42 protein-coding genes and 1 pseudogene are annotated in these 47,569 nt (G+C 35.8%); 16 read left to right on the forward strand and 27 right to left on the reverse strand.

The features are described from left to right. From ABE34_RS21600 to ABE34_RS25285, 3 genes are all read right to left on the reverse strand, one after another. On the reverse strand, positions 1 to 1,010 hold a 1,010-nt coding region (locus ABE34_RS21600; RefSeq protein ID WP_197144510.1), incomplete at its 3' end, for an MFS transporter. Between the two features lie 336 nt (positions 1,011 to 1,346). Beyond that, positions 1,347 to 2,534: an MFS transporter gene (locus tag ABE34_RS21605; RefSeq protein WP_197144511.1), complete on the reverse strand. Its 1,188-nt coding sequence runs from the start codon at positions 2,532 to 2,534 to the stop codon at positions 1,347 to 1,349. Positions 2,535 to 3,212: 678 nt separating this feature from the next. Then, positions 3,213 to 3,368, reverse strand: coding sequence for a hypothetical protein (locus tag ABE34_RS25285; protein WP_241747152.1), 156 nt, complete (start codon positions 3,366 to 3,368; stop codon positions 3,213 to 3,215). A 639-nt stretch (positions 3,369 to 4,007) separates the two neighbouring features. Between ABE34_RS25285 and ABE34_RS21620 the strand changes: the two genes are divergently transcribed. Beyond that, positions 4,008 to 5,033, forward strand: a complete 1,026-nt coding sequence (locus ABE34_RS21620) for an S-layer homology domain-containing protein (protein ID WP_197144513.1) — start codon at positions 4,008 to 4,010, stop codon at positions 5,031 to 5,033. A gap of 196 nt (positions 5,034 to 5,229) precedes the next feature. Here the strand turns inward: ABE34_RS21620 and ABE34_RS21625 are convergent, their stop codons facing one another. Next, positions 5,230 to 6,120 (reverse strand): LysR family transcriptional regulator, encoded by an 891-nt coding sequence (locus ABE34_RS21625; RefSeq protein WP_197144514.1) that lies wholly within the window; start codon positions 6,118 to 6,120, stop codon positions 5,230 to 5,232. 114 nt (positions 6,121 to 6,234) lie between these two features. On the opposite strand from ABE34_RS21625, the gene ABE34_RS21630 reads away from it, so the two are divergent. After that, entirely contained in the window at positions 6,235 to 6,792 is a 558-nt protein-coding gene (locus tag ABE34_RS21630; RefSeq protein ID WP_197144515.1) for a flavodoxin family protein, read from the forward strand. 237 nt (positions 6,793 to 7,029) lie between these two features. Here ABE34_RS21630 and ABE34_RS21635 read toward each other — a convergent pair whose 3' ends face one another. Next, complete coding sequence (locus ABE34_RS21635; RefSeq protein ID WP_197144516.1) at positions 7,030 to 7,452, reverse strand: pyridoxamine 5'-phosphate oxidase family protein; 423 nt, start codon at positions 7,450 to 7,452, stop codon at positions 7,030 to 7,032. 158 nt (positions 7,453 to 7,610) lie between these two features. Here ABE34_RS21635 and ABE34_RS21640 point away from each other — a divergent pair, with 158 nt between their 5' ends. The 3 genes from ABE34_RS21640 to ABE34_RS21650 all read left to right on the forward strand — a co-directional run bounded on the left by ABE34_RS21640 (position 7,611) and on the right by ABE34_RS21650 (position 9,257). Beyond that, the gene (locus tag ABE34_RS21640) at positions 7,611 to 8,237 is read left to right on the forward strand and encodes a YczE/YyaS/YitT family protein (RefSeq protein ID WP_197144546.1); all 627 of its coding nucleotides are present in this window, start codon (positions 7,611 to 7,613) and stop codon (positions 8,235 to 8,237) included. A 143-nt stretch (positions 8,238 to 8,380) separates the two neighbouring features. Further along, entirely contained in the window at positions 8,381 to 8,668 is a 288-nt protein-coding gene (locus tag ABE34_RS21645; RefSeq protein WP_197144547.1) for a PadR family transcriptional regulator, read from the forward strand. Beyond that, positions 8,655 to 9,257 (forward strand): DUF2812 domain-containing protein, encoded by a 603-nt coding sequence (locus ABE34_RS21650; protein ID WP_197144517.1) that lies wholly within the window; start codon positions 8,655 to 8,657, stop codon positions 9,255 to 9,257. The genes ABE34_RS21645 and ABE34_RS21650 overlap by 14 nt, the downstream gene beginning before the upstream one ends. Before the next feature lie 44 nt (positions 9,258 to 9,301). Here the strand turns inward: ABE34_RS21650 and ABE34_RS21655 are convergent, their stop codons facing one another. After that, positions 9,302 to 9,937 (reverse strand): 50S ribosomal protein L25/general stress protein Ctc, encoded by a 636-nt coding sequence (locus tag ABE34_RS21655; protein ID WP_197144518.1) that lies wholly within the window; start codon positions 9,935 to 9,937, stop codon positions 9,302 to 9,304. 290 nt (positions 9,938 to 10,227) lie between these two features. Next, positions 10,228 to 10,929, reverse strand: a complete 702-nt coding sequence (locus ABE34_RS21660) for a YjjG family noncanonical pyrimidine nucleotidase (protein WP_197144519.1) — start codon at positions 10,927 to 10,929, stop codon at positions 10,228 to 10,230. 266 nt (positions 10,930 to 11,195) lie between these two features. Here ABE34_RS21660 and yfkAB point away from each other — a divergent pair, with 266 nt between their 5' ends. Further along, positions 11,196 to 12,308, forward strand: a complete 1,113-nt coding sequence (gene yfkAB, locus ABE34_RS21665; RefSeq protein WP_197144520.1) for a radical SAM/CxCxxxxC motif protein YfkAB — start codon at positions 11,196 to 11,198, stop codon at positions 12,306 to 12,308. A 248-nt stretch (positions 12,309 to 12,556) separates the two neighbouring features. On the opposite strand, the gene ABE34_RS25290 is transcribed toward yfkAB, so the two are convergent. From ABE34_RS25290 to ABE34_RS21675, 3 genes are all read right to left on the reverse strand, one after another. Further along, entirely contained in the window at positions 12,557 to 12,700 is a 144-nt protein-coding gene (locus ABE34_RS25290) for an Rpn family recombination-promoting nuclease/putative transposase (RefSeq protein WP_241747151.1), read from the reverse strand. A 284-nt stretch (positions 12,701 to 12,984) separates the two neighbouring features. Continuing rightward, a complete protein-coding gene (locus tag ABE34_RS21670) occupies positions 12,985 to 13,986 on the reverse strand; it encodes an LLM class flavin-dependent oxidoreductase (protein WP_197144521.1) in 1,002 nt (333 codons plus the stop codon). Between the two features lie 73 nt (positions 13,987 to 14,059). Continuing rightward, entirely contained in the window at positions 14,060 to 14,485 is a 426-nt protein-coding gene (locus ABE34_RS21675) for a hypothetical protein (RefSeq protein ID WP_241747150.1), read from the reverse strand. Positions 14,486 to 14,701: 216 nt separating this feature from the next. Here ABE34_RS21675 and ABE34_RS21680 point away from each other — a divergent pair, with 216 nt between their 5' ends. Then, on the forward strand, positions 14,702 to 15,469 hold the full coding sequence (locus ABE34_RS21680) for a TSUP family transporter (RefSeq protein WP_197144522.1): 768 nt from the start codon (positions 14,702 to 14,704) through the stop codon (positions 15,467 to 15,469). A 236-nt stretch (positions 15,470 to 15,705) separates the two neighbouring features. Here the strand turns inward: ABE34_RS21680 and ABE34_RS21685 are convergent, their stop codons facing one another. Next, the gene (locus tag ABE34_RS21685; RefSeq protein ID WP_241747149.1) at positions 15,706 to 15,900 is read right to left on the reverse strand and encodes a hypothetical protein; all 195 of its coding nucleotides are present in this window, start codon (positions 15,898 to 15,900) and stop codon (positions 15,706 to 15,708) included. A gap of 698 nt (positions 15,901 to 16,598) precedes the next feature. Here ABE34_RS21685 and ABE34_RS21690 point away from each other — a divergent pair. The 9 genes from ABE34_RS21690 to ABE34_RS21725 all read left to right on the forward strand — a co-directional run bounded on the left by ABE34_RS21690 (position 16,599) and on the right by ABE34_RS21725 (position 24,887). Beyond that, the gene (locus ABE34_RS21690; RefSeq protein ID WP_197144523.1) at positions 16,599 to 17,117 is read left to right on the forward strand and encodes a sigma-70 family RNA polymerase sigma factor; all 519 of its coding nucleotides are present in this window, start codon (positions 16,599 to 16,601) and stop codon (positions 17,115 to 17,117) included. Beyond that, positions 17,110 to 18,000, forward strand: a complete 891-nt coding sequence (locus tag ABE34_RS21695) for a DUF3298 and DUF4163 domain-containing protein (RefSeq protein ID WP_197144524.1) — start codon at positions 17,110 to 17,112, stop codon at positions 17,998 to 18,000. Before ABE34_RS21690 ends, ABE34_RS21695 begins: the two co-directional genes overlap by 8 nt. 299 nt (positions 18,001 to 18,299) lie before the next feature. Then, the gene (locus ABE34_RS21700; RefSeq protein ID WP_197144525.1) at positions 18,300 to 19,424 is read left to right on the forward strand and encodes an endospore germination permease; all 1,125 of its coding nucleotides are present in this window, start codon (positions 18,300 to 18,302) and stop codon (positions 19,422 to 19,424) included. After that, positions 19,424 to 20,893, forward strand: coding sequence for a spore germination protein (locus ABE34_RS21705; protein ID WP_197144526.1), 1,470 nt, complete (start codon positions 19,424 to 19,426; stop codon positions 20,891 to 20,893). The genes ABE34_RS21700 and ABE34_RS21705 overlap by 1 nt, the downstream gene beginning before the upstream one ends. After that, on the forward strand, positions 20,890 to 21,177 hold the full coding sequence (locus ABE34_RS25720; RefSeq protein ID WP_346655596.1) for a hypothetical protein: 288 nt from the start codon (positions 20,890 to 20,892) through the stop codon (positions 21,175 to 21,177). Before ABE34_RS21705 ends, ABE34_RS25720 begins: the two co-directional genes overlap by 4 nt. 6 nt (positions 21,178 to 21,183) lie before the next feature. Further along, entirely contained in the window at positions 21,184 to 22,041 is an 858-nt protein-coding gene (locus tag ABE34_RS21710; RefSeq protein WP_346655597.1) for a Ger(x)C family spore germination C-terminal domain-containing protein, read from the forward strand. Between the two features lie 636 nt (positions 22,042 to 22,677). Beyond that, the gene (locus ABE34_RS21715) at positions 22,678 to 23,439 is read left to right on the forward strand and encodes a TerC family protein (RefSeq protein ID WP_197144527.1); all 762 of its coding nucleotides are present in this window, start codon (positions 22,678 to 22,680) and stop codon (positions 23,437 to 23,439) included. Between the two features lie 197 nt (positions 23,440 to 23,636). Next, complete coding sequence (locus ABE34_RS21720; RefSeq protein WP_197144528.1) at positions 23,637 to 24,269, forward strand: Bax inhibitor-1/YccA family protein; 633 nt, start codon at positions 23,637 to 23,639, stop codon at positions 24,267 to 24,269. Between the two features lie 108 nt (positions 24,270 to 24,377). Next, complete coding sequence (locus ABE34_RS21725) at positions 24,378 to 24,887, forward strand: ferritin (protein ID WP_100543800.1); 510 nt, start codon at positions 24,378 to 24,380, stop codon at positions 24,885 to 24,887. A 141-nt stretch (positions 24,888 to 25,028) separates the two neighbouring features. Here the strand turns inward: ABE34_RS21725 and ABE34_RS21730 are convergent, their stop codons facing one another. The 16 genes and pseudogenes from ABE34_RS21730 to ABE34_RS25910 all read right to left on the reverse strand — a co-directional run. Then, positions 25,029 to 26,210: an iron-containing alcohol dehydrogenase gene (locus ABE34_RS21730; RefSeq protein ID WP_197144529.1), complete on the reverse strand. Its 1,182-nt coding sequence runs from the start codon at positions 26,208 to 26,210 to the stop codon at positions 25,029 to 25,031. A gap of 60 nt (positions 26,211 to 26,270) precedes the next feature. After that, positions 26,271 to 27,692: an aldehyde dehydrogenase family protein gene (locus tag ABE34_RS21735; protein ID WP_197144530.1), complete on the reverse strand. Its 1,422-nt coding sequence runs from the start codon at positions 27,690 to 27,692 to the stop codon at positions 26,271 to 26,273. A gap of 104 nt (positions 27,693 to 27,796) precedes the next feature. Continuing rightward, positions 27,797 to 28,786 (reverse strand): LacI family DNA-binding transcriptional regulator, encoded by a 990-nt coding sequence (locus ABE34_RS21740; RefSeq protein ID WP_241747148.1) that lies wholly within the window; start codon positions 28,784 to 28,786, stop codon positions 27,797 to 27,799. A 96-nt stretch (positions 28,787 to 28,882) separates the two neighbouring features. Continuing rightward, positions 28,883 to 30,109: an RtcB family protein gene (locus tag ABE34_RS21745; protein ID WP_197144532.1), complete on the reverse strand. Its 1,227-nt coding sequence runs from the start codon at positions 30,107 to 30,109 to the stop codon at positions 28,883 to 28,885. A 262-nt stretch (positions 30,110 to 30,371) separates the two neighbouring features. Further along, positions 30,372 to 32,222 (reverse strand): dynamin family protein, encoded by a 1,851-nt coding sequence (locus ABE34_RS21750; protein WP_197144533.1) that lies wholly within the window; start codon positions 32,220 to 32,222, stop codon positions 30,372 to 30,374. Between the two features lie 231 nt (positions 32,223 to 32,453). Then, positions 32,454 to 33,335 (reverse strand): ribokinase, encoded by an 882-nt coding sequence (gene rbsK, locus ABE34_RS21755; protein WP_197144534.1) that lies wholly within the window; start codon positions 33,333 to 33,335, stop codon positions 32,454 to 32,456. A 134-nt stretch (positions 33,336 to 33,469) separates the two neighbouring features. After that, entirely contained in the window at positions 33,470 to 33,640 is a 171-nt protein-coding gene (locus ABE34_RS21760; RefSeq protein ID WP_197144535.1) for a hypothetical protein, read from the reverse strand. Continuing rightward, a complete protein-coding gene (locus ABE34_RS21765; protein WP_197144536.1) occupies positions 33,637 to 34,848 on the reverse strand; it encodes an MFS transporter in 1,212 nt (403 codons plus the stop codon). Before ABE34_RS21765 ends, ABE34_RS21760 begins: the two co-directional genes overlap by 4 nt. 599 nt (positions 34,849 to 35,447) lie before the next feature. Continuing rightward, a complete protein-coding gene (locus ABE34_RS21775) occupies positions 35,448 to 36,125 on the reverse strand; it encodes a 4'-phosphopantetheinyl transferase family protein (RefSeq protein WP_197144538.1) in 678 nt (225 codons plus the stop codon). Next, positions 36,118 to 36,375, reverse strand: a complete 258-nt coding sequence (locus ABE34_RS21780; RefSeq protein ID WP_197144539.1) for a thioesterase II family protein — start codon at positions 36,373 to 36,375, stop codon at positions 36,118 to 36,120. The genes ABE34_RS21775 and ABE34_RS21780 overlap by 8 nt, the downstream gene beginning before the upstream one ends. 1,018 nt (positions 36,376 to 37,393) lie before the next feature. Further along, a complete protein-coding gene (locus ABE34_RS21790; RefSeq protein ID WP_197144541.1) occupies positions 37,394 to 37,714 on the reverse strand; it encodes a DUF1648 domain-containing protein in 321 nt (106 codons plus the stop codon). Positions 37,715 to 37,883: 169 nt separating this feature from the next. Beyond that, positions 37,884 to 39,452, reverse strand: a complete 1,569-nt coding sequence (locus ABE34_RS21795) for a putative ABC transporter permease subunit (RefSeq protein WP_197144542.1) — start codon at positions 39,450 to 39,452, stop codon at positions 37,884 to 37,886. Continuing rightward, the gene (locus ABE34_RS21800; protein ID WP_197144549.1) at positions 39,421 to 40,158 is read right to left on the reverse strand and encodes an ATP-binding cassette domain-containing protein; all 738 of its coding nucleotides are present in this window, start codon (positions 40,156 to 40,158) and stop codon (positions 39,421 to 39,423) included. Before ABE34_RS21800 ends, ABE34_RS21795 begins: the two co-directional genes overlap by 32 nt. Before the next feature lie 18 nt (positions 40,159 to 40,176). After that, positions 40,177 to 40,902, reverse strand: coding sequence for a thioesterase II family protein (locus ABE34_RS21805; RefSeq protein WP_197144543.1), 726 nt, complete (start codon positions 40,900 to 40,902; stop codon positions 40,177 to 40,179). A 480-nt stretch (positions 40,903 to 41,382) separates the two neighbouring features. Further along, a complete protein-coding gene (locus ABE34_RS25295; RefSeq protein WP_346655598.1) occupies positions 41,383 to 46,533 on the reverse strand; it encodes an amino acid adenylation domain-containing protein in 5,151 nt (1,716 codons plus the stop codon). 65 nt (positions 46,534 to 46,598) lie between these two features. Continuing rightward, positions 46,599 to 47,566, reverse strand: a pseudogene (locus ABE34_RS25910) (amino acid adenylation domain-containing protein); the annotation flags it as partial. Between the last annotated feature and the right edge of the window lie 3 nt (positions 47,567 to 47,569).

Genomic DNA, 47,569 nt, shown 5'->3' on the forward strand with positions numbered 1-47,569 from the left:
ATTAATAGAACCATAGAATCGCTCGGTGCGAATGCCGCCAATAAACCAGCAAATAACAAAGTCACTCCTGCGGCAATACTCATGGCTGTTCGTCCGATTTTATCGACAAGAATACCTGTTACGAGCGATGGAAGATACATAGAACCTACATGAAATCCTATAACAAGTCCAACCTCCGATAAACCTTGGCCATGATGTTTCATATGTACAGGTGTCATTGTCATGATAGCAACCATTACAATTTGCGTAAGTACCATCACCGTTGCACCGACTGTAAGGCCCCTTTTATTGAGAGCTTTTTTATGTAAAGATTCTGTCTTATTTCCATGCTCATTTTCTGGTTTTTGCGCTTCAATCATTTTCGCTATTTCTAATGGATCCGGACGTAACATAATAAAAAGGACCAGACCTGCTAAAATATATGCTGTTGCTGATAACATAAATGGACCCGTAAGAGCCGGCACACCAATAGAAACTGCAAATTCACCCATAATATTTACTAAATTTGGCCCTGCCACAGCTCCGAATGTTGTCATCACCATTGTTGTAGAGATAGCCGTTGCTCGTTGTTTATTATTGGCTAAATCTGTCCCTGCATAGCGGGCTTGTAAATTTGTTGCCGTTCCTGCGCCATAGATTAGTAGAGAAGCGAATAATAAAGTGACACTATTTATCATGGCAGCAACCACTACACCAATTGCACCGAGTCCTCCGACAATAAAACCTGCCGATAAGCCTGTACGACGCCCATAACGTTGAGATAGTTTTCCTACAATTAAAGCTGCCCCCGCCGACCCTAAAGTTAATAAAGCGGAAGGTACCCCTGCATAAGTATCCGTTCCTAGCATTTGTTGAGCTAAAAGAGCCCCTACCGTAATCCCTGCTGCAAGCCCTGCCCCACCAAAAACTTGTGAGAGACTAACAACGAATAACACTCGCCTATATAAGCTCTTTAGCTTTTCTGGTGATTCTATATAAGTCTCTATCGGGTCTTGTTTTTTTCCAAACATTTTTCAATACCTTCTTTCTACTTATCTTAATGATTAAAACATAACCATTTTGTCGGCCCATTCGACAACTTCAACAAAATCATTCATTGCAGAAATTGGAAAAGTAGATGTTTTATCAAGAGATCGCAATACTATTTACAATTCTAATATAAATACCATCTATTACTTTTCCATTCAACCAACCTGTCCTCGTTAGTCATAAAAGTTCTTAGCAAAAGAAAGCAGAAGTACCGTCCATAGACCGCATCCTACATATTACTATGTAAAATGTATATAAAACTTAATAAGAAGATAGAACTGTCAAAATAGAATACAGATTTGACAGTTCCTTTTTAATTAATGTGCTTGCATCACAACATTCTTTTTCTTTGAATATAGTAAAAAAGTGATGGTTAAACTTACGCTGATTATACCAAAAACTAGTCCTAGTCCACTTAAACCAACTAAATCTAGCATCATGCCTGTTGACAATAAGACGACCTGAAAGATGACAGAATCGATCATATTACGGAATGAGAAAAATCGGCCATGAAAATCTTTTGGCACTTGCTTTTGAAAAATCACCATGGTCGTTGGGAAAAAACAGCCTACTGAAAAACCAAAAACACCAAAAGCTACTAATGCAAAAAATTTAATATCAGATAGTAGTAGCATGAGCTCCATCGAACCGATGATAAACGCTAAAGTAAAGAGGAGTGTTCCAATTTTCACCCGTTCCGTAATCAATTTCAAACCAGCTGCACCAAGCATGAAACCAATGCCCTCAACTGTATACAATAATCCAGATATTGTCGTTGAATGATGAATCTCAGAAATTTTCATAATAACTAAATTAAAGGAACCTAAAAATAATGTTGGAATTAACATTAAAACAAGTGTCATTAAAACAATTGGGTGCTCCTTCACCATCGGTAACACTTCTTTAAAGCCACCCTTTTCCTTAGTTGCTAATGAGTGATTAGCCATCTCATCTAGTTGTAGGAAGTTCGTAATAACAAACATCAGAATATAGATTATAAATGAAATGATGTATAACCATTTCAGCTCAAAGAAACTTAGCATGAATCCCGCTGCAGCAGTACCTATAATCCTTGAAATCGTTCGAGCATTCATTTGCCAAGCATTTAGTGTAATTAAATCCTTATCCTTAACGATCATTGGAATAATAGATTGTAGGGCAGGCATATAAAAGGCGGCTGCTATTTGCAACGTTATTAAAAAAAGAATCATCCATACAACCGAATTTGTAAAAAGTGCCATGAACATAAATAAAACACTTATAATTCGCCCTACACTTGCCCACTGTATAACTGTTTTTTTCTGCGAATTGTCAATAATCCGTCCTGCCAATGGACCTACTATTAAGCCTGCCAATATACCGCAAGAAATAATTAATGATTTGTGAAAGTCAGAGGGAACGACCTCTTGCATAAAAGCAAGATTGCCTATAATCCCAGCCCATAAACCAAGACCAACGACAAATTCACCCAATAAAATAATCCATACATTCCGATTATGCCACATGCCGTATCTCCTTGTTGTTTCATTTATTAATTACTACATAGTAACAAAATTACAAATAATCGTACATAGACGTTTTTCAAATGTAAGAACTATGCAGAAGATTAGAGGCGAATGCAAAAAAACATCGTTTGATTCCAGTATCAAACGATGTTTAGCTTTTTTGAATAAAGCTGGAGGTAACTCATATTCAATTTATAGTGATTTTCTAATAAGACGCCGCCAGCCTATCCAGAAAATAATAATCAACATACCCGCTCCGACAGACTCGGTCAGTTTCCAAAAAAGTATAAGAATTAGCAAAATAATTAACGGAAGAATCGTTAGCTTCAAATCATCCAATTCTTTCATTCGCGCACTCTTCTTTCTTATGAGACATAATTAGCATTCATAATACTTTCGCAAGCACAACTGATATTTACTTTCAAATTATTATTATTGTAAAATTTTAAAATAGAATATCTCCCCCATCCTACATAACGATGGATACTACTTATCTTCATCATATTCTGAAGGTAGCATAATGGAAACCTTTATATTTCGCTATTTTCATTTGATGATATTACATCACATTTTTTGTTCTCTTCTTCTTTCGGGACAATTAATGTAACATCTTAATAACAATAGACAGCGTAAGTCTTAAAAAAATTATTCACTTCCACAAAAGAATCGCTAACATATTTAGCCTTTTGTAACTTTCAACTGATACTGCTCAACTATTCGGCTAAAGAACGAGGCTAGAGCTTGCTGAAAGAGCATGCCAAACACTACTGGCATGACCGTTTTTGGAGGAAAGTATGTAGTCGCTATCACTACACCTACAGCAATATTCCGCATCCCTCCTGTAAAAACAAACATTGTAATAATACTTATATCCTTCCAAAGAATATGACCGAGTACTAAACAGAACGTATACCCTGATACAGCTAAAACAAATACAACTAAAATAACACCGACAAGCTCTCAGTCTTCTTGTGGAAAACCGATAAAACTCGTTACTCCAGTTGGCACAGCGACTGCTAAGACAAAGCCAATTGTTAGTAAAATGATCGTGAAAGATAACGTTTGATACAAAATAAGCCCACATCGGCATCATCAAATGTAAAAACACAAGGGCTATTACTATAACCTTTGAATATTTCCGAAGATTTTTTATCCCTTCAAAACTCATATTTAAACTACATGCAAACGTCATAAAAGCAAAAAGCCATGGCTTTAAAAAAGAAGCTGATGCCCTACATTCCCTAACAATACACCTATCACTAAACTTAGTGGCGTTAAAATAGGCATCCATTTTTGGTGATATTTATCGAAACTATTCAACATCTCTGTTTATTCCTTCTTTCCTAAATGAATCTCTTATAGGATTGCACTATCTCATCCTTTCTACTTAAAAATAAACTAGAAAAATTTGCAGTTTTTATCCATATCCTTCAAACTATTAATAGTACTAGAAAGAAAGGATGACAGAGACAAATGAAAAAAATAGTGTTCGCTTTATTGCTTCCCATACTTTTTGTGGCAAGTGGATACACTGTGCAAGCTGCTGGTTTTAAAGATGTGCCAGAAGATCACTATGCGTATGAAGCCATCCTGTGGGCAGAGGAATATGATATCGTTAATGGCTATGCAGATGGTACATTTAAGCCCAATGCAACAATCACGGAGCAACAATTCGCTAAACTACTGGCTAATTTTTACGAGCTCGAATCACCTTATGATGAGCTAAAAAAACAAACCCCTCTAGCAAACTGGTCTGATGAATTTTACAATCGACTTGCGAGCTATGGTGTGCCATTAAACGGATATTTCGATAATACTATTAGAGGAGCTAATGTGAAGCGCGGTGTTGTGGCACAGGCTATTACACATTTAGCAAATGGTAAAAGTGGATTAGATCAATCCATACAATTTTTACTCGATTATTACATTTCCACTGGTCAAAACTTACAGTATGAAAACCGTAACTTGCAGAAGTTTTTTGGCGTGACAAACAATATGACGCGAGCTCAAGTCGTTACAATGCTCTACCGTATGGATGAAAGGAATTTTTATGAGGTTTCAGAGGACGCACAAAAAATTCACGAAAATGCGAGTAATGCTTCATTAAATACTCGAGCGAAAAATGGCCAAAATCAGCTTGATAAAACAATGCAGCTGACAGCACCTTCTAATAGTGCTTGGAATGGCACCTATTCGTATTACTATAAATGGGGTACAGGCTCAACTGATTTTAATCGCCGTGATGCCTACATTTCAAACGCAACAAGCAAAAGTTTTACTATTTTCATTACTGCCAATGATGGGACAGCTGCTGGGAGTGTCGATGGGACAGCGACGATTACGTCTAACACTAAGGCCGTGATGAATAAATCTTCAAACGGCAATCGTTGTGTAGTAGAATTTGAACGTCTTAATAATGCGCTTAAAATTACTGAGGTAGACTGTCGTAAAGAACATGATGAAGGAACGAATTTTTCTGGAACTTTGAAGAAACAATAGATTTACCATAGATCGAACTGTAAGGACCTTTTAAATCACAATAATACTCTTCAATTGTGAAAAGAACTAAAAAGTGCGAAATGGATTAAAAAATTCATTCGCACTTTTTTGATCCAGCTGTGTACTTTAAAAGATTCCTTAGTCAGTAAACAAAAAGAATACATTTTGAAAAAGGTTCAGGTAAAAATATATGCCCTTAAAACTTCTTATACATATTCATAGCAATCTCTATAAAATCAGCTAGATACGGAGATATATGCTTATCCTTATGCCAAGCGATATCCGTAAAAATGTCTGCTAATTTCGTTGATGTAATCAATTCTTGTAAACGTTGGTTTTTTAACTCCTTCTCGACCACCATTTTAGGTAAAAATGTAATACCTAAGCCCGCCATCACACATTGCTTAATAGCTTCAATACTTGCAAATTCAATCATTTGTATTGGTAGAGAACCTTCCTGTTGCAATTGTACTTCCAATTGATTACGGTAGGAGCAACCGCTCTCCGTCAGAAGTATCGTTTCATTTGAAAGTTGCTGTAATGAAAATACTGCTCTCTCCTCGTTGCTATCAGTGGGTGCACTGACAAAAACTAATTGCTCTTGAATAAGGCGCTCACGATGTAACATAGGTGTTTCCTTATATGCATCCGTAATAAATGCTATATCTAGATTGCCTGACTGTAATAAATCTTTGGCTATTTCGGTTGTATGCACAGGTTTAAAAATAATTTTGACTTGTGGATGGGATTTCTGAAATTGTTGTAAAACACTTGGCAGACGGTATACACATTGGCTTTCCTGTGCACCAATTTTTAATACCGCTTGTGTTTGTTCATTTAATACAGCCTTTTTCATCTCCACATTTAAATCTAACATTTTTTGTGCATACTGTTGTAATCGATGGCCCTCCTCCGTAAGGGTAATGCGTTTTCCAAGCCGCTCAAAAAGAACTGCGCCAAGCTCTTCTTCAAGCGATTTAATTTGTGCTGTAATACTCGATTGAGCATAATCTAGTAGCTGTGCTGTTTGCGTAAAACTTAACGTTTCTGAAGCTGTTAAAAAAGTTTGCAGCTGTTTAATATCCATCTTCCGCACCCCTAAATCGTTTTTTTCGATACATTCCATCGAAACATTCAGCTTTATCGATAATAAACTTAAGTTTACACTAGTTATAACCTGAGGGACAGAGGAGGATTTTTCATGAACATTACCGCATTTATTGGTAGCTCTAGAGCCGATAGTAATAGTGAACAACTAGCTAATTATGTATTAGAGGGCTTACATCATAAAAAAATAGATCTCAAAAATTTAACGATCGAGCCTATTCACGATTTGCGCCATGATGACAATGGCTTTCAGTTTGTAGATGATGATTATGATCAAATTATCGATGCGCTTTTAACAAGTGATGTCGTTATTTTTGCCACACCGATCTATTGGTACAGCATGTCAGGAATAATGAAGAACATGGTGGATCGACTGAGTCATGCTATTCGAGATGAGCGTTTTCCACAGCTAAAAGAAAAGCTACAAACTATCGAGGCCATTGTTCTTGCTGTCGGTGGTGATGCCCCATGTATAAAGGGTCTACCAATGATTCAGCAATTCCAGTATATCTTTGACTTCTTAAAGATGCCGTTCTCCTCGTACATTATTGGAGAGGCAAACAAGCCTGGTGAGATACGTCACGATGAACAAGCACTGACGCAGGCTTCTATTTTAAATAAACAGTTAAAAGCACGTATCTATCCCATCTAAAAAACCGACCTGAAAGCTGCAATGCTTTTAGGTCGGTTCATTATGTTGAAACAACATGATCGAGGAAATTTTTTGAGAATTATGGCATCCTTTTATATGTCCCCTTCGGCAAAACGAGTGGTTGATTTCCGCTCCGACTTGCCACCCACCCCTCCTCTAGTTTTTAGCTAATAAAAACAAAAATAATGATGTGGACAGAATCAAAATCAGGCGGAAATCAAAAAAAACGACCATATTTTAATGATCGTTTGTAAATTCCAGTTCTTTAGGTGGATCGCCTTTTTTATTCATCAAGCGCATACGAATCGGCTCGATTTTTAGTGTAATCATTTCATCTTGATTACCAACGAAAATGCTTGTAAAAATTTCGGCTAACTTATTTTTTATTCCTTCCTCTAGAATCTCTGTTAGCTTTCCTTCAATTTCAACATACGTGTCACCAAAGCCACCATTTTCGTATCCATATAATATATGTGTATATGGGTTTTTGCGAAGCTCTTCCATTTTTTCAGAATGTTTATTCGTAACTGTATATAAAACAAAATCTTCATGTTGGAATGTCATATAGCGTGAGTACGGTTTGCCATTCGCAACGGTTGCCATCGTTCCTATTTTTTCACGATTTAAAACTTCTAGTATTTCATCTCGCACAGAGGTCATATCATCTCATCCTTTCTTATCCATACTATTTTGTCCTTATTTAGCTTACCTAATCATTTTTTTGAAAAATATGAATTGACAATATTCGATTCATTTTAAAATCTATTGTTATAATAATTTGTTGAACAACATGAATTTTTAGAATGAGGGTTATAATGATGAAACAAGCATTTTTCACAAGGTGTCTGTTCTTCTTAACGGGTATTTTGCTTTTATCCTTAGGTATAACATTGACAATTAAAGGTCAGATTTTTGGTGTTGGTTCGTGGGATGTGTTACATATTGGACTAGCTAAAACATTGGGATTAACTATTGGTACTTGGTCCATTCTCATCGGACTAGCCATAATAGCGGTTGATATAGTAATTACAAAGAAATTTCCACTGCCGGGGACGTTTATAGATATGTTTTTAGCAGGAATTTTTATTGATATTTTTAACTATTTGATTCCAGATATAGATGGTTTTTGGATGCAACTTCTTTCATATGTATGTGGCCTACTATTACTTGGCTGGGGTTGCGGTATGTATATGGTGGCAAATTTAGGGATTGGTCCTCGTGACTCATTAATGCTTCTAATGGTCCATAAGCTTGGCTGGAGTGTCACACGCTCTCGAACAACTATGGAAGTAACTGTCGCTTTAATCGGCTTTTTACTAGGTGGTCCTATCGGCGTTGGTACTGTGCTAATGGCTTTCGGACTCGGACCGATCGTACAGTTTGCTTTAACGTATAATGAAAAATTATTTTTGAGATGGACTGGCGTGAAAAGCGCTGTAGTATAGGTTTACAAGACAATGCAAAAGTGCATTGTCTTTTTTATTCGGTTGCAATATACAGTTAAACTGTATACAATCTAACTATATAGTTGAACTGTATATGAGGTGAACTTGTGAAAAAACATAAATTACTACCTTTATCCGAAACCATGCATTATATTCTACTCGCCTTACGAGAACCGTTGCATGGCTATGCAATGATGCAAAAAATCGAGGAAATGAGCGCAGGTAGTGTTAAGATTGCGGCCGGCACTATGTATGGAGCAATTGAAAATTTGTTGAAATATCATTGGATTTCGCCTGTAGAGACCCAAGATACGAGGCGAAAAGTTTATCAAACAACTGCTGAAGGATTAGCCATATTAGCAGCCGAGCAAGTAAGATTGCAGCGAATTTTATCTTTATATGAGGGAGCTGATGGACATGATCAAGTTTAAACTCTTTTTTGATATCGAAAAGGAAGAGCAATGGTTAAATCATATGTTGTCCAAAGGATGGATTTGTACAAATGTGATTTCTGGCGGTTTTTATACATTTAAAAAGACAGATGACCTTGAACAAGTTATTCGTATTGATTATCAGCAAAATCTTAAGAAAGAAGAGCGATCTAACTATAAGCAGTTATATGAGGATTTTGGATGGCAAGCATTAAAAGAAAAATCGTACGACGGTACCTATTATTGGGTAAAAAGAAAAGATGGTAACGATGAATTATTTTCTGATACTGATTCGCAAATTGCTAAATATAAACGATTAATGGTGCATTCCAGCAATTGGGCAGTACTCTCTTTTATATGGTTTATGATTTTTAATAATAAATTTTCTAACCTTTTCAATATAAAAGATGCTTACTTCACGCCAGGTTTATGGGATAAAGAAGGTTCTGCTTTCCTTTTTTCTTTTTTATTTGAAACACCCTTCGCCATCATGCGCATTATCCCACCATGGATATTTTTAGCAACTTGCAGTGTGTACCTAGTCATGTATTTCCGTTATCGCAAATCTATACAGCAGTTTATAGAATAAGCAGAAAGGGACCACTTACTTGTAAGATGGCCCCTTCTTTGTTTCTATTTTTCTGAATCGGATGGATTTTTACCAGTAGCCTCGATTACTTCAGGAGTCCCATCTACTATGTCGTCGTCCTGTACATTTTCAGCGGCAGGAGGTGTAATCGTCACTAATGTATAGTCATCTTCCTGTAAAATTTCAAAAGAGAACTTTTCGCGAATATCCCCTACATAAAGTGATGTCCCGATTGCCACATCAGTCACATCCACCTCTATTGTTTCAGGAATTTCTGACGGATTTACCTTTATACGAACTTCACGGTTAGGCTGTAATAGGAAGCCACCATCAGCAACTCCAATAGCATGACCCGTAACCGTTACTGGAATATCAACCTCTAGTTCTTCGGACATATTGATGGACTTAAAATCTACATGCTTAACATTGCCTTTTAACGCACAGCGTTGTACTTCTGTTAATACTGCGTTGACCCGTTGACCGTCCACATCTAATTGAAAGACATTTTTATTGCCAAATTGAGCTAACATTTTTGCAAATTGTCTGGCATCCAGTGATACCGCTGTGGATTCCATTTGGTAGCCATAAACAACGCCCGGAATAGCACCGTTCTGTCTAAGTTGAGTTAATGATGAATTACGCCCTTTAATGCGTTTATTTACAGTTAAAACAGTATTCATCGTCTTTTCCCCTTTCATGGAAACTAGTCTCATAAAAGGTTTTGCCCGTTCTAATGATTTTTATACATTTTAGTGCACTACCCTCATTCATTTACCCCAACAAAAAAGCCGTGATGTTATTTTGCTCAGCTAAATTGATTTATTATAATCTTCCAACTATGCGCTAAAAATCACCGCTAACATTTTGGCTTTATAAGTATGATACTTTTAGAGTGTGTTTCTATCAAAAAAACTACACCTCAACTATTCAGACTTACGAACAGTTGAAGCGTAGTTCAGACATTTACTTATCAAATTGTTACTTTGTTATCTAACAATATGTGTAAATCACGAAGCTTTTTAATTTCAAAATGGGGATGAATATCGCTTGTATTTTCAATATCACGTATATTAAACCAGCATGTATCAATTCCGGCTTGTAGTCCGCCTTTAACATCGGATGTTAAGGAATCACCAATAATCAAGGTTTTATCCTTATTTATATGTTCGATACGATCAAAAACATAATCGAAAAAAGCTGGCATTGGTTTTTGATAGCCTGTTTGCTCCGAGATAAAAATGTCTTTGAAAAATGGTGCTAAATTTGCATCCTCTAGTCGTTTATTTTGAGTCATTGTTTTACCATTTGAAACGACATATAAATCATAGTTATCGGCAAGCTGTTCGATTACTTCGTAGGCACCATCTACAAAATGATGTGCCTCCTTCAAATATTTTTGAAAGACCGCTTCAAAGTACTCCCCATCTACATCTAAGCCGAATTCCTTTAATGCAATCGAAAATCGAGTGTTATGTAATGTATTTTTAGACACCTCACCACGTTCAAAAGCACGCCACATAGATTCATTAATCTCTTTATAACGCGCAATCATCGCCCCGGTTACTGCAATATTTTCCTGTTTAAATAAACGGTCAAGTGCTGCATTTTCTGCCAAGTCAAAATCTAATAATGTGTCATCCACGTCAAACAATAGTATTTCATACTTAGTCATGTCTTTTCCTACTTTCTTTGGTGCTGTATTACCATATCATTCCTACTATCATAACGCTTTTTTAGAAAAATAACAGTAAATTTACCTACCTATCAACTTTACGGAATCTTAAGAATAATCACACAAATAAATCCTTGAAAAATATTTCCTTCATTGCGTAATAAAAATGATCATCTTGCCTAAAAATAGCCCTTTCGATAATTTCATATTTGAAAATAACAGCGAATGTGAGACAATAGAATGCTAGAAAGGAAGATGTACGAATTATGACGACTCTACAAAAAATTACGCCTGCCTTTGATCCATGGGAAGCGTATTTAGATGTTGAACAACATGGGCATATGACCCTCTCTAATATTGAATTTACAACAACAACTCTTTGTAATATGCGCTGTGCCCACTGCGCAGTTGGGTATACATTACAAACTAAAGATCCAGATGCATTGCCAATTGAGCTAATTATAAAGCGTCTTGAAGAAATACCACACCTTAAAACAATCTCGATTACTGGTGGAGAACCGATGATGTCTAAGAAATCCGTTCAAAACTATGTATTGCCTTTATTGAAATATGCGCATGATCGTGGCGTGCGAACGCAAATCAACTCCAACCTAACATTGGAGCCTGAACGTTATTTACTGATTGCACCGTATTTAGATGTACTACATATCTCACATAACTGGGGTACGATCGATGAATTTGTCGAAACAGGCTTTGCCATGATGGACCGAAAACCGACTTATGAACAGCGTGCAGCTTTGTTCCAACGCATGATTGATAACTCAAAAATGCTTGCAGAACACGGTGTTATGGTATCAGCAGAGACAATGTTAAACAAAAAAACTTTACCGTATTTAGAACATATCCATAACCAAATCATCAACGAAATGAAATGCGCACGCCATGAAGTGCATCCGATGTACCCTTCAGATTTTGCAAGTTCCCTTACGTCTTTATCACTTGAAGAAACTCGTGATGCGATTCATCATCTACTTGATGTTCGAGATGAAAATACTTGGATGCTGTTTGGTACGCTACCTTTCTATCCATGTAGCATGAATGAGGAAGATCAAAAACTTCTAAAACGACTACGAGAAGAAAAGAACGTTACAATGCGCAATGATCCAGATGGTCGCTCTCGCTTAAATGTCAATATCTTTACAGGTGATGTCATTGTGACAGACTTTGGCGACACACCAGCACTCGGCAATATTGAAACCGATGAATTACCAGCAATTTTTGATAAATGGATGGCAACAGATTTAGCAAAATCATTAAACTGCCACTGTCCAGCCGTAAAATGCTTAGGTCCTAACGTCCTTGTTAAAAATATGTACTATAAAGATACACAGTTTGTTAGTGGCTCAGCTGAAATGTAAAAGGAAAATGTCCAATGCATACATTTGCATTGGACATTTTTTTATAGGATTTATATAATTTTGGCTTTAAAAAATGTTTTTATTAAGCTATTATCTGTTGCTTCTACTTATTCCTGAGGTAAATTTAAACTTTTTATTTTTTCAATTTCTTCTCTCGATAAACCTAATAAATCCATGATTTCTTCAATCGGTTCATGACGTTTTTATAATTTTCTCACTATCTCTCTTAATTCTTAATAGTATCTCTTCTAGTAAGCTTTAAAACTGCATTCAAAAAAGACAATAGTAATTTTTTTATTCTTTTCATTTCCGAACAACTGCTTGAAGGCAAAATCAACCTTCAAATCAAAAAACTTATCTAACGGGACTCTTCGTATTACTTTGTGATTCATCAGGTATCACCTTTTTTTATCATGATAGCACGGACGTACTACTTAACCTCCTTCAAACATCAAAATCGTACTTTGTTATTTATAATCAGATATTCCTTTAAAGACCCACTCACATGACAAAGTTCTTCATAAATATAAAGGGTAAATCAAAAAAAGCCATGCTCACATACTGAACATGACTTCCTTTTACATGAATAATAATTTTTTTTGCTAGCAAATTCGGATTTATTTCTGTTAATTAGTAGATTCAATATACTAATTCAGTAATTCTTCTTTCACTAAAGCTAAGGTGTTCTTATTAACTCCTTTGCAATTAACTTATAAGTATTCAAGCGACTTTCTAGTGCGTATTGATTGCAGTTTAGCATCACTTCGTCAAATCCATATTGCTCTTGCTCTGCTACTAAAAATTCAGCGACTTCCTTCTGTGTTCCGACCAGATTGGCTTTACGATTATTGGCGATTGTCATTTTATCCAGCTCTGTAAGTGGATAATCCTTTGCTTCTTCGGGCGACATCGCTTGAATAATTTGACCCTTCATAAGATGAAGACGTGTAATATCAATCGGTTTCGCCAAATATTCCGCTTCCTCTAACGTATTTGCAACCGTCGCAGCATAAGTAACGATAATTTGCGGCTTCTCCATATAATAAGAAGGTATAAAGAAATCTCTATACGTATCAAATATATCCTTCGACATATTACCAGTAAAAAATTGCGCATATGAATAACCTACACCAAATCGACCTGCTTGCATAGCGCTTTGACCACTTGACCCAAGTAACCAAGCTTCAGGTAATTGGATATGCACTGGTGCCGCAATTACTTGATCATAGACATCTTCCCCTGTTTTTTGATTATTCATCAGTTTTAAAATGATCTCGAGCTTATCGTATTGCTCTGTAAATCGTTGTCTTCGTCCCTCTGCTAGTGCATAAATAGAGGCATGGTCACCACCAGGGGCTCTGCCGACGCCAAAATCAATACGATTCGGTGCTAAGCCACTTAATGTTTTAAAGACCTCTGCCAGCTTATATGGAGAATAATGCATCATCATTACGCCTCCAGTACCAATACGAAGACGTTTTGTTTTCGCCGCTAGGAAAGCAGCTGTAACCTCTGGAGCTGAACTTGCCAGTGAATGACTATTATGGTGCTCCGCTAACCACATTCGATGATAGCCAAGCTCTTCACCTAAAAGCGCTATTTGTTCTGTACGCTGAAAGGCCTCCTCAGCAGTATGATCTTTTGGTATAGGCATTTGATCTAATATACTTAATCTCATTGAAAACACCCTCTCTGTCTAAGCACTCCTCTCTACTGTAATATAGGTAGCTCTTTATACAAAGTAAAAGACCTTACTCATAGGCAAGCCGCTTTGCATGCCATGTGTCATAAACCATGCCAATAAGGAACCGTTTTTGTTCGGGACTCAATACAACATCATTAAATTTCATTGCATAAATAGAAAATTGATTTGTTTGTTCATCCACTACAAACTGTAAAATGGCATGTCCTTTTTCATTTTCAAATGTAATATCACCTGATAATTCGACAACATGCTCGCCAGTTTTTGCCTGGTAATATCGCCAATATGGTTCAAAAAATGCGTAATTAAATGCATTACGGACAGATACATCTGAAAAATCCCCCAAATACCCTTCTTTTACAGTATCGATAAACTCATTATCAGTTATATCTTGTTTGGCATTATACACACATCCGACTAGTAGCCCCATACATACAACACAAACAAATACTCTTACATGATTTCCTAAACTCAAATGTCATCACGTCCCCTTTACGCAAAAAACACTATCACCTACATAATACATCAAAACGCATACATAAAGCAGAATATTTTAGCTTTTTATAGAATCCAAAGATATCAAAAGAGATCGAATCCTCGAAATTAACAGAAAAAAACCAATGAAGCTATTTACAGTTACTTTTCGTTTCGCTACTATCAGATTATTATTATAGAAAAGAGATGAACTGCTGTGCCTTTTGATTTAGATGTAAACATTTTACTCATCCTTATTTTTTTTGGCTTTCTAGCCGCATTTATCGATTCTGTTGTGGGAGGCGGCGGGCTTATTTCTTTACCAGCTCTTATGTTTGTTGGTCTTCCACCATCTGCAGCCGTGGCTACGAACAAGTTAGCAGGCACTATGGGGTCATTAACGAGCACCATAACATTTTATCGCTTGGGTAAATTGGATATTAAAGCCGTTTACAAACTGTTCCCATTTGTTTTTATAGGCTCCATGATCGGTGCATGGACTGTCCATCTTATGGATCCTAGTGTTCTAAAACCACTTATGCTTGTCATGCTAGCAGCTGTGGCTATTTATACTATTTTCAAGAAAGACTGGGGTAGCATTTCTACCTATAAAAGATTGACACCTAAGCGTTACGCATTTTTTGTGGCGATTATTACATTAATCGGCTTCTATGATGGCTTTTTAGGTCCAGGGACAGGCTCATTTCTACTGTTTGCCTTTTTAATAGTTGGCTTCGACTTTTTAAAATCGGCAGGTAATGCTAAATTTTTAAATTTCGGAAGTAATATCGCAGCCCTTCTTATGTTTATATACTTAGGGCAAATAAATTATGCCTATGGTTTACCTATGGGACTTGCACAAATTGCTGGGGCAATTGTTGGTTCTAAGTTTGCCATTAAACGTGGCAGCGGGTATGTACGTAATTTATTTATCGTTGTGACAATTTTATTACTTTTGAAAAATACATATGACTATTTTTCATGATTGATTCTTTATATCTACCAATTGTTTAATGCAGATCCATTTATGATGCCCGGCATGATGTTGGTCACTCAGTCGTTTTCACAGGACATTGTTTTCTTAGACTGAGTTCCTCTCAACTGTGAGCATCTTCATTAAAGAATACTCTGTATTCGTACTTATCAATTTAAAATAGAAGCATACTAAAAATACAGCATGCTTCTATAATAATTTTATTATCCAGAATTCTCCGTCTATAATTATTCTTGCTTCCTAAAAATTACGTAAGCAATTACTCCAAATAAATAGCCTATTCCAGCCCCTAAAACAATTGTAAATACGAGAAAGTTTGGTTTGAAAAACATGCCAAAAACCACACCAAGAGCACTTCCAAAAATCATTCCCAATGGGATTAAACTATCTATTAAAACTTTAGCGTCGCTTGACTTTTTCATACCTAATTCTCCTTTCTGTTTTTATAATTGTGAATAGATATACAACCATGATACTGAAAATATAACCTGCCAAAAAAGCCACAAAAAAAACGCTTTTAATTCATCACAAATTTCTAGGGCAAAATAGCCTTTTTATGCAAGATGGGTACTGCTCTACATCAAGGAATGGCGCCATTTAATTGTGATTTAAACTCCCTCTTTTCAATATGCATTCCTCCTCTTCAAAACTGATTATAAGAATTATAGCTTACTTGCTTGTATTTTCAATCTACTATATGTATGGGATGGTTCATGTAGAAAAAGGTCCGTTGACACTTTCTCAATTCGATACTATTTTAGGATATTTTCTTCGATTGCAATGCCAGTTATTTAGATTCTCCCCCGGACGATTTTATTTGTAATTGTGACCAATTTACTCTTTCCCCTTTATAAGCAATTGTAAAAGGTTTATAATTTGCTATGATTTTTCACCACAATAAAATGTACAGAAAAGCGCAACTTTATAAATGGAGGATTTCTTCATCCCCACTGATGATTATCACAGAAGTTAATACGGGGTAAATTACCAGGTAACAATGACTTATCTTTGAAATTAACAGAAAAAGATAAGTTTTTTTATACTATCAACTTTTTTTACCCTTTCATACGTCTATTAGTTGTATACAATTTGAAAATGTTAAAAAGGAGCTTCTTTAGACATGAAAACAAGAAATGCATTTCAACATGAAGAGGTGTTTGTCCAGTTAATTCGTGAACAGAAAGAGCGTTTTTATTTGCTCGCGTATAGCTATACGAAAAATGAACAGGACGCACTTGATGTTGTACAAGACAGTATTCAAAAAGCAATGCTTTCTCTCGATCGACTAGAAAATGTCGAGTATATGAGAAGCTGGTTTTATAAAATCGTCGTACGTACATCTATAGATTTTTTACGTAAGCATAAACGCTTACACGTGACAGACGATGATACATTGCAATATTTAACTCCTGCACAAGAGGATATTTATGAAAACGTTGATTTAGAGCATGCGTTAGATGAATTACCAATTATGTATCGTGAAGTTGTCATTTTACACTATTTTGAAGACTTAAAGCTCGCTGATGTTGCAAATATCCTTAACATTAAGTTGAGTACCGCCAAATCACGTCTTTATAAAGCGTTAAAGCTATTGAAAATACAATTACAAGATGTGAAGGGAGAAACAGCACATGGATGAAAAAATAAAAGAATTAGAAAAGCAATATAATGAGGTATCTATTCCAAAGGAACTTGATTTTGTAGTTGAAAACGCACTAAAACAAGGTAAAAAGAAAAGAAAAAAACGAGCACCACAATGGTTTCTAGGATCTGCGGCAGCTGCAATGCTTTTTACAGCTGGTTTAAATGTCAGTCCTGCAATGGCACGAACACTATCAGATATTCCTGTTGTTGGTAGTGTCGTAAAAGTCTTAACATGGACTGAATATAAAGTAGCAGATGACTCATATGATGCTGACATAAAAGTACCTTCTATCGAAAACCTAGACGATAAAGATCTTGCTGCTACATTAAATGAAAAATACCGTTCAGAAGGTAAAGCTCTTTATGATGACTTTATTGCCGAAGTAGGTGATTTAAAAGCTAAAGGTGGCGGTCATTTGGGAGTAGATAGTGGCTACGAAGTGAAAACAGATAATGATCAAATCTTATCGATTGGTCGTTATATCGTCAATACTGTTGGATCTTCTTCTACAGTAATGCAATACGACACAATTGATAAAAAAAATGAAATTTTAATTACACTACCGATGTTATTTAAAGATGATACTTATATTAAAACGATCAGTGAAAACATTAAGGAACAAATGCGTGAACAAGCTGCTGCATCTAACCAAGAAAAGGTGTACTGGTTAAAAGGAGCAGGTATTCCTGATGAAGAAGTTTTTGATGAATTTACGGCTGTTAAAGCCGATCAACAATTCTATATTTCCGATGAAGGTAAGCTTGTTATCTCCTTCGATAAATACGAAGTTGCTCCTGGCTATATGGGTGTCGTGGAATTTGAAATCCCAACAGATGTCTTGAAAAATAACCTTGTAAGCTCTATGTATATTCATTAATCATTTGTAATGTAAAACTATAATCCGTAGGGGTTTTCTTTATCCCTTACGGATTATTAGTCTTTCCCAATCGTGCTTTTACAACACTCCATAATGATGCGGAAAAAATATATTGCCCAAAAGCGAGTTATTTGACATTTCATTCGTCAAATAACTCGCTTTTTTTCAATGATAAACTTCTCATGAATGTGATGGAATACAGATTTAAATTCTTCTTTTACGAGTAGTTGGTCATGCTTATAATCCTCTCACTTTTTGTCTAAGCTAAAGTGTATCAATTAACGTTAGAGGGTTTTCATATGAAAGGTGTAGGATCAATTAGTATTTTACATGTTATCTTCTTATCAATGACTGTTATTGGCTTAAAAAATCACGTGACCATTATTCCCCCGCTACTTGATGTTGTTGGGAGAGATGGTTGGGCATCTGTCATAATGTCTGCGGTTATTATATTCTTCTGGCTATTTTTTCTAGTTTATATTCAAAAAAAGACAAATCAGGAACCTATTCGAGATTGGTTAGATGGAAAAATAGGAAAAACAGGCTCTACAATTGTCATATATATTATAGCTATTTTTTTATTCATTCTTGCAGCCTTTACGATGGTTGAAACATTGCAATGGATAAACACAACATTTTTACCTCAAACACCCGTCACTATATTATTACTTATTTATACAATTCTTTGTATTTTTCTCGTTACAACGAGCTTACAAACCATTGTAATTTTAAATGTCTTTGTATTATTCGGTGTAGTAGTCTTTGGCTTTTTTGTAGCATTTACTAATATTCAGGTAAAAGACTACGAGCTACTACGACCTTTTTTTGAGCATGGTTTCCAACCTGTTTTAAAAGGAATGGTTTACCCTGCATCAGGATTTATTGAATTAATAATACTTTTATTTTTACAGCACCAATTTAAAGATCGTATTCGTTGGTATCATTTTGGCATTATGCTTTTCATTTTAATGGGGCTTACTTTAGGACCTCTCATGGGCGCAATTGCAGAATTTGGTCCAACTGAAGCTGCAAAGCAAAGATATCCTGCCTACGAGGAATGGGGATTAGTATCAATTGGTCGCTATATTGAGCATCTTGACTTTTTCTCAATTTACCAATGGCTAACTGGAACATTTATACGAGTTAGCTTCCTCTTATATGTTATAGCAGATTTGTTTAAGATGACTGGTGATCCAAAGCAAATATGGAGAATGATAGCTCCACCATTCTTTCTTTTATGTCTGCCGCTAATTATTTTAAATGAAAACATATTTTTGAAGGTGAAAGGGAACTATATATTAACAGTTACTTTTGTTTTCTTCTTTCTTTTGTCAATTTTCTTCTTACTAGTAGCTTTCTTTTCAGGTAAGTCTTCTAAAAAGGGCCAACCTGAAAAACAAGAAATGGAAAGTGGTGAATCATAATGCCTCAGCAGGAGAAGGCGATAGACCTAAACACCTTAAAAAAACTATTTCAAAAATCAGCAGATATTCAATTTCAGGATTATGTATTTAATCAAAATAAGGTTCATTTCATTACCTGTGATGCGATGATAGACCAGCAAATGCTCAATGAAGTCATTATTCGCCGTATTCAATATCTTTATGATCATTTAGATGAAACACCCTTTGAAGAAAACATTAAAAATCAGCTCCATATACCAGCCCTTCAAAAAGTCCAAGATAAAGCAGATGCCATTACCTTGGTCTATACTGGCTCCCTACTGCTCTATTTTGAAAAAGAAGGTCTTTTATATGCTAGTAATATCGCTAAAAAGCCTAATCGAAATCCTGAAGAAACTAGGATGGAAGTACTCGTTAAGGGGCCTAGGGATAACTTTATTGAAGATATTCGCGTCAACATTGCACTATTACGTAAACGTTTACCTACAAATTCATTTTGTGTTGAAAAAGTGGAGCTAGGAAAACGTTCAAAAACAAACGTTGCTATACTTTATTTTGACGATATTGTCGATATGGATATTTTACACGGAATAAAAAAACAGCTCGCTGCAGTAGATACAGATATTGTCTTTAGCGGGGACGTTTTAATGGAGAGAATTAATAAAAACTCTAAGCTCTTCCCAAAATTCGATTACACTGGACGACCCGATTATGCTATCCAAGCGCTAATTAGAGGACGTTTTCTCATGTTCGTCGACGGTGTAGCTTATGCCATGATCACACCAGTCAATTTATTTTTATTATTAAAATCCGCTGAAGATAATGAGTACCCTATCATTTTCAGTTCTATAGAACGACTATTGAGGATTCTTGGCATTTTAATTGGATTGCTATTGCCTGCATTTTGGCTCTCACTGACGACCTATCACCAGAATCAGCTACCATTCCAACTTTTAGCAACTGTTGTCCAAGCAAAAACAGGTTTACCTCTCCCCTCCTCTCTAGAGATGCTAATAATGCTACTCATGTTTGAATTGTTTCGAGAAGCTGGGTTACGCCTGCCTTCTGTTATTGGTGGAACGATAAGCGTTGTTGGCGGTTTAATTATTGGTGATGCGGCCATTCGCGCAGGTGTAACAAGCCCAGAAATGATTGTAGTTATTGCGATCTCTACAATTGCATCATTTACTCTTGTGAACCAATCACTTGTCACAACAATCAGTTTATTGCGTGTTACATTCATTATTGCCAGTGCTTTTTTTGGTTTATTTGGATTTTTTGTATCTCTATTCTTTACACTTCTTTACTTGTGTAATATTCGGATCTATGGTTACTCTTACATGAATCTTGCAACAGATTTAAATTGGATGACTATTAAAAAATCGATATTCCGCTTATCACCAAAAGGCTACACTGAACGTAATAAAGCACTTGCACCCCAAGATAGCACTCGTACCTCTATGAGAAAGAAGAAGAAGAAGCAGCAATGAAGAGAAAAATTATTTTACTATCCAGCTTACTTACTTCACTACTTCTTTCAGGCTGTTGGGATGCTACCGAACCTCAAAAAATGTATTATGTTGATGGACTTGGTATCGATTATAAAGATGGTCAATATGAAATCTACTTGCAATTAATTAGTTTCTCTGATGTTACAAAATCCGAAAATTATACTCCTCAAGCGGCACCAGCTGAGGTTGGACAATCTAAGGGAAAGACGTTGGAAGAAGCACTTTTTAAATTATTTCGATCCATCGATCAAAAAGTTTTTTAGGGACATATGACCTACATTATTTTCTCTGAAGAAGCAATGAAAGATAGAAATACTGTCCCCATTATTGACAGTGTGTTGAGATATAGGGAAACAAGGTATCAAATATGGACCTATTGTACACAAGACCCTATTAAAGACATTCTTCTAGTAACGCCAATTTTGAATAAGCCGCTTACAACGTCAAAGCTTAGTAATCCTTTAAATGCCGAAGATAAAGAAACATTTGTCAAACCCGTTGATTTCCGAAATCTAGTTATTGGCTTAAATGAACCGAGCTACGAAATTGGCATCCCTTATGTAACCATTAGCAAAAACTGGGGAACGAAAGATCGTCAAGAACAGGAAACTGCCTTTATAGGGATCGGCATACTTTCCAAAAATGGGTTTAAGGGCTTTATTAAGAATGATGATGCTAGAGGAACACAATGGATGCACGATAGAACGCAAAGAGGTGAAACAACCTTTAAGTTAGATGAAAATGATTATTTAACGGCAACATTGGAAAAAATCAAGGTAAATATCAAACCAATTGTTAAAAATGTTCAAGTAACATTTGATGTAGAGATAACTTTAAATGCAAGGATAAACGGTGTCAAAACTAATGTTTCAGAAGAAGAATTAAGAAAAAAATTAATAAAAGAAGTGAAAAAAGAAATTAAAACAACATATAAAGAAGCATTAGGGAAAGATATTGATATTTATCGCCTTTCCGAACATCTATATCGAAAAAATGTGAAAGTATGGAAAAAGCTAGAGAAGGATGGGAAAATCCCATTAACACCTAGTTCTATTAGTAAATTAGAAATAAACATTAACCAATTAAAATTTGGTCGTAAAACATTAACACGAACAATTAATGAATAATCTAAAAATATCCCCTCAAAGGCGCCTTATTTATTTTAAATTATTGATTAAATCTGAATTAGGGATTTATTCTTTCCGTCTTTCAATTTATCGACTCAACACGAAGGATAAAAGTTCACATGAAGTAAACTTTTATCCTTTGTTCCCCTACTCATTTCGTTGTAGTATCCCCCAAGGAGTTGCCTATTCTCTAGCCACGACTTTTGTTCATATAACTTTTGAAATATCCTGCTTAATTTCTTTACAAAAAATAAAATTTTTTTGTATAATAATGGTCTTTCCATGAAAACAATTATCAAAATTTTTTAACATAATGTCACATTTTTATTTGCAATTGACGATCACCATGCTATAATCCATGTATAAAGAATTGAATAGCTTTTGACAATTATGTCAAAGGGGAGTAGCTAGCAGATGTGAACGGACATCTGATTTCACATTCGTCATTACATGGTTATTAACCATCGGGTGTGAAGGCATATCTTGGCGAACAAGATATTTTCTGTATAACAGTGATCGCTTAGCAAGACCTTTGCCTATTTTTTAGGCAGAGGTCTTTTTATTTTGCCTAAAATAGCAAAGACTACGTTAAAAGCAGTTTATTCATTTCAGTTCTAATTAAAGGAGGAAATAAATTTGGAGGCAATCTTACTCGAATACGCATGGGTACTCGTCGTATTAATTGTTTTAGAAGGTTTATTAGCTGCTGATAACGCAGTTGTAATGGCCGTTATGGTTAAACATTTACCAAAGGCACAACAGCAGAAAGCACTATTATATGGTTTAGTAGGAGCATTTGTTTTCCGCTTTGCTGCATTATTTCTTATTACTACGCTCGTTAATTTTTGGCAAATTCAAGCGATTGGTGCTGCGTATTTATTAATCATGTCTGGTAAGCATATTTATGATTCACGGAAAGCCGCGCAAAATCCCGAAGAACTTCATGAGTCTAAAAAGCAATCTGGCTTCTGGATGACCGTCATCAAAGTAGAATTAGCCGATATTGCCTTTGCGGTAGATTCAATTTTAGCAGCTGTTGCCATTGCAGTGACACTACCTCATATCGGAAATTTTGATGTTGGCGGCATAAACGCTGGTCAATTCTCAGTGATGTTCCTAGGAGGTCTTATAGGTGTTATTATGATGCGTTTTGCTGCTCGTTGGTTCGTAAAAGTTCTGGATAAATTCCCATCACTTGAAACAGCAGCATTCTTAATTGTTGGTTGGGTTGGCGTAAAACTAGCTGTTTTAACATTAGCACATGAAAAACTGGGTATAATTCCACATGAATTTCCACATTCAACGATATGGAAGGCTATTTTCTGGATCGTCTTAATTGGAATTGCCCTTGGTGGTTATTTAGTTGGTGTGAAAAACCTAAGAAAGACTGTTAAATAATCTGAAAAAACATTACCTGGTCCTACCGAAGACCAGGTTTTTTGTATGACCAAACCGAGGATAACTCGGCACCTAGTCAACGGAATTCAAACCCACATTATGTTAATGATACAAATTTTTTATAATTGAATCTTTTTCTAAATTGAAACGTATGTTACTATATAAAAGTTATTTTACAAAAGAAAGGATTTTTCTATATGGCGTATGCTAAAAATCAAAACTTAAACAAAATTTTAAAACACTTTGCTTTTATGTGGGTATTGACAGTTGTCGGAATGTACATAGCAACATTATTACCACCAGCGGTTGTCATGCCGCTATCTATTATTACTCTTATACTTCTTATCATCGCTTGCTTTGTGCGAAGTCTGAAACTTGCTAATTCCATTATGTATGCAATCCCCTTTTTAATGGGAATTTTACTATTTTGGACAACACAATTTTACATTGTGGAACTAGGAAAACAGCTTGTTTTACTTGTCTTCGTAGCGACAGTAGCTATATTCATTGTACTAGCACTGATTGGTATGATGATGAATAAAGATATTTCTAATTGGGGAAGCTATTTATTCACTGTGTTAATCGTCGTAATTATATTTTCACTAGTCTTTATGTTTATCCCTGTTAGCAACATAGTCGGATTGATTATTGCAGGAATTACTGTACTACTTTTTAGTCTCTATACGGTTTATGACTTTAATAAAATTCGACATAATCACGTTTCAGATGCTGAAGTCGTTGGTATGGCTTTAAATCTATACTTAGATTTCATTAATTTATTTGTCAATCTTTTAGAAGTAATTTGGCGTTTAAAGAATGAATTTGATTAAATTTCCTAATTGAGAATAAAAATCAATTAAGCTTTGCCATACTACCATTCTTCGCTGTATACTATAGGAGAAGCAGTAAATATTTACTGTAAAGGGAGGAAAATATTTATGTTATCTGAAAAACTACACACGGCACTAAACGAACAAATGAATTTTGAATTTTACTCTGCGCATGCTTATATGGCGATGGCGGCATATTGCACTGATCAAGATTACGATGGCTTTGCCAACTTCTTTTTAGTTCAGGCTGAAGAAGAACGTTTCCATGCGATGAAATTTTATAATTTCCTAAGTGATATGGGCTACCGTGCAACAATCCATGGCTTTGATAGTCCAGATAATCATTTCGAGTCTATTTTACATGCCTTCAAAACTGGCCTTTCACACGAGAAAGAAGTAACGCGCCGTATTTATCATTTATCGGATATCGCTTTAGATGAACGAGAGCACGCGACTATGGCTTTCTTAAAATGGTTCATTGACGAGCAAGTAGAGGAAGAATCAACGTTTGACACGTTAATTCGTAAAATCGAACGCATTGAAAATGACTCCAACGCAATCTTTATGCTTGACGCTGAATTAGCGACACGTTCATTTACACCTGATGCAGAAGCTTAAAAATTTAGCTTAGATTATGCAAAAAGAGGCACTTCCTGTTCAAAATTGAACAAGAAGTGCCTTATTTTTATCTGAAAAAGGTTCGTTTTTATGAAAACGTATGTTTTTCAGTGCCCTCCGATCAACATTTCTCTTTTCTTTTTATAATGACTGAGGTTCTCGAACCTCTCCATCAAATGCAGCACGATAAATAGTATAAATGTCTTCTCTATTAAGTGGCATCGGACTACGTGCTAAAATTCTTGTTTGCTTCGTCGCATCTTCGGTTAGTTGTTCCAGTGCTATTTCTGGTATATTAAATCCTTGTAATGTTGACGGAATATTAACATCCTGCACAAGTTGCTTCAATGCATCTACACATTTATAAGAAGCCTCTTCTTGCGATAAATACGCAGATGAAATACCCATTGCGTCTAAAATATCTTTCATTCGTTTTTCGCAACTTTGACGAATATAGCCCATGACATAAGGTAATAGCACTGCGTTGGAATCTCCATGAGCAATATCGAATTGGCCACCAAGTGGATAAGCTAAAGCATGTACTCCTGCAACACCAGCATTGAAAAAGGCTAAGCCTGCCAAATAACTTCCATAACACATATCCGAGCGCGCCTGCTTATTTTTACCGTCATGCACAGCAGTTCGAATAGCGCCACTAATTAATTTTATAGCTTGTAGTGCAAGTGCATCCGTTACTTCGTTTGCATTTACGGAAACATAGGCCTCAATTGCATGTGTTAAAGCATCTACACCTGTAGCAGCAGTCACTTTTGGTGGTAAAGAAATTGTTAACGCAGGATCTACAATAGCGACATCTGCTAATAAGTAATCATGTGTCACAACATCCTTCGTTGTTTCAAGTGACAGTACTGAAATATTTGTCACTTCTGAGCCTGTTCCAGATGTAGTTGGAATTAAAATTTTAGGTAATCCTTTATTTTCAAGAGTTTTTGTTCCCGTTATATTTAAGTAATCTGCCACTTTCCCATCATGTGTTGCTAAAACCGCAGCAAGTTTCGCTAAGTCTAATGCACTTCCTCCCCCTAAACCAATTACTAAATCAAAATGATGCTTTCTTGTAAACTCAACTAGTTTTTCACCAATTGCGAGCGGTGGCTCAGGAGCAATATCGGTATAAATAGTTGCAGAGTAGCCATTTTCAAGTAAAGGCTTTTCAAGATGATCTGTTAAACCTAACTCTTTTAAAAATGGATCTGTGATTATTAAAATATTATTTACTTTCAATTTTTCTACTTCCGGTAGTAACTGACTCAAGCAACCCCAGCCTGTATAACTCGCAGGAGTAAAGGTTAATTTATGCATAATCGTTCTACTCCTATCTATTCATAATAGCCTTCTGTCGATTTTCTAAATGATTCATGATTAATTATTATTCCAAATCACTAGCTTCATTTCTGTCATTTCCTCAACGGCATATTTGATTCCTTCACGACCGGTTCCGCTTTCTTTAACGCCGCCATATGGCATTTGATCTACACGATATGTCGGAACGTCATTTATGATGACACCTCCGACTTGTAATTTTTTTGAAGCTTTAAAGGCCGTCTCAATGGAAGTTGTAAATATCCCTGCCTGTAAGCCATAATTTGAGTCATTAACAGCGTCAATGGCTTCTTCTACTGATGAAACAGTATTGACAATAACTACAGGTGCAAATATTTCCTCACAAGAAACACGGCTAGTAGAAGATACATTCAATAACACTGTTGGCAGTAAAATATTATTTTCAATATGGCCACCTGTCAGTAGCTCCGCACCTTCTGCTACCGCCTCTTCGATCCATGTAACAGCACGCTGTTGCTCAGTTTCTGAAATCATCATCGCTAAATCTGTTGTTGCATCAAGTGGGTCCCCTATTGTTAAGCGTTCTACTTTTGCTTTTAGCTGCTCTAAAAATTCATCCATTATTTTTTCTATTACATATATTCGCTGTAGGGAGATACAAACTTGACCTTGATTTGAAAAAGCACCCATAACAATTCGGTCCATAATTTTATCGAGTTGAACCCCTTCATCCACAATAACACCAGCATTCGAACCAAGTTCTAATGTGACTTTCTTTAAGCCAGCGCGATTGCGAAGGGAAATACCTACAGCTGGGCTCCCGGTAAACGTAATCATTTTCACTTTTGGATGTGCTAAAAATACATCCCCTATTAGTTTTCCTTGCCCAGTTACTAAGTTAAATGCACCTGTTGGTAAATTTGTTTGTGCCAATAAGTTTGCTAGAAAATGAGCAGATAAAGCTGTTTGTGTCGCGGGTTTCAAAACAATCGTATTTCCAGCTGCTAATGCCGGTCCAACTTTATGGGCTACTAAATTTTGCGGAAAATTAAAAGGTGTGATGGCCGCAATAACGCCCAATGGTTCACGAATTGTATAACCAAATCTACCCTCTCCGCTTTTAGATGCATCCATCGGAATCATTTCACCAGATAGTCGCTTCGCTTCTTCTGCCGCAAATTTGTAAGTTTCAATCGTTCTATCAATTTCAGCATAGGCATACTTTAATGGCTTTGCTGATTCTAGCGAAATAATGCTAGCTGCCTCATCTCGATTTTTTGTAAATAGATCTGATAACTGTTCTAAAATCTCTGCTCTTTGAAATGCTGTTAATGCTGCCATTTCGGATTCTGCTGCTTGAGCACTTTCAATTGCATGCTGTACATCATCTTCAGTTGCCATCGCAAATTGTGCTACAACCTCTTTTGAGTAGGGGGCTTGAACCTCCATATACTCTTCTGTCATTTGCCATTGTCCATTAATAAATAAGCCCTTTTTCAAGACCTCACTCACTCCTCTCTCCAAATGGTTACGTATTCATTTTAGAAAACAAAAAATGAATACGTAACCATTTTTGAATAAAAAACAAACTGATGTCTATCAGTTCATTTTTTACTCGTAGTATTTCTTGGGAAAAGTTTAACAGATTCTGTTTGTTGGATGCAAGTGCTTTGTTTCTCCATTACCTCAAATAATTTTTCAATAGCAATAAATCCGAGGCTTTTCTCGGATTCTAAGCCTACTGTTGTTAAAGCAATCGAATGGTGTTTACTAAGCTCCACATTATCAATGCCAATAACATTAAAATCTTTAGGCACTTGAAAGCCCAGTTCTAAACAAAGATTTAATATTTCAATGGCAATTGCGTCTGTTGCAGCACAAATAGCTGTAGGCCTTTTAGGAAGCTCAAGTATTTCTTCAAATGCTCGTTTAATATCTTTTTTGTTAGTATTTGTTAAAAATGCCGGTACTGTTTTCGCATCTATACCGCTGTCCTTTAATGCATGTTTAAAGCCTTTGTACCTTCCATAAAAAGTACTTATTTCGTGTGGACCACCAATCCAGCATATATCCTGATGACCTAAAGATAAAATATGATTCGTCGCTATATAACCAGCTTTCACATTATCAATTTCTACAAAATGTCTATTTTCCTGATGCTTGCGATTATACATAATAAATGGGATACCTAATTTTTCTAGCTTAAAAAATAAGTCATCTTCATATAACATAGACGATAAAATAATCGCATCAGCCTTCGTTTCCAAAACAGTATTATAAATAGAATCTAAATTATCTTCCGTACCAAAATAAACATTTACTTTATAGCCCCGAGCATTAACATAATTAACGATTGCAGTTGTTGTATCGACAAAAAAAGGATTATGTAATGGCCCCGAGATCAATGTAATAATGCCTGTTTTTTTCTGTACAAGTGACCTTGCAATATCATTTGGAATATAGTTTAATTCTTCAATCGCCTTCATCACTTTTTCAATAGTTTTCGGCTTTACGAGTTCAGGAGTATTTAACACTCTTGAAACTGTTGTTTGAGAGACACCCGCATACTTTGCCACATCTTTTGAAGATACCAAAAAACCACCCATTTCATCTTTGTAAGCCTATTTTATACTATTACAGATATTATGTTAATAGATAAGGGAAAGTACAAGTATCACTAATTTTTATTATTAGGAATTATTTTTCCGCTCATATGGCTTAGCTGCTTCACTAGCTTTGAAATTATAAACGGGTGTAATCAGTTTTAATATATCCGCAGTTTCCTCGAGAACAGATGTAATTTCTGACATCGGTTTATATGCCATTGGGGCTTCGTCCAATGTATCTTCGTTTACGGATGTTGTCCAAATACCTTGCATCGTTTCTTTAAAATCTTCCATGTTTAGCGCTTCTTTTGCCGCACGGCGAGAATACATACGACCTGCCCCATGTGGTGCAGAGTAATTCCAATCTGCATTTCCTTTACCCATACAAATGAGCGAACCATCTCGCATATTCATAGGAATAACGAGCTTCTCCCCTTTATTTGCTCGAACGGCGCCTTTTCTTAACGTCATTGTTTCCGTATCAATATAGTTATGGATCGTATCAAACGTTTCGTTAAATTGCCAGTTCATATGCTTGGAAATTGTTTCGGCAATTGTCCAGCGATTCATCCGAGCATATTGCTGAGCGAGTTTCATATCGTGAATATAATCATGGAAATATTCGCCCTCTAAATAAGCTAAATCTTTTGGTACAATTGGATTTTGCTCTTTATGAGCTTTAATCATCGTTTGAATTTCCTTTTCTCGCCCCTGATCTTTCAGTTCAGCTATTTTCACTTTTATATCTTCCCGTTGCAATGTTTCAAAAGCTCTTTTTTGATGCCAATTTGCTACCTTAGCTCCGACGTAACGCGAGCCAGTATGGATAAGTAAGTAATGTGTACCTGCTTCATCTTTTGCAAGCTCAATAAAATGGTTGCCTCCCCCAAGTGTACCAAGCGATAAATTCGTATAGTCATCCTTTAAGCCACTTGCTACAAACTGTCTCCCCTCGAATTCAGCAAAATAGCGTGCAGGAGATACTTCCTGATGGATATCCTTTCCGCTTGGTATATGTGCTCGAATTGTAGCATCGAGTTTAGAAAAATCTATATCCGTCTCATTTAACTCAGCAACAAATACCCCGCAACCAACATCAATGCCCACAAGGTTTGGCACTACACGATTTTGAAGCTGAATCGTTGTGCCAATAACACAACCCTTACCTGCATGATAATCTGGCATAATCCGTACTTTTGTTCCTTCCATAAAAGCCTGATTTGCCAATTCTTTAATTTGATCGATAGCTGATTGTAATGCTGTATTTGAATAAATTTTCGCTTCCGTAAAACGTCCGTTAATTCGTATCATTTTAATCCCTCCTTCTATTTATACGAAAAAACATTTCATTTTGTTTCAATTTAATCCCAATTTCAAAAAATTAAGAGACATCAACATTACTTGTTGTTGATTTCCTTTCCGACTGGGCGCTTTCCAAGGAGCCCAACTCATTTTGTATACAAAGTATACGTCTAAATGTCATCCACAACTTTGGGTGTTGAGCCAAAAAAAACGAAATACTAAAAAAATGCTCTAAAAGTTTAAATTACTTTTAGAACATTTCCTTTATTGTTTAATCTTCATACTGAATATCTAATTTTTTCGGAATTTCTGGTATATCGTTTGATTTTACATCTACTTCTGCTAAAGCTAACGTATGAAATGGATATTTCTTCTGAACATCGAAAGGAATTGCAGCATTCTCCATTTTATTGTTCATCTGACTACGTGCAAGTAGGCCATTATTCGACAGATCAATGCTCATAATACTGTTAACCGTTTCTTTTAGCATTTCAACATCCTTTGCATTGAGCGGCATTTGTTCGTCCATTAAAAACGGTTGAATATTGTCTTTAATATAGCCCTGCGCTTCCATCAAACAAGAAAATTCATTCAATTTATTTGCGTATAATTGTAATTGGGACTTTTCTTTTGAACGTTGTTGATTTAGCTCCAGTACTTTTTCCTCAATACGGGCTAAACGTATTTTCGTTAACTCCATAAGATAATTTTGTATGGAATGAATGGAATGAAGCATTAATTCCTCCGCTTCTTGCACTTTTTCATATTGCGCAATACAAACTAATTGCTGCTCATTTAACTTGTTAACACGTTCCTTGAAAAATCCATTTTGTGTATGCTGACCAAAGATGGCCTTCATAAGACCTTTCCCGTGAATTTTTTTATGCTGTGCATCCAATCGATCATATTCACGTAAATATTCACTATGCATATTTCGATATTCTCGTAACATTTGCTGATACGATACAGCCTTTTCTGTAAAGCCTTCTACAATTTCATCCTGCAAATAATCTGTTTGTGAAATAATTTGTAAAAGTTGGTATAATGTTTGAACATTTTTAAATACATTAGCAACCTGTTCGTATTCTTGCTCATATTCGGTCACAATCGCTAAATCACGTTGATAGCGCGAAAATTCGTATTGTGTATCGCCTGTATACTTTTCAATGTTCTTAACAGCGGATTGGAATGGGTCTCTTTGTGGAATAACAGTTAATTCGAAGCGGAAACGTTCAAGCCATTGCAAGAAGCGAATTAAAATACCATACGTTTTCTTATCACTATTTTCTGCAACTCGATGAATTTCTGAAATTAATTGCTCGTACTCACTTTTTTGCCAAAGCTCATCACTATTAATCTGTTTAGCTTCAATAGCTTCTCTTGCAGAGATCGCAACAAAATCACTTATTAAATGACCTAATCGTTCTCTCTCAGCATCAATAAACGCCTTCGTATTTTCATTTGAATCGATGGCATTGATGACACAAAGAGGCTCAACACCTTTGTTTTTTAACGATTCCATTAATAATATTTCTGGATAAATAGCCATCGAACCTGAACGTAATACCCAAAAGATCTCGTCCACACGGTTCATCAATGCTTCTGGGAAGTAGGCCATTTCTCCTCCTCCTGCTTCCAATGAAACAGAATCAATAATTGTCACTGATTTTAATAAATCATTTTTTAAATATACTTCTAGATAATCTAAATGTTCTCGTAGTATTTGAGAGGCGAACGTATCGCCAGTCGTCAATAATTCTAGCTTACTCATATCGAATACGGCTACAACACCATCTAAAAAGTACGCCTTTATTTCCTCATGTTCACCATATCGCAAAAATGTATTTACCCCAGTTGGATGCTGCTCACTAACAGGCAAAACTTGACGCCCTAGTAATCCATTTACCAATGTTGTTTTTCCGACACGCTCTTTCCCAACAATAAGAATCATTGTTTCGTTGTCAGCATCTTGAATGATACGATTTAAGTGTTTAGCTGTATCTTTTACATATGTATTTTGTACAATAATGCCATGTAATTGTCGCAAATGATCAACAAGCTGTGGCAAAATATTATTCGCTGAGGCTGTATATTCGATCGGCACATTATCAATATCTGTCATCCTCAATACCTCTTTTCTATGTATCTAAAGTTATTATAAATGAAAAGATTCCTTTATTAATACATAGTACTAAGAATTAATGACAAAAAAGGACAATATACTTAAATACAGCCGTCACAAATAGGTAAAAAATCTTATTCTACAAAACCTTCTATCGCAGATATTATTCCTCATTCAGACTAAAAGAAATAATAATTATTAGTATTTATTTGTAGTGAGTTGATCTTCTCTTTATTCTTCAACTCCAGCCATACGTGCATAAACTGCTCCTATTGTTGGCATACCACCTTGTGCACCGAATTTCTCCACTGATAACGAAGCAGCAATATTTGCAAAATACACTGCCTGATCTAATGATTGCCCTTCAACTAAAGCATAAGCGAGTGCACCGTTAAACGTATCACCTGCTCCTGTTGTATCTACCGCTCTCGTCATATAACCCGGAACATGAATAGGATATTCACCATCAAAATAGCGTGCGCCATCACTACCTAGCGTCATAATCAATTTATTAGGATATTTTTCTAAAACCTGCTCTATATTATCTCCAAAAATTTCGGCACACTCCGTTTCATTCGGTGTGATATAGGTAATATCCTCCATCCATTGCACATCAAAATTTGTGGCTGGTGCTGGATTTAATAAGACAGGTACATTTGCTTCTTTACAAAGTTTTATTGCATACGCGGTCGTTTCCATTGGAATTTCTAGCTGCATAATGACCATCTGACTTTTTTGTATGACTTCTTTCGCTGCCTCTATATGTGCAGGCTTTAATTCATAATTTGCGCCAGGCACTACAATGATACGGTTATCATTATTATAGAGTAAAATATTAGCAATCCCAGTAGGTGCCGATACACTTGTAATAGCTTCAGTTTGAACATGCTCTTGTTGTAAAACAGTGCGCAATGTTTCACCAAAACTATCGGAGCCCACACAGCCGATCATTGTGACTTCACTTCCAAGACGTGCTGCAGCTATTGCCTGATTAGCCCCTTTTCCTCCTGGAATTGTTTGAAAATCTTTACCGAGAATCGTTTCTCCCTGCTTTGGAAAAATCCCCATTTGTACAACTAAATCCATATTTATGCTGCCTATAACTGTAATCATCTTTATACCCTGCCTTCCATCTCTATTTTTTCATTTTAACTGAGAAATCCGTAGAAAGACAGGGCATACCATTAGAAAATCGTGGAGTACTAATCTTCTTATTAGATGTTCACCAATTCAGCACTAGCTTCATTTTAAAGTTTTCCCAATAAACCTTTCCTTGACTCCAATTCAATTTTTCTATCACAATCTTCACAAGAAAATTTACCTTCCATATTTTGTTTATACAGTCTATATTTCTTTGATCCTTCTACAACCTCAAATGTTTTCTTACAAAAAATACAACGAAGCGAATAGCTAATCATAATATTTCCTCCTTTAAGCCGCTATAGTTTTTTTGAGAATATAGAACAAAATATAATGAAATAGAAAATAAAATACTAATAATACCGAAAATAATTGCAGTCATTTGAAGCGTAAATAATTCTGCAAATAGTCCTAATAGTAAAGTTAAGGAGATTTGCAAAATATTTTGAAATACATTCGCAAAGCTACCAAATCTACCCATTATTTCAGGCGGTACATTTTGCTGATAAAATGTTTCATAACCAGAATTACTAAATGCCATAAAAAATCCTAGAAAAACTAAACTTACAAATGCCAAAATACTTAATGTCGAGGCATAAAAGGCAGTGTAAAACAGCATTGTCAGGAACAAACCAAAAGCTATATAAGATCGAGTGGACCATTTTTTAGCGAAGCTTGCGGCAACTATCCCACCGAAAATGGCTCCTGCTCCTGCACTGCTCACAAAGGCTCCATATAAGCTATCAGATAAAGCTAAATCTTGCTTGATAAATGTGGCTTCTTGAGAATCAAGCGCAAATGCAATCATTAATGCACTTTGAAAGAGTAAATATATCGTTATAAATAATAAATTTTGTCGAATGAAAGCTAGTACAGCTAGATAATCACTTTTTAATAGTTGCCACGTAATACGTTGCCGTGAAATTTCCTTCATATCATCTACATCTGGTAATAAGGAGATGATCAAAGCACAAACAAAAAATGTAATGCTATTGAACCAAATCGTCACTGTCGTATTAAAAAGAATGATGAGGAGTCCTGCTAGTGCTGGACCTATTAAAAACGAGCCTGAATTGAACGTGCCAAGTATTGCGTTAAAACGTTGTCTATCTTCTGAAGGAACAAACTTTGTAATATAATATGTACTACTAGGTCCAAAGAAGCTACTTGCTATATTCGCAATAAATAACAGCGTATAGATGGGCCAAATAGATTCCATAAACGGCATACAAAAAACGATCAAGCCTCTGATAATATCCGTTGTAATCATCAACTTGCGTTTATTCATACGATCAATGAAAGAGCCAGCTACCAAACTTGTTAAAACTCTTGCAACTGGTCCGACAATAAAGATTCCAGCCATCGCTGCAGGCGATTGTGTTAAATGCCATACAAATAAATTGAGCGCTACAAGATAAATCCAGTCCCCTAATTTAGAAAAACCTAAGCCCCCAATTAACAAGCTGTATTTTCGAAGGATTTTCATGTTGTTTCCCCTCTTTATTTTCCACTTGAGTTTTTCTAGTAAATATATAAATAAACTAGCCAATTCTAAAACATGTAGTTAATCCCAGTTTTGGACTTTGCGCTTTAGTGATGAATTAATATACTGGATAGTATTCCATTTATTTATCATAACTCTATGTATATATTATCAAATTTTTTCCAGGAAGTCCGTAAGCAGGACTCCTACACCCGCCTTTTTCCGAGATTTCGCAAATAACCCTATATGGAAAAATGGGCTAATAATGCAAAGATGGATGACCTTTTTAACTCTTCAAGCCCTGCAACATCTTCAAAGGTTCCTTTTTGATCGTCTTTTTTAATTTGTTGCTTTGTCCCATTTCCCCCTATTACTCTCAATCTCGGTTCAGGGTCACTCTGCTTTGCCCGTTCTTCTTCGAGTGGCGCAGCATGTATATCAATTTAGGTTACATTTTAATTTGCAATTAGGAAATTTATGTTAGTTTTCTTATGTGGGAGAACTTTTTGCTCCTTGGGCAAAAAATATACACACCATCACCAGTAGTAACGACCGAAGCCATTAGTTTTGCTACTAATGAAAGTATGTATACACAGTAGATGTTAACGTAATGTTTTCATAATAAGATTATCTAGCTTTATTATATTTACTTCTAACGGTAAGTTGGAATGACTTACACAAACAGAAAGTTTATAAGCTGGATCTATTTCGATAAGTTTTAAAAAGTACTTCTCCCCTATTGAATCCACCATAAAGTCATTATCGGACTGGATAACCGAGAAGGAATTTAAGGGGAATGATAATCCATAGCCAATAGCTTTAAGATAACTTTCTTTCATAGTCCAGATATCATAAAACCTATCTAATTGGAATTCAGAATTCGAAAAAATGTAATGACACTCTGTTTCTGTAAAAAACTGATTGGAAATATCTAGATCAATGGCTTGAATATATTCAATATCAATTCCGATGCGCGATCTATCAAGTGCACATACTACCCAATCCTCTGAATGACTCAAATTAAAATCAACATCGGTTATCTTCGGCAAAAATGGTTTTCCAAAAGAATTAGGTTGAAAGCATATCTTATCACTTGAAAATCCTTTTTCTCTTAAAATATTTCGAATTAACAATTCTGCTACTAAACCTCTTTGAGCATCTTTATATTGAGTAAAACGATTTAATTTTTCCTGTTTTTCAGATGGTAGTAGATGTAATAATTGTTGAAATATTGGGTAACTTAAACCTGTCGAAATATTAACACCAAATACTTCACTCATCAGTGATGAGTCCTCCCATACTATGACCAAATATAGCATAATCTCCAGTTAGTTGATCTTTAATAAAGCGAAAAACATCTTCTACCATATCTTCCAGATTATCTATCAATGGATCATTAATTCTACGACCTCTACCAGGTAGTTCTACTTCAATTACTTCAATATATCGATTTAACAGTTTTCCCCACTTTATATAAGTTACAGAAGAGCCCCCAGCGTATGGTAGACAGAATAGCTTTATCTTTCTCATAAGTATCTCCTCCTCTACTAATGGAAACCTTTAGTCAATTGGTGACACAAATTCATAAAGGACAACCATCAAATAAGACGAATAGTCTTCAAATCATTGATTCATCAACGATTCCATTAAACAACATTTTGTTTCCAAGAGCAAAAAACAAAATCTGGTATGAAGCTCCAACTCAATCTATGTTTTTTGATAAAGACACTCGGTACTCAGAAGGTTTTGTTCTTACGAATGTCAATGTTCATGACCGGACTCAAAAAGAGGTGCTGGTCAATAAAGAAGCATTGAATACCACAGTCTTGACGAAAGGAAAAAAAAGTATCTTCGGATTTTAACCAATCGCATTGATACTCAAGAAGTTACCAGTATGTATCACACCCACAGCTGGCTAATCGGACTTTTTTTAAAATATCTACTTCCGAATCTGACGTTCAAGAAAATGTATTCGCACAATGAATAAGGAGCGATCAATCAGGTTATCCCTACGTCAGCACAGTTTTCTTTTCGCTAAATTTCAGGTAAAACAAATAGACAGAATGTTAAGGCGTTGTTTATACAACAATAATGTCCTTCAGTAAAATGAATGTTTAAGTTTACACCAGAATGGAAGCTGTCTTAATTTTATCCATTCTGGTGTGTTTTACATTTACTGAAGAAACTTAACACTATTTACTTAAACATTCTCAAGAACATCATCAGGCCAATGATAAACAATATAACCGTATGTTGTTCAAAAAGTAGGTAGATACGATACCGTCCATACGATGACTGCTGAAGTCGTCTTAGATGCAATTACCGTTGTACGTTTCATTCACTAGCAACCCCATTAAAGGGGTATTTTTACAATACTGTGTCCATGAGTCTATAGCAGTGATCTCGGCAACTGTGATCTGCATACTGCTATTTTCCATATTTCAAGAATTTCAGGTGTTAACTTTGCTACTAATGGATTCATAACTCCTAAAAGCAAAAATACAACGATCATAATAAATAACTTATATGTTCTATAAACTCTTTAAAATTACATATTCCAATTTGATAAGATTGTATAAACCATAAATCCACCTACTATTAAGTTCCCAATAATTATAAATAGTAAGTTTCCTTGTAATTTAGTATTTTTCTTTTTCCCTAATCCACCTAACGCAGTAATCCCTATAAAAAATGACAATACAGGATATATAAAGATAAAATACTTACTGCCGTTCAAATTGGGACCGGCCATGTTGAAGTTAATAGGAATCTCATCCGATATATTTTGCACACCAATAATTGAAAACACAAAAAACAAGGCACAAAATATCCAAGGAATTATACTTACTGACTTTTTAGATTTATTCATAATAATCTCCATTCTCTCCCGTGTCCGCTTCACGACACAAACAGTAATGAAAACGAGTGAGCGGAACACTTTATTTTTTTAATAGATTTTTCAATTAATTGCGATCTTTATTTAGCTTACTTTTTTCAGTAATATTTATTAATTTCGTTTTCACACTACTCTTCCCCAATTAAATAGGCTCACCATTTATTGTTTTAGCATATAACTTGCTAGTTACGATGCCCAAGCATAAAATAATAACAACATCATATATGCCTACTATCGAACCTGACCATAGTACTCTTGGAACTGCTGCAATGAGTACCAGAATCATTCCACCTAACATCCCCAATAAACTTGATACACTCCGCTTTATTACTTGGAGCTCTGATTGCCAACTATAATTTACATATCTTAAATTAATAGCAATTCCGTATACTGCTGAAAATACTGCAAATGCACATGGAAGAAGTACTAATATGATGGAATCAAATAATGTCGCTCCAAACACTCTTCCGATTATTATTCCGTTTATAATCGTAAGAGGTATTGTAACTGTAAGATTAACAAGTATCTTACTCTTTACAACCATTTCTTTCGACAATGGAAAAGTTTTGATCATCCAAATATTTTTACCTTCAAGTGAAATAGACACGCTACTTGTATTTGATAGACATACCATCAATGACAATATATACGGTGTTATTTCATACAGAATCTCTACTGTATTAATATTATCTAACGGAATTTTTTCCATCACTTTTGTGATTGAAATCATTAAAGAAATCGTAAAAATAACCATCATGATCATTCCGAATGCTCTGTTCATTAAGTACATTGTGGACGAAAATAGTCGCTTGATTTCTTTCACATATAATGCTTTTAAAATACTTGATCTTTTTAATATTTTTACTTCATATTTTTTGTTACTACTCATTGATCGAATTTTAGTATTTAGTCTTTTGTATACAAACGAAAGACCAATAATGAAAATCACTGTTAATACTAATGAAACTGCTATATATATAAGAAAATCTTCCACTTTTCCTGTTTCCAGTATTTTATTATACAAATAAAACATTGGATACACTTGGTTAAACTGATTCAATACATTTGTTAATATCAATTTCATATCGCTTGAATCAAATTTATAACCACTCAATGTTGGTGCTAATGCTAAAAATAAAAAAATACACATATAGCTAATTGAAGAAAACGCACGAGAATATTTTGCTCTCGATGAAACTTCTAAAATTATTATACTAACAATTGACGCTACAATTGATGGTACTAATGCAACTGTAAGTATTCCAATCAGTATCTTTATCCAAAAAACTCCGCTTACAGTTCCTGTAAAGAAATATACTGCTCCCATTAAAAGCATGATTATTAAAGATACTACCGTATTCAAGAAATATATATAAAAGAATCTACTTACAACTATTATTGATGTTTTAATAGGAAGTGACATTAATGTGTCATAATCTCTTTTTCCAAATAACTCATCACTAGCATTTAAAAATGCTATAAATAATGATGTAAGAGTACTCAATAAAAATGAAAATGCAAGTATGTGTTCTCTCATATTATATTCATTCAGCATATATCCAAGACTTGTAAAATACGCTAGCAAGATAACAATCGGAAGAGATATACCGATAATAACCATTTTATCACCTATGCTGGCTTTACCTTTTAGGGTATTAAGTCTCGCCTGTGAAATAATCCTAACTTTTAGAAGAATAAGAAAATGACTCATCTTTTAACTCCTTCATAAAGAACTCTTCCAATGTTTGGTTTTGTATTATTTCATCCATCGTACCACTATAAACTAGCTTTCCACGATTAATCATAGCCACCTTATTACAAAGCTTTTCTGCAACATCTAAGACATGTGTTGAAAAAAATATTGCATTCCCTTTAGCAGTCATTTTCTTCATTATCTCTTTTAAAACAACTACTGCTTTTGGATCAAGACCTACAAATGGCTCGTCCAGAATCAAAAGCTTTGGTTCATGAATAATAGCTCCAGTTATTGCTAACTTTTGCTTCATTCCGTGAGAATAAGAGGATATTAGATTCCCTAGACTTTCTGTTATTCCAAACATTCCAGAATATTCCTTTATTCTCTTTACTCGAACATCTTCCGGCACTCCGAAAATATCTGCTACAAAATTTAAATACTGGATTCCTGTTAAATGTTCATATAATTCGGGACTATCAGGAATATAAGCAAATTTCGATTTGCATTCAAGAGGCTCTTTCTTAATAGAATGCCCATCAATGTAGATGTCGCCTTCCTCAAAATCTAGGATTCCTACTACTGATTTGATCGTTGTACTTTTCCCTGCTCCATTATGACCTATAAATCCAAAAACATCGCCATTTTCAACACATATACTTATGTTATCGGCAGCTTTTTTCCCATCTTTATACACTTTTGAAAAATTTTTGATATCTAGGATCCCCATTCTTTCATCTCCTTATCTTATTATTACCGATCGATTACCTACAACTTCGCTAATGACCTTCGTAAAGCTTTCATGAAAATCATCACAAGTAAATGGGAAAAAGTGGTCATCATCATATGTTTGAAGTTTAAATCCACTTCCTGTATACATCTCCCATTCCTTCATATCCTCTATTGGTGCCTCTTTGTCTTGTATGCCTGTCATTGTCAGCATAGGACTTTTAAGTTTTATATTTTCTTTTGCGGAATAATTTTCATTCACACATAAGTCAGCATAAAAAATATCATATAACAATTCAACAAATTCCTTATCATTCATTATCTCGTCATCTGTCTGTCCCAAATTAAAGATTTTTTCCATAATCTCTTCCTTAGGTAAATCTGAAAGTTTTTCATCCTTATCTTTTAAATGAGGTGGTCTTGATCCTCCAACAACAACTAGCTTAGGTGGGTAGCTATATTTTTTTTCTAATCGATCTGCTACTAATAATGAAATCAGGCTCCCCATACTATGTCCAAAAATCATATAATTCTCTGGTTTTTTTTGAATAATAATATTAAAAATATCATTTGCTATTTCATCAGCATCTTCATAAAGAGGTTCACAGAATCGACTTCCATGACCACTATACTCTAATGGTATTACTTCGGCAATAGACTTGTATTTTTCGATCCATTCACTATATATCGTTTTTGTTCCCCCTGCGTAGGGCAAACAAAAAATAGTAATTTTATTCATATGTTTATTTCCCTTCTGTTTTAGAATATTTCCAGAAGCTAGGATGTTATCGTTGTTTGCCAAGATAGTTGTCGCAGTTTTCTAATGTAATATTTTTAAAGTTACTATCGCGCTTTGCTTGGTGACCTTCTTATTAAAGAACAGAATTTACTCTATTCTTTGATGAGAAGTGTAAGAATAGTGCAAGATCCATCGAAGTGGAGCTTTCTGTTCCATCCCTTTCCAGTTATCCTTCATTGGTTTTAAAGCCACTGAGTCATGTGCACTCCAAGTCTCTAATTGAGCGAGTCGAACATTCTGGATGCTTTTCTTTGCTAGTTCATAAACTCTTGCGCTATTTCAATATTTCAATATGGCCACCTGTATACATTGTTCTGGTGTCACAAAAATTGATGCCACTTCTTTTTATAGTTTAACTCGGTTCACTTCCTATAATCGGAAGTAAACCAAGTTATTTCCTATTACCTTTCGTGCTTGGACCTATATCGAAATATAACTCTTCTCTTTCAGCCAGTTTTTAAATCTTTCAAGTCCCTCCTCGGCCTTTAATAGTGCATTCTCTTTTGTATCGCTTTGGATTGGCGAAGAGAATAACAAAACATCATTTATAATCGCACCTTTAATTTCGCTTACTGGTATATCAAAGACTTTCACTATTGATTCCTTTGTAGAATCAGACATTTCATATTCACCAGCATCAAATATGCTTTGATAATTCAAGACTAAGAACGCATTCTTTTTGTTCATAGTTAGATCATATAACTCTTCATCAAAAACCGGTCCACTACCTCCATTATCGCCCTTAATAAATTCCAGTCCTCCTATAATCTGATTATTTTCTACCTCATATAATCCAGGTATTAAGTCTAAATGTACTCCCATTAGAATATCATCTACTTGCGTCCTTCCATGATGCAATAGACTAAATGGTAATACCTCCTTTTCTGCAAACATAGGATTCATCTCTATAAACAATCTCATAAAGTTTCCTATTGGTTCCTCATTAAATTTATCCACAAGTTCTTTTTCCATACGCCATTCAATAATAGCTGAATAACTCTTCTGAATATCCTTCTCCACCCAATTACATAAGCTCTTTTTATTCTTTTTCTCAATAAGCAATGTAAGATCCCGCAAACTTTCTTGATAGCTATTGATAAACTGCTCTGAATACAATTTATTCCCATTAGTATCGATAAAACCCCTAACATATTCTGAATACTTTTGTTTTTTCACCATTTCATCTTTCTGGAGATAGTAATCCAGTCTGTCCTTAAATATCAATCCTGAAAATTCATCATACACTCCATGGTGTATATAGAGCATCACATAGTGACCACCGTTTGTCTTTTTAACTTGAATGATAAGTGAAAGGTTTCCATCTTCTTTGAAGAAACTTGCATCCTTTTTAAGAGAAAAGTCATATTCTAGAATACTTTCATGACTATCTTCCTCTAAATACGGGATTTTCCAATTATTATCATACTCAAATTCGTTAATCTTTTGTGTCACATTATTGTATGCACATCTAAGAACACTTTGCTCACTTACTACCTTTTTAACAGCATTTTGAATTTCCTCTTTGGAAAAACCTTTTCCTAACTCAATTATAATCTTACAGATTTGTGGGAAAGCTTGTGCAAAGAAGGTTCTTTGCATAGGAGTCACTTTATAGCTGTCCTCAATCTCTGCTTCTGCAATATTGTCATTATACTCTTCAATGGTATCTAATACTATTGCTTCTCCTATCTGATTGTCAGAGACTTTGTCGATGGAATTCATCTGTCGTAAAATTTTTACTGCATATTCTTCTGGATGAATTATCTCATCATTAAGCATCATTCTTTCAGCAATCTTTTCAATACTCTTTCCTCTCAATATGTCTGTAACGGCTAGCACATACCCTTTATTTCTTAATTCTTTAATAATTCGTATTGCCTTAATGGAGTCTCCGCCAAGTTCGAAGAAACTATCCTTTATCCCTACTAGTTTTATGTTTAGGATTTTACAGAATGCCTCACATAACTTTCTCTCTTTTTCATTGTTTGGTGCCACATACTCTCGAGTTGCTTTTACTTCGATCTCTGGTAATGCTTTCTTATCCAGTTTTCCATTTCGGGTCACAGGTATACTATCGATTCCCATCATATAGGAAGGAATCATGTATTCCGGCAACACACCAGCAAGCTGATCTCTTATCTCCGATACACTGACGCTTTCTCCTGTATAGTATGCATAAAGCGCTTTATCACCGTTTTGATCCACTTTTGCGATCACTGCACTGTTATGAATACCTGTGATTTCACGAATGCGGCTCTCGATTTCTCCTAGTTCAATTCTAAATCCACGAATCTTCACCTGTTCATCGATTCGGCCTAAGTATTCAATGTTTCCATCTGGCAGCCACCTCGCAAGATCTCCACAACGGTACAACCTTCCTTCACCAAATGGATTCTTCACGAACTTCTCTTCTGTCAGTTCCGGACGATTCAGATAGCCTCTGGCTAACCCATCTCCTGCGATACATAGTTCTCCTGGCACACCGATGCCACAGAGGTTATCTCCATTTAGAATATATATTTGAGTGTTACTGATCGGCTTTCCGATTGGAACCATCATCACATCGAACTCTTTTGTACAGTTATAGAATGTAGTATATGATGCCTCTGTCGGCCCATAGATATTTCCTAATAAGGCATTGCTTTCATGCTTACTCACTACTTCATAGAAGTCTTTAACGATATCAACATTTAGTGCCTCCCCAGCTGCATGCACATATTTAAGACTCTTTAACTTCTCTGTATACTGCATTGGCATGCCTAAAAATGCTACAAGCATAGAAGGTACAAAGTTCACTACGGTAACTCCATATCTATTAATCTCTAACGCAATCTCTGCTGGATCTTTCTCAGCCTCGCTCTTCAAGATGGCTAATTTTGCTCCAACCGTTGACCACCAGAAGATTTCACTTGCAGATACGTCAAAAACAAATGTGGTCTTTTGAAGAATGACATCATTCTCATCTAATGGATATTCGTTCTGCAGCCAACCGATAAGATTTGTGATTCCCTGATGTTTATACATTACACCCTTCGGTGTACCCGTTGTTCCGGATGTGTAGATACAGTAGATCAAGTCTTCCGCCTTATTGACCTTCTCTGGATTCCGGATAGTCCCTTCCCAAGTTCCTGCTTCTTTTAAGTCAATCTTTGTTAGGTTGGTTTCATACGCTGTCCCGTAAAGTAACACTGCCTTTGGCTGACAGTCTTCCAACATAAATTCTATTCTTTCTTCTGGATATGTTGAATCGATTGGTACATAAGCGGCTCCAGCCTTGATGATTCCGTAAATTCCGGCGATCGTCTCGATACTTCTTTCTGCCATGATCGCTACGAAGTCATCTGGTCTTACGCCCAGTTCTCTTAACTTATGAGCTAACACATTGGCTCTTTCATTCAGTTCTCGGTAGCTTACTTCTTCTTCTTCGAAGACTAAAGCAATCTGATCCGGTGTCTTAGCTGCCTGTTCTTCGAACAGTTCGACTACCGTCTGCTCTCTTCGATATGCTGTCTTGGTTGCATTGAAATCATGGAGGATCTTTTCTTTTTCATCCTCCGTCACCATCTCTACTTCCCCAAGCAGACAATCTTGTCGTTCAACTACCTGTCTTAATACTTCTTCATAATGTTTCAAGATCTGTTTTACAGTCTCTTCCTTAAATAATGCGGTACAGTACTCTAACATAACACCATACTGTCCTTCATATTCTGCCACATTAAAAGTCAAATCAAACTTAGCTACGTTGCTTACAAGACCTGCTCCTTCTGCCTCTGTTCCTTCTAAACGCAGTCCTGCTTTTTCATTATTCAGTAATACTAACATCACATCAAATAATGGATTTCTTGACAGATCTCTTTGAACTTGTGCCTCTTCTACCAATTCTTCAAACGGGTATTCCTGGTGTTCATATGCCTGAAGGCATACTTCTTTCATTTCTAACAGGAAGTCTTCAAAACGCTTCTCTTTCTCCGGCCTTCCTCTCATGGCTAACGTATTAACGAACATACCCAGCATTCCTTCGGTATCTTTATGCGTTCTTCCACTGATTGGACTTCCGATTACGATATCTTCCTGTCTACTGTACTTCCCAAGCAACACCATCGCTGCGGATAAGAAGACCATATATTCTGTCGTACCAGTTCTCGTTGCCAATGCTTTGATCTTTTTGGCTAGTTCTTTATCTAATATGCTTCCTGTAATGGAGCCCTCATAGCTTTGTTCCTGTGGTCTTGCATAATCTAACGGCAAATCTAATACCGGTATCTCATCCTCAAACTGACTCAGCCAGTACGCTCTCCGACTTTCCAGATTACGACTACTCATCCATTCACTGTAATCTTTGAACTGATGACTTAATGGTTCCAGTTTTTCTCCTTTATAAAGAGCGTTCAATTCGTTCATAAATGTCACTATACTCATTCCATCGCCAACAATGTGGTGCATATCTAACATAAACAAACCATACGTGTCCCTTTTTACGAATCGCGCTCTTATCTGTGGCGCTTTCGATAAATCAAACGCTCTTACGAACAGCTTCATCTCTTCCTCATCAGTTCGATTAGAAGCCTCTTCATACTCAAATGGTACTTCTGCTGTTTCAAGTACTTTCTGCACGGCCTCCCCATTTACCATTAAGAATGCCGTTCTAAGAATTTCATGTCGCTCTACTATTTCCTGTAGCGCGCTTCTTAGATCCTCTACGCTCACTTCGCCTGTAAGTTTTAATGTCTGCGGCGTATTATACATAGTTCCCTCTGGGTACATTTGCTGTATGAGGTAGGTTCTCTTTTGTGCAGATGACATTGCATAATATTCTTTTTCCTCTGCCCTTGGAATCGGAATGTATTCTTCTGTCTCACTTTCCAGTACAATCTGTGATAACTTCTCTGGTGTTGGATGACTAAATACATCCTTTAAAGCAATTCGGTAGCCCGTTTCCGATTCAATCTTATTGACCAGACGAGTTGCACGTAAGGAATGTCCTCCTAATTCAAAGAAACTGTCTTTTACGCCCACGCTTTCTACAGCCAGGATTTCACTAAATATCTTACATATTGTCTCTTCGGTTTCATTGTTTGGTGCTACATACTCTCGGATTGCTTTGACTTCGATCTCTGGTAATGCTTTCTTATCCAGTTTTCCACTTCGAGTCACAGGTATACTGCCGATTTCCATCATATAGGGTGGAATCATGTATTCCGGCAACACACCAACAAGCTGATCTCTTATCTCCGATACACTGACGCTTTCTCCTGTATAGTATGCATAGAGCGCTTTATCACCGTTTTGATCCGCTTTTGCAATCACTGCACTGTCATGAACACCTTCGATTTCACGAATTCGGCTTTCGACTTCTCCTAGTTCGATTCTAAACCCTCGAATTTTCACCTGTTCATCGATGCGGCCTAAGTATTCAATGTTTCCATCTGGCAGCCATCTTGCAAGGTCTCCAGAACGGTACAACCTTCCTTCGCCAAATGGATTTTTCACGAACTTCTTCGCTGTCAGTTCAGGACGATTTAGATAGCCTCTGGCTAATCCGTCACCTACAATACATAATTCTCCTGGCACACCGATGCCACAAAGGTTATCTCCATTCAGAATATATACTTGAGTATTACTGACTGGTTTTCCANCCATTTCGAGTTACAGGTATACTGTCGATTTCCATTATATAGGATGGAATCATGTATTCCGGCAACACACCAGCAAGATGTTCTCTTAACTCCGATACACTGATGCTTTCTCCTGTATAGTATGCATGAAGCGCTTGATCACCGTTTTGATCAGCTTTTGCGATTACTACACTGTTCTGAATACCTTCGATTTCACGAATTCGGCTTTCGACTTCTCCTAGTTCGATTCTAAACCCTCGGATTTTCACCTGTTCATCGATGCGGCCTAAGTATTCAATGTTTCCATCTGGCAGCCATCTTGCAAGGTCTCCAGAACGGTACAACCTTCCTTCGCCAAATGGATTTTTCACGAACTTCTTCGCTGTCAGTTCAGGACGATTTAGATAGCCTCTGGCTAATCCGTCACCTGTGATACATAATTCACCTGGCACACCAATGCCACAGAGGTTATCTCCATTCAGAATATATATTTGAGTGTTACTGATCGGCTTTCCAATTGGAATAAACGTTGCATCCCAGTTTTCTTCTTTTTCCCAATAACTAGCACATACTGTATTCTCGGTTGGACCATAGTCGTTTATATATGAACTATCTCCAACTTTCTTTATCAATGCCATGCTGGACTCAGAACCAGCTGTTAGCAATTTTCTAAACTCTACATCTACCTCTTTTTGCAGGTAGTAGTTTGGAGGTAATGTTGCCACTGTTACCCTATTCTGTTTACAGTATTCACTAAATTCCTTCGGATTTTGTCCAACTACTGCCGGCATGCATACTAGCGTTGCCCCATTTAACAATGCCATTGTCATTTCCGATACGGAAGCATCAAATACATAATTTGCAAACTGTATAATATTATCTGCTGGCGTAATTTCTAAGTTACGTTCAAACCTATATTTTAAATTTACAACTCCATGGTGCTCCAAAAGTGTTCCCTTTGGCGTCCCTGTCGTTCCGGATGTGTAGATACA

Source organism: Lysinibacillus sphaericus (assembly GCF_015844675.1).
Lineage (GTDB): Bacteria > Bacillota > Bacilli > Bacillales_A > Planococcaceae > Lysinibacillus > Lysinibacillus sphaericus_E.

What these genes read in the sequence shown, in the direction of transcription:
- ABE34_RS21605 (WP_197144511.1), bottom strand. Translation starts at nt 2,534, where the DNA reads ATGTGGCATAATCGGAATGTATGGATTATTTTATTGGGTGAATTTGTC.
- ABE34_RS25285 (WP_241747152.1), bottom strand. Translation starts at nt 3,368, where the DNA reads ATGCGGAATATTGCTGTAGGTGTAGTGATAGCGACTACATACTTTCCT.
- ABE34_RS21620 (WP_197144513.1), top strand. Translation starts at nt 4,008, where the DNA reads ATGAAAAAAATAGTGTTCGCTTTATTGCTTCCCATACTTTTTGTGGCA.
- ABE34_RS21625 (WP_197144514.1), bottom strand. Translation starts at nt 6,120, where the DNA reads ATGGATATTAAACAGCTGCAAACTTTTTTAACAGCTTCAGAAACGTTA.
- ABE34_RS21630 (WP_197144515.1), top strand. Translation starts at nt 6,235, where the DNA reads ATGAACATTACCGCATTTATTGGTAGCTCTAGAGCCGATAGTAATAGT.
- ABE34_RS21635 (WP_197144516.1), bottom strand. Translation starts at nt 7,452, where the DNA reads ATGACCTCTGTGCGAGATGAAATACTAGAAGTTTTAAATCGTGAAAAA.
- ABE34_RS21640 (WP_197144546.1), top strand. Translation starts at nt 7,611, where the DNA reads ATGAAACAAGCATTTTTCACAAGGTGTCTGTTCTTCTTAACGGGTATT.
- ABE34_RS21645 (WP_197144547.1), top strand. Translation starts at nt 8,381, where the DNA reads ATGCATTATATTCTACTCGCCTTACGAGAACCGTTGCATGGCTATGCA.
- ABE34_RS21650 (WP_197144517.1), top strand. Translation starts at nt 8,655, where the DNA reads ATGATCAAGTTTAAACTCTTTTTTGATATCGAAAAGGAAGAGCAATGG.
- ABE34_RS21655 (WP_197144518.1), bottom strand. Translation starts at nt 9,937, where the DNA reads ATGAATACTGTTTTAACTGTAAATAAACGCATTAAAGGGCGTAATTCA.
- ABE34_RS21660 (WP_197144519.1), bottom strand. Translation starts at nt 10,929, where the DNA reads ATGACTAAGTATGAAATACTATTGTTTGACGTGGATGACACATTATTA.
- yfkAB (WP_197144520.1), top strand. Translation starts at nt 11,196, where the DNA reads ATGACGACTCTACAAAAAATTACGCCTGCCTTTGATCCATGGGAAGCG.
- ABE34_RS25290 (WP_241747151.1), bottom strand. Translation starts at nt 12,700, where the DNA reads ATGAATCACAAAGTAATACGAAGAGTCCCGTTAGATAAGTTTTTTGAT.
- ABE34_RS21670 (WP_197144521.1), bottom strand. Translation starts at nt 13,986, where the DNA reads ATGAGATTAAGTATATTAGATCAAATGCCTATACCAAAAGATCATACT.
- ABE34_RS21685 (WP_241747149.1), bottom strand. Translation starts at nt 15,900, where the DNA reads ATGAAAAAGTCAAGCGACGCTAAAGTTTTAATAGATAGTTTAATCCCA.
- ABE34_RS21690 (WP_197144523.1), top strand. Translation starts at nt 16,599, where the DNA reads ATGAAAACAAGAAATGCATTTCAACATGAAGAGGTGTTTGTCCAGTTA.
- ABE34_RS21695 (WP_197144524.1), top strand. Translation starts at nt 17,110, where the DNA reads ATGGATGAAAAAATAAAAGAATTAGAAAAGCAATATAATGAGGTATCT.
- ABE34_RS21700 (WP_197144525.1), top strand. Translation starts at nt 18,300, where the DNA reads ATGAAAGGTGTAGGATCAATTAGTATTTTACATGTTATCTTCTTATCA.
- ABE34_RS21705 (WP_197144526.1), top strand. Translation starts at nt 19,424, where the DNA reads ATGCCTCAGCAGGAGAAGGCGATAGACCTAAACACCTTAAAAAAACTA.
- ABE34_RS25720 (WP_346655596.1), top strand. Translation starts at nt 20,890, where the DNA reads ATGAAGAGAAAAATTATTTTACTATCCAGCTTACTTACTTCACTACTT.
- ABE34_RS21710 (WP_346655597.1), top strand. Translation starts at nt 21,184, where the DNA reads ATGACCTACATTATTTTCTCTGAAGAAGCAATGAAAGATAGAAATACT.
- ABE34_RS21720 (WP_197144528.1), top strand. Translation starts at nt 23,637, where the DNA reads ATGGCGTATGCTAAAAATCAAAACTTAAACAAAATTTTAAAACACTTT.
- ABE34_RS21725 (WP_100543800.1), top strand. Translation starts at nt 24,378, where the DNA reads ATGTTATCTGAAAAACTACACACGGCACTAAACGAACAAATGAATTTT.
- ABE34_RS21730 (WP_197144529.1), bottom strand. Translation starts at nt 26,210, where the DNA reads ATGCATAAATTAACCTTTACTCCTGCGAGTTATACAGGCTGGGGTTGC.
- ABE34_RS21745 (WP_197144532.1), bottom strand. Translation starts at nt 30,109, where the DNA reads ATGATACGAATTAACGGACGTTTTACGGAAGCGAAAATTTATTCAAAT.
- ABE34_RS21750 (WP_197144533.1), bottom strand. Translation starts at nt 32,222, where the DNA reads ATGACAGATATTGATAATGTGCCGATCGAATATACAGCCTCAGCGAAT.
- rbsK (WP_197144534.1), bottom strand. Translation starts at nt 33,335, where the DNA reads ATGATTACAGTTATAGGCAGCATAAATATGGATTTAGTTGTACAAATG.
- ABE34_RS21760 (WP_197144535.1), bottom strand. Translation starts at nt 33,640, where the DNA reads ATGATTAGCTATTCGCTTCGTTGTATTTTTTGTAAGAAAACATTTGAG.
- ABE34_RS21765 (WP_197144536.1), bottom strand. Translation starts at nt 34,848, where the DNA reads ATGAAAATCCTTCGAAAATACAGCTTGTTAATTGGGGGCTTAGGTTTT.
- ABE34_RS21775 (WP_197144538.1), bottom strand. Translation starts at nt 36,125, where the DNA reads ATGAGTGAAGTATTTGGTGTTAATATTTCGACAGGTTTAAGTTACCCA.
- ABE34_RS21780 (WP_197144539.1), bottom strand. Translation starts at nt 36,375, where the DNA reads ATGAGAAAGATAAAGCTATTCTGTCTACCATACGCTGGGGGCTCTTCT.
- ABE34_RS21790 (WP_197144541.1), bottom strand. Translation starts at nt 37,714, where the DNA reads ATGAATAAATCTAAAAAGTCAGTAAGTATAATTCCTTGGATATTTTGT.
- ABE34_RS21795 (WP_197144542.1), bottom strand. Translation starts at nt 39,452, where the DNA reads ATGAGTCATTTTCTTATTCTTCTAAAAGTTAGGATTATTTCACAGGCG.
- ABE34_RS21805 (WP_197144543.1), bottom strand. Translation starts at nt 40,902, where the DNA reads ATGAATAAAATTACTATTTTTTGTTTGCCCTACGCAGGGGGAACAAAA.